Origin of the sequence: Massilia sp. METH4, assembly GCF_037094685.1 — a bacterium.
In the GTDB taxonomy this organism is placed as follows: domain Bacteria; phylum Pseudomonadota; class Gammaproteobacteria; order Burkholderiales; family Burkholderiaceae_D; genus Rugamonas.
The window spans coordinates 4451641-4508548 of the sequence record NZ_CP146614.1 but is presented as its reverse complement, the minus strand read 5'-3'; the positions used below and the strand labels follow the sequence as shown (position 1 = coordinate 4508548).

At 67.5% G+C, this 56908-nt stretch carries 50 protein-coding genes (2 of these 50 running past the window's edge); 31 read left to right on the top strand and 19 right to left on the bottom strand.

Features of this window, described 5'->3' with window-relative positions:
• The 3 genes in view from V6Z91_RS19850 to V6Z91_RS19840 are tightly spaced (at most 2 nt apart) and all read right to left on the bottom strand, a layout consistent with a single transcriptional unit that may run on beyond the window.
• Positions 1-1311: the 5' portion of a VWA domain-containing protein gene (locus tag V6Z91_RS19850; RefSeq protein WP_338760090.1), read on the bottom strand. It extends 24 nt beyond the left edge of the window; 1311 of the gene's 1335 nt are visible here — the first part of the coding sequence; the start codon lies at positions 1309-1311; the stop codon falls past the left edge of the window.
• On the bottom strand, positions 1311-1901 hold the full coding sequence (locus tag V6Z91_RS19845; protein WP_338760087.1) for a TadE/TadG family type IV pilus assembly protein: 591 nt from the start codon (positions 1899-1901) through the stop codon (positions 1311-1313). Before V6Z91_RS19845 ends, V6Z91_RS19850 begins: the two co-directional genes overlap by 1 nt.
• Before the next feature lie 2 nt (positions 1902-1903).
• A complete protein-coding gene (locus V6Z91_RS19840) occupies positions 1904-2365 on the bottom strand; it encodes a TadE family protein (protein ID WP_338760084.1) in 462 nt (153 codons plus the stop codon).
• A gap of 150 nt (positions 2366-2515) precedes the next feature.
• On the opposite strand from V6Z91_RS19840, the gene V6Z91_RS19835 reads away from it, so the two are divergent.
• From V6Z91_RS19835 to V6Z91_RS19770, 14 genes are all read left to right on the top strand, one after another.
• Positions 2516-4195, top strand: a complete 1680-nt coding sequence (locus V6Z91_RS19835; protein WP_338760081.1) for a histidine kinase — start codon at positions 2516-2518, stop codon at positions 4193-4195.
• Positions 4196-4220: 25 nt separating this feature from the next.
• A complete protein-coding gene (locus tag V6Z91_RS19830; RefSeq protein ID WP_338760078.1) occupies positions 4221-4874 on the top strand; it encodes a response regulator transcription factor in 654 nt (217 codons plus the stop codon).
• Between the two features lie 164 nt (positions 4875-5038).
• Complete coding sequence (locus tag V6Z91_RS19825; RefSeq protein WP_338760075.1) at positions 5039-5173, top strand: hypothetical protein; 135 nt, start codon at positions 5039-5041, stop codon at positions 5171-5173.
• Between the two features lie 32 nt (positions 5174-5205).
• Positions 5206-5379, top strand: a complete 174-nt coding sequence (locus V6Z91_RS19820) for a Flp family type IVb pilin (protein ID WP_338760072.1) — start codon at positions 5206-5208, stop codon at positions 5377-5379.
• Between the two features lie 79 nt (positions 5380-5458).
• Positions 5459-6022 carry a prepilin peptidase gene (locus V6Z91_RS19815; protein ID WP_338760069.1) on the top strand — a complete coding sequence of 188 codons (564 nt, stop codon included), beginning with the start codon at positions 5459-5461 and terminating at the stop codon, positions 6020-6022.
• On the top strand, positions 6019-7398 hold the full coding sequence (locus tag V6Z91_RS19810) for an ATP-binding protein (protein ID WP_338760066.1): 1380 nt from the start codon (positions 6019-6021) through the stop codon (positions 7396-7398). The genes V6Z91_RS19815 and V6Z91_RS19810 overlap by 4 nt, the downstream gene beginning before the upstream one ends.
• The gene (gene cpaB / locus V6Z91_RS19805) at positions 7391-8233 is read left to right on the top strand and encodes a Flp pilus assembly protein CpaB (protein WP_338760064.1); all 843 of its coding nucleotides are present in this window, start codon (positions 7391-7393) and stop codon (positions 8231-8233) included. The genes V6Z91_RS19810 and cpaB overlap by 8 nt, the downstream gene beginning before the upstream one ends.
• Positions 8234-8242: 9 nt before the next feature.
• Entirely contained in the window at positions 8243-9673 is a 1431-nt protein-coding gene (locus V6Z91_RS19800; protein WP_338760061.1) for a type II and III secretion system protein family protein, read from the top strand.
• Entirely contained in the window at positions 9670-9930 is a 261-nt protein-coding gene (locus tag V6Z91_RS19795; RefSeq protein ID WP_338760058.1) for a hypothetical protein, read from the top strand. The genes V6Z91_RS19800 and V6Z91_RS19795 overlap by 4 nt, the downstream gene beginning before the upstream one ends.
• Before the next feature lie 19 nt (positions 9931-9949).
• A complete protein-coding gene (locus V6Z91_RS19790) occupies positions 9950-11119 on the top strand; it encodes an AAA family ATPase (RefSeq protein ID WP_338760056.1) in 1170 nt (389 codons plus the stop codon).
• Between the two features lie 31 nt (positions 11120-11150).
• On the top strand, positions 11151-12509 hold the full coding sequence (locus tag V6Z91_RS19785; RefSeq protein WP_338760054.1) for a CpaF family protein: 1359 nt from the start codon (positions 11151-11153) through the stop codon (positions 12507-12509).
• Entirely contained in the window at positions 12506-13480 is a 975-nt protein-coding gene (locus V6Z91_RS19780; protein ID WP_338760052.1) for a type II secretion system F family protein, read from the top strand. Before V6Z91_RS19785 ends, V6Z91_RS19780 begins: the two co-directional genes overlap by 4 nt.
• A 10-nt stretch (positions 13481-13490) precedes the next feature.
• Positions 13491-14441: a type II secretion system F family protein gene (locus V6Z91_RS19775; protein WP_338760050.1), complete on the top strand. Its 951-nt coding sequence runs from the start codon at positions 13491-13493 to the stop codon at positions 14439-14441.
• Between the two features lie 783 nt (positions 14442-15224).
• Entirely contained in the window at positions 15225-15977 is a 753-nt protein-coding gene (locus tag V6Z91_RS19770; RefSeq protein ID WP_338760048.1) for a carbonic anhydrase family protein, read from the top strand.
• A gap of 21 nt (positions 15978-15998) precedes the next feature.
• On the opposite strand, the gene V6Z91_RS19765 is transcribed toward V6Z91_RS19770, so the two are convergent.
• From V6Z91_RS19765 to V6Z91_RS19735, 7 genes are all read right to left on the bottom strand, one after another.
• The gene (locus V6Z91_RS19765) at positions 15999-18119 is read right to left on the bottom strand and encodes an EAL domain-containing protein (protein ID WP_338760045.1); all 2121 of its coding nucleotides are present in this window, start codon (positions 18117-18119) and stop codon (positions 15999-16001) included.
• 130 nt (positions 18120-18249) lie between these two features.
• Positions 18250-19521, bottom strand: a complete 1272-nt coding sequence (locus V6Z91_RS19760) for a glucan 1,4-alpha-maltotetraohydrolase domain-containing protein (protein ID WP_338760042.1) — start codon at positions 19519-19521, stop codon at positions 18250-18252.
• Between the two features lie 152 nt (positions 19522-19673).
• Positions 19674-20600: a DMT family transporter gene (locus V6Z91_RS19755; RefSeq protein ID WP_338760039.1), complete on the bottom strand. Its 927-nt coding sequence runs from the start codon at positions 20598-20600 to the stop codon at positions 19674-19676.
• A gap of 65 nt (positions 20601-20665) precedes the next feature.
• On the bottom strand, positions 20666-21436 hold the full coding sequence (locus V6Z91_RS19750; protein WP_338760036.1) for an AraC family transcriptional regulator: 771 nt from the start codon (positions 21434-21436) through the stop codon (positions 20666-20668).
• 47 nt (positions 21437-21483) lie between these two features.
• A complete protein-coding gene (locus tag V6Z91_RS19745) occupies positions 21484-22341 on the bottom strand; it encodes a serine hydrolase (RefSeq protein WP_338760033.1) in 858 nt (285 codons plus the stop codon).
• A gap of 88 nt (positions 22342-22429) precedes the next feature.
• A complete protein-coding gene (locus tag V6Z91_RS19740; RefSeq protein ID WP_338760030.1) occupies positions 22430-23098 on the bottom strand; it encodes a cupin domain-containing protein in 669 nt (222 codons plus the stop codon).
• A gap of 10 nt (positions 23099-23108) precedes the next feature.
• Entirely contained in the window at positions 23109-24131 is a 1023-nt protein-coding gene (locus V6Z91_RS19735) for a DJ-1/PfpI family protein (protein WP_338760027.1), read from the bottom strand.
• A gap of 140 nt (positions 24132-24271) precedes the next feature.
• Between V6Z91_RS19735 and V6Z91_RS19730 the strand changes: the two genes are divergently transcribed.
• Positions 24272-25378, top strand: coding sequence for an S-(hydroxymethyl)glutathione dehydrogenase/class III alcohol dehydrogenase (locus tag V6Z91_RS19730; RefSeq protein WP_338760024.1), 1107 nt, complete (start codon positions 24272-24274; stop codon positions 25376-25378).
• Here the strand turns inward: V6Z91_RS19730 and V6Z91_RS19725 are convergent.
• Entirely contained in the window at positions 25317-26312 is a 996-nt protein-coding gene (locus V6Z91_RS19725; RefSeq protein ID WP_338760022.1) for a LysR substrate-binding domain-containing protein, read from the bottom strand. The two genes, V6Z91_RS19730 and V6Z91_RS19725, sit on opposite strands and share 62 nt — an antisense overlap.
• A 103-nt stretch (positions 26313-26415) precedes the next feature.
• Between V6Z91_RS19725 and V6Z91_RS19720 the strand changes: the two genes are divergently transcribed.
• Positions 26416-26811 carry a hypothetical protein gene (locus tag V6Z91_RS19720; protein WP_338760019.1) on the top strand — a complete coding sequence of 132 codons (396 nt, stop codon included), beginning with the start codon at positions 26416-26418 and terminating at the stop codon, positions 26809-26811.
• 60 nt (positions 26812-26871) lie between these two features.
• Positions 26872-28146: an NAD(P)/FAD-dependent oxidoreductase gene (locus V6Z91_RS19715; protein ID WP_338760017.1), complete on the top strand. Its 1275-nt coding sequence runs from the start codon at positions 26872-26874 to the stop codon at positions 28144-28146.
• A gap of 292 nt (positions 28147-28438) precedes the next feature.
• Here V6Z91_RS19715 and V6Z91_RS19710 read toward each other — a convergent pair whose 3' ends face one another.
• Together V6Z91_RS19710 and V6Z91_RS19705 are read right to left on the bottom strand one after the other, a co-directional pair.
• A complete protein-coding gene (locus tag V6Z91_RS19710; protein ID WP_338760013.1) occupies positions 28439-31729 on the bottom strand; it encodes an EAL domain-containing protein in 3291 nt (1096 codons plus the stop codon).
• Positions 31730-31899: 170 nt separating this feature from the next.
• Positions 31900-32751: a LysR substrate-binding domain-containing protein gene (locus V6Z91_RS19705; RefSeq protein WP_338760010.1), complete on the bottom strand. Its 852-nt coding sequence runs from the start codon at positions 32749-32751 to the stop codon at positions 31900-31902.
• Between the two features lie 115 nt (positions 32752-32866).
• Between V6Z91_RS19705 and V6Z91_RS19700 the strand changes: the two genes are divergently transcribed.
• Together V6Z91_RS19700 and V6Z91_RS19695 are read left to right on the top strand one after the other, a co-directional pair.
• Positions 32867-33718, top strand: a complete 852-nt coding sequence (locus V6Z91_RS19700; RefSeq protein WP_338760007.1) for an alpha/beta hydrolase — start codon at positions 32867-32869, stop codon at positions 33716-33718.
• 105 nt (positions 33719-33823) lie between these two features.
• A complete protein-coding gene (locus tag V6Z91_RS19695) occupies positions 33824-34954 on the top strand; it encodes a metallophosphoesterase (RefSeq protein ID WP_338760004.1) in 1131 nt (376 codons plus the stop codon).
• 55 nt (positions 34955-35009) lie between these two features.
• Here the strand turns inward: V6Z91_RS19695 and V6Z91_RS19690 are convergent, their stop codons facing one another.
• Positions 35010-36038 carry a glycosyl hydrolase 53 family protein gene (locus tag V6Z91_RS19690; RefSeq protein WP_338760002.1) on the bottom strand — a complete coding sequence of 343 codons (1029 nt, stop codon included), beginning with the start codon at positions 36036-36038 and terminating at the stop codon, positions 35010-35012.
• A 225-nt stretch (positions 36039-36263) separates the two neighbouring features.
• On the opposite strand from V6Z91_RS19690, the gene V6Z91_RS19685 reads away from it, so the two are divergent.
• Entirely contained in the window at positions 36264-37304 is a 1041-nt protein-coding gene (locus tag V6Z91_RS19685; RefSeq protein ID WP_338760000.1) for an acyltransferase, read from the top strand.
• On the opposite strand, the gene V6Z91_RS19680 is transcribed toward V6Z91_RS19685, so the two are convergent.
• Positions 37294-39330: a TonB-dependent receptor gene (locus V6Z91_RS19680; protein WP_338759998.1), complete on the bottom strand. Its 2037-nt coding sequence runs from the start codon at positions 39328-39330 to the stop codon at positions 37294-37296. The two genes, V6Z91_RS19685 and V6Z91_RS19680, sit on opposite strands and share 11 nt — an antisense overlap.
• A gap of 401 nt (positions 39331-39731) precedes the next feature.
• Between V6Z91_RS19680 and V6Z91_RS19675 the strand changes: the two genes are divergently transcribed.
• From V6Z91_RS19675 to V6Z91_RS19660, 4 genes are read left to right on the top strand one after another with little or no spacing between them, the layout of a single operon-like run.
• Positions 39732-41006 (top strand): dicarboxylate/amino acid:cation symporter, encoded by a 1275-nt coding sequence (locus tag V6Z91_RS19675; RefSeq protein ID WP_338759995.1) that lies wholly within the window; start codon positions 39732-39734, stop codon positions 41004-41006.
• A 24-nt stretch (positions 41007-41030) separates the two neighbouring features.
• Positions 41031-42041, top strand: a complete 1011-nt coding sequence (locus V6Z91_RS19670) for a porin (protein WP_338759993.1) — start codon at positions 41031-41033, stop codon at positions 42039-42041.
• 35 nt (positions 42042-42076) lie between these two features.
• A complete protein-coding gene (locus V6Z91_RS19665; RefSeq protein ID WP_338759991.1) occupies positions 42077-44014 on the top strand; it encodes an ATP-binding protein in 1938 nt (645 codons plus the stop codon).
• A complete protein-coding gene (locus tag V6Z91_RS19660; protein ID WP_338759989.1) occupies positions 44007-45368 on the top strand; it encodes a sigma-54 dependent transcriptional regulator in 1362 nt (453 codons plus the stop codon). Before V6Z91_RS19665 ends, V6Z91_RS19660 begins: the two co-directional genes overlap by 8 nt.
• 131 nt (positions 45369-45499) lie before the next feature.
• On the opposite strand, the gene V6Z91_RS19655 is transcribed toward V6Z91_RS19660, so the two are convergent.
• Positions 45500-46759 carry a peptidoglycan-binding domain-containing protein gene (locus V6Z91_RS19655; protein WP_338759987.1) on the bottom strand — a complete coding sequence of 420 codons (1260 nt, stop codon included), beginning with the start codon at positions 46757-46759 and terminating at the stop codon, positions 45500-45502.
• Between the two features lie 377 nt (positions 46760-47136).
• Between V6Z91_RS19655 and V6Z91_RS19650 the strand changes: the two genes are divergently transcribed.
• From V6Z91_RS19650 to V6Z91_RS19625, 6 genes are all read left to right on the top strand, one after another.
• On the top strand, positions 47137-48255 hold the full coding sequence (locus V6Z91_RS19650; protein ID WP_338759985.1) for a DegT/DnrJ/EryC1/StrS family aminotransferase: 1119 nt from the start codon (positions 47137-47139) through the stop codon (positions 48253-48255).
• A 2-nt stretch (positions 48256-48257) separates the two neighbouring features.
• Positions 48258-49214, top strand: coding sequence for a glycosyltransferase family 2 protein (locus V6Z91_RS19645; protein WP_338759983.1), 957 nt, complete (start codon positions 48258-48260; stop codon positions 49212-49214).
• A complete protein-coding gene (locus V6Z91_RS19640; RefSeq protein WP_338759981.1) occupies positions 49192-50157 on the top strand; it encodes a WxcM-like domain-containing protein in 966 nt (321 codons plus the stop codon). The genes V6Z91_RS19645 and V6Z91_RS19640 overlap by 23 nt, the downstream gene beginning before the upstream one ends.
• A complete protein-coding gene (locus tag V6Z91_RS19635) occupies positions 50150-50521 on the top strand; it encodes a GtrA family protein (RefSeq protein WP_338759979.1) in 372 nt (123 codons plus the stop codon). The genes V6Z91_RS19640 and V6Z91_RS19635 overlap by 8 nt, the downstream gene beginning before the upstream one ends.
• Positions 50518-52077, top strand: coding sequence for a glucosyltransferase domain-containing protein (locus V6Z91_RS19630; RefSeq protein ID WP_338759977.1), 1560 nt, complete (start codon positions 50518-50520; stop codon positions 52075-52077). The genes V6Z91_RS19635 and V6Z91_RS19630 overlap by 4 nt, the downstream gene beginning before the upstream one ends.
• A 230-nt stretch (positions 52078-52307) precedes the next feature.
• Positions 52308-52844 carry a hypothetical protein gene (locus V6Z91_RS19625; protein WP_338759975.1) on the top strand — a complete coding sequence of 179 codons (537 nt, stop codon included), beginning with the start codon at positions 52308-52310 and terminating at the stop codon, positions 52842-52844.
• 113 nt (positions 52845-52957) lie between these two features.
• On the opposite strand, the gene cadR is transcribed toward V6Z91_RS19625, so the two are convergent.
• Positions 52958-53362: a Cd(II)/Pb(II)-responsive transcriptional regulator gene (cadR, locus tag V6Z91_RS19620; RefSeq protein ID WP_338759973.1), complete on the bottom strand. Its 405-nt coding sequence runs from the start codon at positions 53360-53362 to the stop codon at positions 52958-52960.
• 73 nt (positions 53363-53435) lie between these two features.
• Here cadR and V6Z91_RS19615 point away from each other — a divergent pair, with 73 nt between their 5' ends.
• On the top strand, positions 53436-54107 hold the full coding sequence (locus V6Z91_RS19615) for a cation transporter (protein WP_338759971.1): 672 nt from the start codon (positions 53436-53438) through the stop codon (positions 54105-54107).
• 86 nt (positions 54108-54193) lie between these two features.
• On the opposite strand, the gene ppsA is transcribed toward V6Z91_RS19615, so the two are convergent.
• Both ppsA and V6Z91_RS19605 read right to left on the bottom strand, forming a co-directional pair.
• Complete coding sequence (gene ppsA, locus V6Z91_RS19610) at positions 54194-56557, bottom strand: phosphoenolpyruvate synthase (RefSeq protein WP_338771950.1); 2364 nt, start codon at positions 56555-56557, stop codon at positions 54194-54196.
• A 285-nt stretch (positions 56558-56842) separates the two neighbouring features.
• Positions 56843-56908 carry the 3' portion of a helix-turn-helix domain-containing protein gene (locus V6Z91_RS19605; RefSeq protein WP_338759969.1) on the bottom strand. It continues 888 nt past the right edge of the window, so only the last 66 of its 954 coding nucleotides appear in the window; the start codon falls outside the window, past its right edge — the gene reads right to left on this strand; the stop codon is at positions 56843-56845.

Genomic DNA, 56908 nt, shown 5'->3' with positions numbered 1-56908 from the left:
GGACGCCAGTTTCGAGAAGCACGGAGTCAGGTCGGCATCGGTGGCCGCATAGCAGTACATGCCCACCGGCTTGGCCGGGTCGTAGCAGCGCGCGGGGCCGTCGGCCACGTTGGCCATGCATTTCAGGAATGCTTCGTTGTTTTCGTTGTTGTAGCCGCTGGCCGACTTCAGGCCGGCACCCAGCCCGAGCGTGAAGACATAGATATTTTCGTCGCGCGCCTTGGCGGCCACGGCTTCGGCCAGGTTGTAGGCGGCCGCCCCCACGTTCTTCACGAGCAGGGTATCGGTGCCGATGTCTTCCCCCACGGTGCGGGGTCCGCCGCCCGCCAGGCGAAATTCGCGCAGCGCCGTCTCATCCTTGATATTGTGCGCGTTGTACCACTGGGCGAGCTTCGCGGGGGCATTGTTGTCGACGTCGCAGCCACCGCCGAGCTCGGTGCCGGTCGTGCCCAGGCTCCACAATCCTCGCAAGCCCTTCTGGATGTCGAGGCTGCCGGCGGTCGGGCACAGAGCCGATGACTTCAATGCGCCATACGTGCCGATGCCGGTGGGCGCCCCGTCCGAGAAGAACACGATCACGCGCATCGCCGAGCGCTTCAGCAAGGGGATCGCGTTGATCTCCGCGCGCGCATTCCACATGCCTTCCACCGACGTCGTGCCCGTGCTGAACACCATGGCATCGATGGACGACAGCATTGCCGCGCGGTCGAACCCGCGCGCGTCGCGCGAGATCGGCCGGTTGATCCTGGCGCCGGCGGCAAAGCTGACCAGGCCGACCCGGTCCTGCGTCTTGTTGAACTTGTTGAGGAACCACTTCGCCGATGCCTTCACGGTGGCGCGGTAATCGTACAGCGAGCCGGAGTTGTCGACCACCAGCACCATGTCCAGGTCCTTGCGCACCGTCTGCGCATACGCCTGCGGTGTCAGCGAAGTAAAGCCCATCACCCGCATGAAGGAGAGCTGCATCGGCGCCTCGGCCGTGACATCGATCTTCACCTCGCCGCCGTTGAACGTCACCTTCGTCGACAGCAGCTTCGGCTTGGACAGCAGGTAGCTGGCCGGGATGTTCGCCGCGAAGAATTGCGCCGATGCCGCCTGCGCGCTGGCGATCTGCTCGATCTGCGTGTTTCCCGCCGGGACGGCGCGCGCCGCGGCCACGGCCGCCGCATCGACGGCCGCGTTCAGGCGCGCCTTGACGAGATAGGCCAGGCCGCCGTCGATGACGAGGCCGGCCACGGCCAGCAGCACGAGCATGGCCAGGGCCACCATGATGGCTACAGCGCCGCGCTGCCGGGAAAGCTTGTGGGTCATCAGAACACCGTCATCGAATACAGGTCGGGGCCGAAACGGGGCGCGAAGCCCGTCAGCAGCATGTCGAAGTTGTAGAAGGTCTCGACCACGTGGACGACTTCGCCATCGTCGAGCTGGCCGTTCATCATGCCGGTCGCCGGGCGCGCGGTGGCGCTGATGCCCGTGCATGTGCCGGCGGTCCACGCCGTGCAGCCGTACACCCTGCTGGCCGGCGCATACTTGCTGTTGCGGTAGCCGAGGCCGCGCGCCGCGTCGTCCCAGCGGTACTGGTCGAGCACCACGCTGCGCGACACGCCGTTGCTGACCACGCCCATCACGCGCGTGATGTACACCATGCCGCGGCGGTTCACGTCGAGCGGCGGCGCGCTGGCCATCAGGGCGCGGATGATGTCCTGGCTGCCCGTCTCCAGTGGCGTGTTGCCGCGCGCCACCAGATTGGCGCCCTCGCGGCTGATGTTGGTGACGATGATGTTGGCCTGCAGCGCGCGGGCGCCGTCGATCAGGCCGAACAGGAGCAGCAGCAGCATCGGCAGGATCAGCGCGAATTCGACGGCGGCCACGCCGCCCTGGCGAAAGAGCTCGGGCCGCATCACTAGAAGTCCTCGTTGCGCATCGTGGCCGCAACGGCAAAGCGGTATTTGCCGTCGGCGAAGAACGCGGAAATGATCGGCGTGGTCACCGTCCATGCGCAGTTCAGCCTGAGCACGATGAGGTCGCCGGCGGTCCCGAACGTGGCGTTGCCGTAGGCGCCACTCTCGTACTTGGTATCGTTCACGACGATGACCGGCCCCACCTTGTCGTACATGCCCATCGAGCTGTCGCGGATCTTCTGGATCACGGCCGCGGAGCGCTGCTTGCCCGACTTGGCGGGATCGAGGTCGCTCTGGCCGGTGATCGCATAGCGCGCCCCTTCGCGCACGGCGTACTGCATGGTCAGCGTGACGAAGAACATCATGCCGAACTCCACCAGTGCCATCAGCACGAGCAGGAAGACCGGCGTAAGGAAGGCCATTTCGACGAGTGTGGCGCCCGTTTGACGGCGTTTGATAAACATAAGCAAACTTTGACGGAATCGGACCGCGGCTTGCGGTAAGCTTGCGATTCTACATGGCAACTTTGCTTCCAGTAGGGATCGAAACTGAAAATCAGGTCGCTGTCGGGCCATAACAACAAGGGTTACCTCCAAGGCATGTTCGGAGATTCATTGCAGGCATCGTCCACCGGCACGCGCTCCGCCGGCGATGCTCCACGCGGCCGCAATGCCGCTCCGGGCGCGGAAGCATGGATGGTGTTCGGCATGCGCATGCTGCTGGCGATCTCGGCGCTGCTCACGCTGTACACCGGCGCCGGCAATGTGATCTTCGCCGGCCGCTGGACGTGGCTGTTCTTCTTCGCCTATGCGGTGCACAGCTTCGTGCTGCTGGTCGTGGCAAGGCTGCGCGCCGGCTTCTGGCACGGCCCCGCGATGTACTGGGTCGACATCGCCTGGTACGGCCTGATGGTCTACGTGACGGGCGGCGCGCCCAGCCCGTTCTTCTCGTTCTTCTTCTTCGCGATCCTGGGCGCCTCGTTCCGCCACGGCTTCGACGATGGCGCCCGGCTCACGCTCGGCGCCGCCGTCGTGGTGACGGTCGCCGTGCTGTCCGCGCAGGGCCTGGCCGCCCTCGAACTGCTGCTGCTGCGCGCCACCTTCGTGCTGGCGCTGGGCTACATGATCGCCTACTGGGGCGGCCTCGCCGTCGACCAGCGCCGCCGGCTGTCGCTGCTGCGCGATGTCAGCCGCCTGTCCAATCCCCGCTTCGGCGTGCAGCACACGCTCGACTCGCTGATGGACAAGATCCTGCGCTTCTACGGCGGCGCCACCTGCGTGCTGCTGATGCAGGACGCGGCCGGGCGCTGGCTGCTCAATACCGTGCACCACCCGGCCGCCGGCCGGCCGATCGGCCGCAGCACGATGCGCGAGGACGCCGTGCAGCCGCTACTGGCGCCCGACGCGGCGGGCACCGTCGTCTACCGCGGCGTGGCCCGGCCATGGGCCTGCGTGCGGGCCGAACGGCTGGCCGGCGCCGGCCAGGACTGGAGCGGCATCGATCCGGCCGCCTGCGCGACCATCGCCGACCTGCTCGACGCACCGCATTTCATGAGCGCCTCCCTGCCGCTGCGCAAGGGCGCCGGCCGCATCTTCGTCACGTCCAGGCATCCGCTGCGCCGCCAGGACGCCACCTTCCTCACGCATATCGTGCAGCAGGCCTTTCCCGTCATCGAGACGATCGACCTGCTGGACAAGCTGGCATCGGAAGCGGCCTTTCGCGAGCGCCAGACCATCGCGCGCGACTTGCATGACAATGCGATCCAGCCGTATATCGGCTTGCGCAACGCCGTCTGCGCCATCCGCAACCAGGCCGGCGACGGCAACGTGGTGAGCCCTGAACTCGACCGCCTCGCCGGAATGTGCAGCGAAGTGATCGGCGACATGCGCCAGTTCGCGCACCGTTTCCGCAACGGCCGGCAGGAAGAACCGGAACTGCTCATCGCGCTGCGCCGCCACATCGGCAAGGTACGTTCGTTCTTCGACGTGGACGTGACCCTGGATGCGCGGGATGCGCCGCCGATCAGCGACCGCATGGCGGCCGAGGTGTTCCAGGTCGTCAGCGAAGGCATCAGCAATATCTGCAAGCACACGCACGCCAGGAGCGCGCAGGTGCGCATTGCCGCGCAGGGCGGCCAGCTGGCGATCGACATCGGCAACCCCGCCGACGGGGCGGTGCCGGCCGCGCCCTTCCTGCCCGTTTCCATCGCCGAGCGCGCATATGCGCTCGGCGGGCACGTGGCGGTCGAACCGTCCGCGCAGCGCACGCTGCTGTGCGTGCGGCTGCCGCTCTGACTTCATTTCGGATCAAGGAGGAACCATGACCATCCGCATCATGCTGGTGGACGACCACAAGACCATGCTGTGGGGCCTGGAGCGCCTCATCCAGGCCGAGGGGCCGGGGTTGACGCTCGTCGCCACCGCCGGCGATCCGGCCGAAGCCACCGCGCTGTGCGCGCTGCACCGCCCCGACATCGTGCTGCTCGACCTCGACCTGAAGGGCAGCAGCTCGCTCGACATCCTGCCCTCCCTGCTGGCCAATGCCGGGACGCGCGTGGTCATCCTGTCCGCCAACCGCGACCACGCGACGCTGGCCGCCGCCGTCAAGCTGGGCGCGCGCGGCGTGGTCAGCAAGGAAGCGCCGGCCGAAGACGTGCTGGCCGCCGTGCGCAAGGTGCATGGCGGCGAGCTGTGGCTCGACCAGCCGCTGATGCAGGCGCTGCTCGGGCAGCTCGTGGCGCCGCCGCCGGCCGCGGCCCCCGAGGCGGGGCGCATCGCCGCGCTGACGCCGCGCGAGCGCGAGGTGATCGGCATGATCGTGCAGGGCAACGGCGCCCTGAACAAGGAACTGGCCGACCGCGCCTGCATCTCGGAGCGCACGCTGCGCAACCACCTCACGGCCATCTACCAGAAGCTGGACGTGGCCAACCGGCTCGAGCTGTACATGTACGCCACCCGGCACGGGCTGGGCTGACGCCGGCGCATAGGACATATGTCCCATGCCGCCCCGGCCGAAGCTCCCAGGCAAAAGGGGAGCTTTGACGGATGTGCGGCAACGGGCCGGCCGGTACGATGCTGTTCATGCGCTGCGCCATTTGAGCGGCGCGACAGAAACCGAACCGGAGCGACGTGTACAGAATGGAAAAAGAGGAAGAATTCCTTGTCGAGCAGTACGAACGCAAGGGAACCTCAGCCATGCCGTACATCGTGCTCGCGGCGCTGGTGGCAGTCGTAGGTCTCATCGCGGGATTGGCCGCATGGACTGGCGCATAGCAACCGACCAACCCTGACACGAGGACATGACCATGCAATCCATCAAGAACTTCATCGCCGAAGAAGACGGCGTCACCGCCATCGAATACGCACTGATCGCCGCCGTCGTCGCCGGCATCATCGGCGTGGCCTTCGGCAACCTGGGCACCAAGATCAAGGAACTGTTCACCACGATCGGCGGCAAGATGACCGTCGCCACCAGCTGATCGCCGCGGCCTCCGCACCCCGTCCGGAACAGGCCTGCTTGTTCCGGACTTTTATTTTCGGCTCCCGCAAGACTTGACAATGCCAACCCAGCTTCCCCTCCTGCTGCTGTCCGTGCTGCTCGGCCTGGCCGTCTGGCACGACCTGCGCGCGCGCCGCATCCCGAACGCCATCGTGTTCCCGGGCGCCCTCGCGGGCCTGGCGCTGCACGCGCTGCTGCCGGCGGGGTCCGGGCTGTTCGGCACGCCGATGGGAAGCCTCGGCATCCTGTCCGCGCTGGGCGGCCTGGCGCTGGGCCTGGCGATCCTGCTGCCCATGTACGTATTCCGCCTGATGGGCGCCGGCGACGTGAAGCTGCTGGCGATGGTCGGCGCGTTCGCCGGCCACGGCGACATCCTGGCGGTGGGCATCGCCGCGCTGCTCGCCGGCGGCGTGCTCGCGCTGGCGGTGGCGGCCGCGCAGGGCATCCTGGGCCGCGTGCTGAACAACACCTGGCAGACGCTGCTGCACGCCGGCCTGACGCACATGCGGGACGGCATGGCACTGCCCGACCCCAGCGGCCGGCTGCCTTACGCGGTGGCGATCGCCGCCGGCACCGCGGCCTGCGTGGCATGGCTGCGCGTGTTCGGGGAGCTGCCGCTGTGAACGGTGCCATCGCCGTCCCGGCCGACGCGCGCGCCCCGCGCACCGTCGACGAGACCGGCCTGCCCTTCCTGTTCCTGGCCGAGCTGGTGGCCAAGGTGCTGCACCAGCGCGGCCAGCTGCGGCTGCCGGAGCTGGCCGCGCACCTGAAGCTGGGCGTGGGCGTGCTCGATCCGCTGATCGGCTTCCTGCGCGCCGAGAAACTGTGCGAAGTGGCGCGGGTGGGCAGCAGCGGCACCGATGCCGACCTGTCCTACCTGCTGACGGACGCGGGGCGCCAGCGCGCCGCGGCCGCCCTGGCCCGCAACGCGTATGCCGGCCCGGCGCCCGTCACGCTGGCCGCCTACACCGCCCAGGTGCAGGCGCAGAGCGTGGCCGGGGTGCAGGTCACGCAGGCGCACATGGCCGCCGTGTTCGATGGCATCGTGGCGAACCCGCGCGTGCTCGCGCAACTGGGCTCGGCCATGAACTCCGGCCGAGCGCTGTTCCTGCATGGGCTGGCCGGCAGCGGCAAGACCTATCTGGCCGAACGCCTGCGCGACCTGCTCACCGGCACCATCGCCGTGCCCCACGCGCTGATGGTCGATGGCGAGACGATCCCGTTCTTCGACGGCGTGCAGCACCTGCCCGCCGACGACGCGGTGCCGGCCGCGACCGGCATCGACCGCGGCATGGCGCCGGACATGCGCTGGGTGCGCGGGGTACGCCGCCCGGCCGCGCTGGCGGGCGGCGAACTGACGCTGGACATGCTCGACCTGCGCTTCGATCCGCACACCCGCCTGTACCAGGCGCCGCCGCACCTGAAGTCGAACAACGGCATCTTCATCATCGACGACCTGGGCCGGCAGCGCTGCGCGCCGGAAGCGCTGATGAACCGCTGGATCGTGCCGATGGACCGCAATGTCGACTACCTTACTCTGCACACGGGCCACACCTTCCAGGTGCCGTTCGACGTGATCGTGGTGTTCTCGTCGAACTTCGTGCCGCACCGGCTGTCCGACGGCGCCTTCCTGCGCCGCCTGGGCTACAAGATCGAGGTGCCGCCGGCCGCCCCGGCCGAATACGCCCGGCTGCTGCGCCAGGCCTGCGCGGCCGCCGGCGTGCAGTGCGACGACGCGCTCTTCGCCGATGCCCTCGCCTACCTGCTGGAGTGCCATCGCGAGCGCGGGGTGCCGCTGCTGGCGTGCTACCCGCGCGACCTGATGCGCCAGCTGCGCGACCTGGCCCGCTACGAGGACCGCGCGCCGGAACTCTCGCGCCGCACGCTGGACTGGGCGTGGGAAAACTATTTTGCCGCCGGCAGCCTCCATGGCTGCGCCGCGGACCTGGACCGCCGCGACCGCGGCCTGAACGACCAAGGATGGAGAGACAATGCGTAATTCCCGATCGCTCGTGATCATCGGCGTGGCGCTGTTCCTGGGGCTGGCCGCCGTGCTGGTGGCCGCCAAATGGATGGGCGAACAGGGCGCCGCCGGCTCCCGCGTGGCGGTGGCCGCCGTGGACATCGGCCAGGGCAGCCGCCTGGCCCCCGCCAGCGTGCAGCTGGTGGACTGGCCGGCCGGCTCCGTGCCGCCCGGTGCCATCACCGACCCGAAGCTGCTCGCCGAGCGCGTCACGCGCGCCGACATCGCGCGTGGCGAGCCGGTGCTCGAATCGAAACTGGCGCCGCCCGGCACGACCGGCGGCCTGTCCGCCGTCGTCGCCGCCGGCAAGCGCGCCATGACGGTGCGCGTGAACGACGTGGTCGGCGTGGCCGGCTTCGCGCTGCCGGGCAACTACGTGGACATCCTCGTCAACCTGCAGGGCACGACCAGCGACGCGGGCACGCAGCAGCAATCGATCTCGAAGATCGTGCTGGAGCGCATCCTGGTGCTGGCCGTGGCGCAGGAATCGAACCGCGACGACACCAAGCCGCGCGTGGTCAACGCCGTCACGCTGGAACTGGCGCCGGACCAGGTGGAAAAGCTCGACCTGGCGCGCAGCATCGGTTCGCTGTCCCTCGTGCTGCGCAACCAGGTCGATCCGCAGCCGGCCAACACGGACGGGGCCACGCGCGAATCCGTGCTGGGCCTGCCGCCGGCCAAGGCCGCCCCCGCCCCGGTGCGCGCCCAGGCCGCGCCGCGCCCCGCCGCTCCCGCACCCGCCCCCGTACGCCGGCCCGAAGGCGTACTCGTGATCCGCGGCCTGGACGCCGCGCCACAAGCCACTCACTGAAGAACCGTCATGAAGCCTCTTCCCAACGCCCGCAAGACCCTGCTCGCCGCCAGCCTCGCGCTGGCCACGGGCGCCAGCCTGGCCGCCGCGCCGGACTGCGTCGACCTGCGCGGTGGCGACACCAAGACCCTGCAGCTGGTGCGCGGCAAGTCCACCCTGAAACGCTTCTGCACCCCGGCCGCCCAGGTAACCGTGGGCGCGCCGGAAATCGCCAACGTGGTGGTGCCGAACGCGAACGAGGTGGTGATCGTGGCGCGCAGCGTCGGTACCACCAACCTCATCGTCTCGGGCCGCGACGGCCGCTCCACCGTGTTCGACATCGCCGTGGCCATGGATACCGCGCCGCTGCGCGCGCAGTTCGACACGCTGTTCCCGGGCGAGAAGGAGGTCCGCATCGGCAGTTCCGGCAATGCGCTGGTGCTGTCGGGCCTGGTCAGCGATTCCGCCGTGGCCGCCCAGCTGCTTGCCATCGCGACCGCGTTCCAGGAAAACGCCGCGCAGTCCGCCGCGGCCGCCGGGCCGGGCACACCGTCCGCCGGCGGTGCCGCCGCCCCGGCTCCGGCCGCGGCACTGCCCGCCGGCGCGCCCAAGGTGCTCAACATGCTGGCGGTCGCGGCGCCGCAGCAGGTGCTGCTGGAAGTGAAGATCGCCGAGGTATCCAAATCGCTGGTCGACCAACTGGGCGCCAGCATGGGCTACGCGAAGACGAACGGCAGCTGGACCTACGGCATCGCATCGAGCCTGCTGTCGGAAACCGGCAATGTGCTGGGCGCTGTGAAGAGCGCCAGCACGCAGCTGATGATCGACGGCCAGAAACGCGACGGCCTGGTGAAGATCCTCGCCGAGCCGACGGTGATGGCGATCAGCGGCCAGGAAGCCAGCTTCCTGGCCGGCGGCAAGATCTTCATTCCCGTGGCGCAAAGCTCCACCACCGGCGTGCCGACCATCACGCTGGAGGAGAAGGAATACGGCGTGGCCGTGAAGTTCACGCCGACCGTGCTGGCCGGCGGGCGCATCAACCTGCGCGTGGCACCGGAAGTGTCGGAGCTGAACCGCGAGGGCATCGGCATCAGCACGTCGAGCTCGGGCGCCACGGCGATCCTGCCGTCGTTCACCACGCGGCGCGCCAGCACCACCGTGCAGCTGCAGGATGGCCAGAGCTTCGCCATCGGCGGCCTGATCCGCAACAACGTGACCAGCAACATCAAGCGCTTCCCCTTCCTGGGCGAGGTGCCGGTGCTGGGCACGCTGTTCCGCAGCAGCGATTTCCAGAACGACCGCACGGAACTGGTCTTCATCGTCACGCCGCACCTGGCCAAGCCGCTGCCGGCCGCGCCACGCCTGCCCACGGACGATTACATCCAGCCCACGCGCGGCGAATTCCTCATCGGCGGCCAGCACGAAGGCAAGGCCGCCCCTGCCGCCAAGGAGCAGCAATGATCACGATCCGACCGGCCGCCATCGCCCTGGCGGCCATTGCCCTGCTCGCGGGCTGCGCGAGCCACGAGCGTTCCGCCACCGGCACCAGCGTGCGCACCATCATGGCCAGCCAGATGCTGCCGCCGCAGGCGGCGCAGCGGGCCGGCACCGACGCGGCCAGTGCCGTCGCGGGCTACGCCAATTACCAGAAGTCGTACGTGACGCCGACGCCGCAGGACAGCAGCGGCATGGTCGGCGGCGGCATCACCCGCAACTGACGGGAAACGAGGAACCATCATGAAGATCGCAGTCCTGTCGCGCGACGACCGCCACCTGATCGAGGTGGCGCGCCAGTTGCGCGCCCGCCCCGGCACCGACGAGGTGGACATGATCGCCGGGAGCCCGGCCCGCCTGACCACCCTGGCCGACGACGCCGTGCCCGACGTGCTGGTGGTGGACCAGCCGCGCGCCGGCGAGGGCGAGCTGGACCAGCTCGAGCGCCTGGGCCACCTGTTCCCGCGCATGGCCTTCATCGTGCTGACCGCCGACCTGTCGCAGGAGTTCCTGCTGGCCGCGATGCGCGCCGGCGTGCGCGAAGTGCTGCCGGCCGCGCCGTCCGCCGCCGCCCTCGCCCAGGCGCTGGACCGCATCGCCGAGAAGCTCGGTACCCAGGCCGGCGCCAACGGCAAGGTGCTGGCCTTCATCTCCTGCAAGGGCGGCAGCGGTTCGACGTTCCTGGCCACCAACCTGGCCTATGCGCTCTCGGCCACCGGCAAGCGCGTGGCCCTGATCGACATGAACCTGCAGTTCGGCGACGCCTCGCTGTTCGTTTCCGACACCAAGCCGCTGGCCACGCTGTCCGACGTCGCCACGCAGATCCACCGCCTCGACCCGTCGTTCCTGGCCTCGAGCATGGTTGCGGTGACGCCGAACTACAGCGTGCTGGCCGCGCCCTCCGATCCGGCCCACGCCGGCGACGTGAAGCCCGAGCACATCGACGCCATCGTCAAGCTGGCGCGCCGGCAGTACGACTTCATCGTGCTCGACGTGGGCCGCAGCCTGGACCCGGTGAGCATCCGCGCGCTCGACCATGCCGACACGATCCATCCCGTGCTGCAGATGACGCTGCCGTATATCCGCGACGGCAAGCGCCTGCTGGACGTGTTCCGCAACCTGGACTACGGCAAGGACAAGATCGAGCTGGTCGTCAACCGCCACGACAAGAACAGCGACATCCGCCTGAAGGACCTCGAGGAGGCGTTCGAGACCAGCACCCTGCGCACGATGCCGAATCACTACGACGCGGCGGCGAAGTCGGTCAACCAGGGCGTGCCGGTGACGCGCCTGGTGCCGGACAGCCCGCTGTCGGCCGCGCTCGAACAGATGGCGCGCGACCTGACCGGCGCCGCGCCGCCGAAGCAGGCGGCCGGCCTGATGGCCCGCCTGTTCAGCCGCCGCGCGGCCTGATGCCCACCGAAACGCACCGACCGGGAATCCCATGAACCTGCCCTCCTCTTCCCTGCGCGAGCGCCTCGGCAGCGGCGCGCCGCGCCCCGTGGCCCAGCGCGGCGCCATCGACAACCGCGCCTACCACCAGCTGAAGCACCGCATCCACGAGGCGCTGCTGGACCGTATCGACCTGGAAAGCATGCAGCGGCTGTCGCAGGACCAGATCCGCCAGGAACTGCGCCTGCTCGTCGAGCGCCTGCTCGAGGAAGAGATGGTCGTCATCAACGACGCCGAGCGCAAGACCCTGACGCGCGACATCCAGAACGAGATGCTCGGCTTCGGCCCGCTGGAACCGCTGCTGGAAGATCCGACCGTGTCCGACATCCTCGTCAACACGCACCGTCAGGTGTACGTCGAACGGCGCGGCCGGCTGGAACTTTCGGACGTGACGTTCACCGACGACGCCCACCTGATGAAGATCATCGACAAGATCGTCTCGCGCGTGGGCCGCCGCATCGACGAGTCGAGCCCGATGGTCGACGCGCGCCTGCCGGACGGTTCGCGCGTCAACGCCATCATTCCGCCGCTGGCGATCGACGGCCCGGTCATGTCGATCCGGCGTTTCTCGGCCGACCCGCTGCGCCTGGCCGACCTGGTGTCCTACGGCAGCATGACGGCCGACATGGCCGAGGTGCTGCAGGGCCTGGGCAAGGCCAAGGTCAACATCCTCATCTCCGGCGGCACGGGCAGCGGCAAGACGACGATGCTGAACGTGATTTCCGGCTTCATCAACCAGAGCGAGCGCATCGTGACGGTGGAAGATGCCGCCGAGCTTCAGCTGCAGCAGCCGCACGTGGTGCGCCTCGAGACCCGCCCGCCGAACATCGAAGGCAAGGGCGAGGTCACGCAGCGCGCGCTGGTGCGCAATGCGCTGCGGATGCGCCCGGACCGCATCATCCTGGGCGAGGTGCGCGGCGCCGAGGCGCTGGACATGCTGGGCGCCATGAATACGGGTCACGAGGGCTCGATGGCCACCATCCACGCCAACACGCCGCGCGATGCCCTCACGCGCCTCGAGAACATGGTCAGCATGGCGGCCGCCACGCTGCCGCCGCGCGCCATGCGCCAGCAGATCAGCTCCGCCGTCGGCGTGGTGGTGCAGGTGTCGCGCCTCACCGACGGCAAGCGCAAGGTGTTGTCGATTTCCGAGGTGACGGGCATGGAAGGCGACGTGATCACGATGCAGGAAATCTTCTCGTTCAGGCAGACCGGCGTGGCGGACGACGGCACCGTGCAGGGCCACTTCAGCGCCAGCGGCGTGCGCCCGCGCTTCGCCGAGCGGCTGCGCACCTTCGGCGTGACGCTGTCGCCGCAGGTGTTCGAGCCGCGCATGGAGCCTGCCCGATGAACACTACGTTCGCGCTGTTCGTGGTGCTGCTGTTCGCCGCCGTGATGCTGCTGGTGTGGGGCGTGTACAGCGGCTGGGCGGCGCACCGGGACCCCGAGGCCGAGCGCGTGGCGCGCCGCCTGCGCAGCGTCATCGGCGGCGAGGCGCGGCAGTCGGACGTGACGATCGTCAAGGAGCGCCGGCTCAGCGAAAGCGCCGAGCTCGATTCGCTGCTGCGCGCGATGCCGGGCGTGCGCCGGCTCGACCGCATGCTCATGCAGGCCGGCGCGCGCTACACGGCGGCCCGCCTGCTTGCCTTCTGCGCGGGCGGCGCCGCCACCGGCCTGGCCGCCGCGGCCTGGCTGGCCCTGCCCGGCCCGGCCATCGCCGCCGCCTGCGCCGCGGGCGCGGCCGCGCCGCTCATGCACCTGGCCCGCACGCGCGAGCGCCGCATGGCGCGCTTCGAACTGCAATTGCCGGAGGCGCTGGACATGATGAGCCGCGCCATGCGCGCGGGCCATGCCTTCCCCACCGCGCTGAAGCTGGTGGGCGACGAGATCGCCGCGCCGCTGGGCGAGGAGTTCAAGGCCGCGTTCGACGAAGTCAATTTCGGCGTGAGCATGGCCGATGCGCTGAACAACCTGGCCCAGCGCGTTCCCAGCATGGACCTGCAGTATTTCGTGGTGGCCGTGCTGATCCAGCGCGAGACGGGCGGCAACCTGACCGAGCTGCTCTCTTCGATCAGCGCCATCATCCGCGACCGCCACCGCCTGCGCGGCCAGGTCCGCGTGCTGTCGGCCGAGGGCCGCATGTCGGCGTGGATCCTGTGCCTGCTGCCGTTCGGTGCCGCCGCCATGATGGCAGCCATCGATCCCGGCTCCCTGGGCGTGCTGGCGACCGAGCCCGCCGGCCGCAAGATGGTGGGCATGGGCGCCGCGATGATGCTGGTCGGCGTGCTCGCCATCCGCAAGATCATCCGCATCCGCATCTGAACCATTCCCCATGAATCCTGCACAACTCCTCCTCCTGGCCGGCATCTTCGTGCTGGTATTCGGCCTTGCCGCGCTGGCCATGCTGCTGCTGACGCGCGACCCGGTCCGGCACCGCCTGTCGGCACTCGACGAGCGCGATGGCGCCGCGCGGGCGGCTGCCGCCGAGCCGGCACGCGACTGGCTGCGGCGGCTGGCGCGGCTGGCCGAGCCGCTGGCCAGGCTGTCCGTGCCCGCCGAAGGCTGGGAGAACTCGCCGGTGCGCCTGCGTTTCATCCATGCCGGCTGGCGCGGCGCTTCCACCCCCGGTCTCTTTCACGCGGGGAAGACCGCGCTCACGCTCGGGCTGCCGCTGCTGGCCTGGATCGTGCTGGGCAATGACCCGCAGCGCTCGGGCAGCACCACGATCCTGTGCCTGGCGATCGCGGCCGCCTTCGGCTATTACGCGCCCGACTTCGCGCTGCGCCGGCGCATCGCCACGCGCCAGCGCGAGATCTTCGAAACGTTCCCGGATGCGCTCGACCTGATGACGGTGTGCGTGGAAGCCGGCCTGGCGATGGACGCGGCGCTGGCGCGCGTGGGCGCCGAGATCGGCCTGAAGAGCGCCGTGCTGGCCGAGGAACTGCAGCTCGTGACGCTGGAACTGCGCGCCGGCAGCGCCAAGGACAAGGCGCTGCGCAACCTGGCCCTGCGCACCGGCGTGGAAGACGTCGATTCGCTGGCGAAGATGCTGATCCAGGCCGACCGCTTCGGCACCAGCGTGGGCACGGCCCTGCGCGTGCAATCGGAGCAGCTGCGCACCCGGCGCCGGCAGCTGGTCGAGGAGCAGGCGGCCAAGATCGCCACCAAGCTGCTGTTCCCGCTGATCTTCTTCATCTTCCCCAGCCTGCTGGTCGTCCTGCTGGGACCTTCGCTGATCCGCATCCTCGGCTCGATCACGCCGGTGCTGGGGTCGGTGAACTAGGAAGCCTTCACGCCTCCGGCTTCAGCACCATCTCCACGTGGTTCCTGCGGTCGAGGAACCGCCGCGCGGCCGCCTTGATATCCCCGGCGGTCACCGCGTTGATGCGCTCCTCGATGCGCAGGATCTCGTGCGGGTCCTTGTCCTCCAGCCATCTTCAGGTAGTTCATCCAGTAGCCGTTCTCGCGCAGCGAGCGGCGGTACGTTTGCAGCCTGGCCTGCATGGGATCTCCGCCGCCGTGCCGCCGACGAACGGCGGTTCGGCCACCTGGGTCAGGCGGGCGAACCGCGCCGACAGCAACCGGGCGAACAGGCGCCGCACGAGGATGTCGCGGAAGTCGCCCACCGTCCGCGGCGGCTCGATTATCAATCCGACAAGAACACGGCGCTCAAGCGGATGAGCAAAAGCGGATTCTCACGCGAATCTCACGGCCCGGGTCGCCGGTACCTGGCGTATGTTCCGAAGCGACCGGCAGCGCGATTGCCGGCCCGGTCATCTTGTATACAATTCTTGTATGCGATTTCTCGCATGACCGCGTGGACCGGCTGGCGCCTGCTTGCCGGCGCCGCGCCATCGGCTGGCGGCCCGGCCCCGCAAACGGGGCAAGGAAACTCCAGCCCGATGACCGGTGGCGACCGCCACTTCCCCGGTATCGCCATGTGCCGGCAACGCCCGCACACGACACCCATGCCCGGAACGGACGTGCCGCCCTGTGCGGCTGCGCCGCGCCGCCGGGCGTGGCCGGCGAGCCGCCAAGCAGGCGTCATCCATTGAACAAGGTGTCCATGAAATCGAAAGTCAAGTTGGCATTAACGGTCATCGCGGCGTTGGCCGCCACGGCAAGCGCGGGGGCGGCCGATACGCGCCCTCACTGGGAGTACCAGGGCAAGGCAGGAGCCGCCCATTGGGGCGAGCTGGCGCCGGATTTCGCCGCCTGCGGGCGCGGCAAGGCGCAGTCGCCCATCGATATCCGTGCCCCCAGGGCAGGCGCCGCGTCGCCGATCGGCTTCGCCTACCGCGCCAGCAGCGCCGATATCGTCAATAACGGCCACACCGTGCAAGTCGACCTGGCGGACGGCGGCGACATCGACGTGGCCGGCACCACGTACCGGCTGGTGCAGTTCCACTTCCACACGCCGAGCGAGGAAGCCGTGAACGGCCGCCGCTACCCGCTCGTGGCCCACCTGGTGCACAGGAGCGACGCGGGCGAACTGGCCGTGGTGGCCGTGCTGTTCAAGCGGGGCCGGGACAATGCCGCGCTGGGTCCCGTGTTTGCCGGCATGCCGGCGACGGCGGGCGAAAAGCGCGCCGCCACCGCCGAATTCGATGCGGCAGCCCTGCTGCCCGAGCGGCGCGGCTACTACGGCTATACCGGTTCGCTGACGACACCGCCCTGCAGCGAAGGCGTGCGTTGGCATATCCTCAAGGAGCCGGTCGAAGTCTCGTCGGCGCAACTGGCCGCGTTCCGCAAGCTGTACCGCATGAATGCGCGGCCCGTTCAGCCGCTGAACGGGCGCGTGGTCGAAGTCACGCAATAAGCCAACGGACAAGCGGCGCGGTCAGGCGTGCCCGATACCGGCCGTGCCGTACGCGTGCTCGAACTCGGTGATCGGCATTGGCCGGCCCAGCAGGTAGCCCTGCATCGAGGAGCAGCCGCCATCGACGAGAAAGTCGCGCTGCGCCTCGTATTCCACGCCTTCGGCCACGATCTCGAGCTTGAACTGGCGGGCCAGCGCGATGATGGCCTCGACGATGGAGGCTGAGCCGGGATCGATGCCGATGTCGCGCACGAAGGAACGGTCGATCTTCAGGGCCGAGAGCGGAAAGCGCTTCAGGTAGGCCAGCGAGGAATAGCCGGTGCCGAAATCGTCCAGCGAGAAGCAGATGCCCTGGGAGCGCAGCTCATGCATGCGTTGCGTGATCTCCTGCGTATCCTCGGCGAACACGCTTTCCGTCAGTTCCAGGTACAGGCGCTCGGGCGGCGCGCCCGTGCCGCCCAGGATGGTCGCGACCGTGGCCGGGAAATGCGGGTCGCGCATCTGCTGCACGCTCACGTTCACGGCCAGCTTCAGGCGGCCCAGCGCCGGGTCGAGGTGCCAGCGCGCCAGCGCGCGGCAGCTTTCCTTCAGCACGTGCTCGCCCAGCGGCAGGATCAGGCCGGACTCCTCGGCGAAGCCGATGAACTGGTCCGGCCCGATCAGGTCGCCCTCGCCGCGTTGCCAGCGCACCAGCACCTCGGCGCCCACCAGGCGATCGTCGGCGTCGAACTGGGGCTGGCAATACAGGCAGAACTGGCCCAGCGACAAGCCGTTGCGCATCGCGGTCTCGAAGGCGGCGCGGCGGTCGGCGGCATCCTGCATGCTGGGGTCGAAGAAGCGCGCGAGATTGCGCCCGTCGGCCTTGGCGCGGTACATCGCCAGATCGGCCTGCTTGAGCACCGTTTCTATATTCGTGCCGGTCCCCGAAAACAGCGTGACGCCGATGCTGGCCGTGGTCTTGAACAGTAGCGAATCGAGCTGCCAGGGCTGGGCCAGGGCCGCCAGCAGCTTGCCGACCACGCGGCTCGCTTCGGCCGCCGCGCCATCCGCCGTGGAACTCAGGTTTTCCAGCACGATGACGAACTCGTCGCCGCCCAGCCGCGCCAGCTGGTCGCTGTGGCGCACGGTGTTGCGCAGCCGATGGGCCGTCTGCAGCAACAGCATGTCGCCGAGATCGTGCCCCATCGTGTCGTTGAGCAACTTGAAATTGTCGAGGTCCAGGTAAAGCAGCGCGCTGTAATGCCCCGAGCGGGCGGCGCGCGCCAGCACGTGTTCCAGTTCCTCGATCAGGAAGCGCCGGTTCGGCAAGCCGGTCAGGTGGTCAAAGTAAGCCAGCTCGTAGATTCGCCGCTCAGTGCGCTTGCGTTCGGTGAGATCGGTATTGACACCCGAGATGCGCAGCGCCTTGCCCTGCTCGTCGCGCAGCACGTAACCGCGCGACAGCACGGGCACGTAATGGCCGTCGCGATGCTGCAGGCGGAATTCCACGCTGAAACTATCGCGCTTGCTGGGCAGCAGCTCGGCCACGTATTCCTTCACCATCGGATCGTCGTCGGGATGCAGCATGCGGACCCAGGCGCCAGAATCGTCGAGCCCCTCGCCGCTGGGGTAGCCGAGCATGTTCCACCACCGTTCCGAGTAATACACGTCGCCGGTGACGAGGTCCCAGTCCCACGGCGCGTCCGTCGATCCCTTCAGTACCAGCCGCAGCCGCTCCTCGGATTTCTCCAGTGTCTGCTGGGTGACCTTCAGGGCCGTGCAGTCGGTGAAGCAGACCACCACGTGCCGCAGCTTGCCGGCGCCGTCGAATTCCGGGTAAGCATTACACAGCAGCCAGCAGACCCCATCCGGGCGGACGACCCCGGCAACCATGCCGGACAGCTTCCGCCCGGTGGCGAGCACCACGTTCGTCGGAAACTCCTCGATGGGGAGCGGTGTGCCATCGGCGCGCAGCAGCATCCAGTTGCGCGCGTTGGCTTCCAGCCCGAGCAGCTCGGCCTCGCTGCGGCCCAGCAATTCCTGCGCGAGGCGGTTGACGGAGACGATGCGCCCGTCCGCGGCGTGCACCACCACGCCGGCGGGCAGGTTGTCGTGCAGCGTATCTAGGGAAAACAGCACTTCCGCCGGGGACGTGTGCGGCATGGCGTCTCATGTAAAAGTCAGCATCGGGTCGTTCGATACTAGCAGCTTACCTAGGTCATGTCGCGCACTTCATTGGTGCGCAGGCAGGTGCCCGTGGCAGTGTTGCAAGGCCGCCGGCGCACCACGCCCGCTACTTGATCCACACCGCGTAGTTGTTCCCCGACGCCTGCAGCGTCCAGCCGCTGCCCGGACTCCAGCTGTTCGGTCCGATCTTCATCGCCAGCTGGCGCGTGGTGCCCGTGATGATCGCCGCGTACAGGCCCTGCGTCGCCTGCTGGATCGCCACCGCCGACGTGGAATGCACACCGGCCGTCTTGCGCGCCTTGATCAGGGCGGCGATCGGCGTCCTCAGGTTCCAGTCGTACACGTGCGGGTAGTAGACGGTGGGGATGCCCGGGTGCGACAGCACGTAGGCATAGCCTTCCATCACGCTGCCGCATGGTACCGGCCAGTGGTTCTGGCCCGTGCCGCAACTCTCGGACGGCCCCGTGTCGTGGTTGTCCACGAACGTGACGGCCATCGCCGGCCACCAGCCGACCGCGCCCTGCGGCTTGCCGGCGCTGTCCTTCAGGCGCCAGTAATTGCCGTTGGCGAGCGCGTCGTTCAGGATGGCCTTGGTGGTGAAGTCGAATGCGCCGCAGGAAGAGCCGGTGCCGTCGATCCAGTTCATGATCTGCTGGCGGTGCGCGTTCATGTCGTTCGGGTTGAAGTCGGTCCACAACTCGCCCACGCAGAAGTCCGGCGCGAAGGCATTCGCGTACTTGCCGGCGTACGAGGCATTGAATCCCTTCACGTAGTCGAAGCGCAGGCCCGTGAACCCGGCCCCCTTGATGGTGCCGTTCAGCCAGGTGGTGATGCCGTTCTGGACTTCGCCCACATTCGTGTGATCGAGGTCGCGGCCGGCCGAAAAGCCGTCGCCCGTGTCGCCGTTGCCCATGCCGCAGTTGCACTCGTCGCCGTTGACGACGGCGGCCTTGCTCCACGTCGGGTTCGTGAAGTCGGCCCAGCTCGTGGTGCCCACGCGGTGGTTGACGACGATATCGGCCACCGACTGAATGCCCCGGTTCTTGAGCGCGCCGACCACGTTGACGAGCTCGGCCTGGCTGCCATACGCCGACGTGAGGGAATTGAGCTGGCGCGGCAGGTAGCCCTCACGGGCAGCCGAATCGGAAGCCGGCGGGAACCATACGTGGGTGATGCCGAGCGCGGCAATGTCGTCGGCGCGGTCGAACAGCGTGTTGTACCAGTCCGGCCGCGTGTAGCCGGCCGAGTTCCAGTGAAAGCCCTGCAACAGGATGGCCTTGCTGCCCCCGGCCTGCTGGGCCGGCGTGGCGGCGTGCGCGTGCGGCAGGCCCGCGATGATGCCGGCCGCGAGCGCGGCCGTGACGATGCGTTTCTTCATTGGTATCTCCTCCAAGGTGTGGATCAGACCTGCCCGTGCCCGACGTGCCGGGGCACGTTGCAGGTAAGTAGTCTGACTACATACCGCGTGTAGTCCGTTTGTTGGATCTTGTAACTGCGGTAAACGAATTCTTGGATAGAGGGCTGAATAAGTCAATCTAATTTATCGAGCAGATGTAGTTTGCATACATCGTTGGCACGCGACCGTTCGACGGTTCGGGAATTGGACGGCAGTGCCTGCCATACGACGGCCACAACGATCACGGCGGCACCGGCAAGCTGGCGTTCCCCTGGCTGCTCGCCGAGCCACAGTACCGACAGGGCCATCGCGGCCAGCGGCGCCACCGCCGTGAACAGCGACGCTTCCGCGGCGCTCACCCGCGCCGATCCGGCGTACCACGCAATGAAGCCCGCGAACGTGGGCACGATGGCGTAGTAGACCGCGCCGAGCAAGGCCGGCGCGGGCAGCCGGGGCGAGATCGCCAGCTCGATCGCGGCGGGGATCGCGCTGCCGGCCAGTCCGAGCGCCACGAGCAGCGTGGACAACGCCAGCGGCGGCAGCGGCGTGCGCATGCGGCGATTGAGCAGGATGAACAGGCCTTCGCACAGCACCGCCGCGCCGACCAGCAGATTGCCGAGCATTGCGCCGCCGTCGGCCGGGTCGGCCGTCATCCACGCCACGCCGCCGCCCGCCAGCAGCACGGCGAGCGCGGCGCGCACCGTCGGCCTTTCGCCGAGCAGGAGCATGGACAGCACCAGCGCGACGATGGGCAGCGTTCCCACGATCGCGCCGGCACTGGCGGCGCTCGTGTGCCGCAGGCCGAGCAACAGCAGGGCCGTATAGCCCACGCTGCCCGCGGCGGCCTGCGCCGCCAGCAGCCAGCGGTCGTGCCGGCACAGCCGCGGCAGCGCGGTGCCGGTCCACCGCAGCGCGAGCACGAACAGCGGCAGCGCCAGTGCGAGCCGCAAGGCATTGCCCGTAAATGGCCCGACCTGCGCCATCCATTTCCCCGCCACCACCGTGCTGCCCACGCTCGCCATCGCGAACGCCAGCAGGGCATATCCTCGAACATCGCGCATCGCTCACCTCCTTGCCGCCAGCTTGGGGGCGGGCGGGCGGCAAGTCTTGAACGAAATTGCGCGGATCAGGCGAAGGCGCGGCGATAGGCGGCGGGCGTGATGCCGAACGTGCGGGCAAACAGCCGCGTGAGGTGGCTCTGGTCTGCGAAGCCGGCGTCGGCGGCCGCCTGGACCACGGGCACGCCCGCGGCCAGCAGCGCCCGCGCCAGCTGGATGCGCCGCTGCATGAGGCAGGCGTGCGGCGTGAGGCCGAACGCGTGGCCGAAGCCGCGCACCAGCTGGAATTTGTCCATCCCGGCAGCACGGGCCAGCGCGTCCAGCGTGAGCTCGCTGGAGGGGCAGTCGTCGATCAGCTGGCGGGCGCGGCGCAGGACCGCGGGCACTTCGATCTGGCCAGGGGGCCGGCCGGCCGCCAGCGCCAGGAGCCGCGCGCTTTCCTGCTCGACCAACAGGCCATCGGCCATGCCGCCGGCCAGCGCGCCGTGCAGCGCAAGCAGGGTTTCGCGCAGCGCCGGATTGCGCAGCACGGGCCGGGCGAACTCGTAGGCGCCGTCCACGGCGGTGCTATCCAGATACAGCATGAACCAGCGGCGCGGCATGCCGCCCAGCGGACTGCCGTCATGCACCTCGCCGGGGTGCACGGTAATGCAATCCCCCGGCTGCGCTTCGACCCGCCCCGCGCAGCTGTGCGACGCGTGCGCGCCCTGCACGACGAGGCCAATGCCGAACTGGTCGTGCGTATGCCGCCCGAAGCTGCGGGCCGATTCCGTTACCAGCGCCTGCACGCCGGGCAGGCCGGTGCGCAGCGGGCGGACATGGTGGAGTGGTTCTGCCATGCCGGCCATGGTACCGCAGTCCGAGGGCGGCGACCCGGCCCGGTGCGTCAGCGGCTGCGGCGCTTGCGGGCAGGCGCGTTGCGCCGCGCCACCTTCCTGGCCGATGCCTTGGGCGCCTCGCGCCCCGCGAGCATGCGCCGGATGTTGAGCGCGTCGGCGACCCTGGCCGCCGAACTGCCGGCGTTCAGCAGCACCATCGTGGCGCTCTTGCCAGCCGCCCTCACCCGCATGATCAGGCAGCGCCCCGCCTCCGACGTGTAGCCGGTTTTCGACAGGCGGATGTTCCAGCCCCTGGCGCCCACCAGGCGATTCGTGTTGTGGTACTCGACCTGCCGGCCCTGGATGCGCATGATGTCGCGCTTGTCGGTCGTCAGCCGCTTGATGGCCGGGTAGCCGGCCGCCGCGGTGGCCATCCTGACAAGGTCCTCGGCCGTCGAGGTGTTGGCCGGCGACAGGCCGGTGGGTTCGTGGATGCGGGTCTGGGTCATGCCCAGCGCGCGCAGCTTCGCGTCGACCGCCGCCTGGAATCGCGCCGGGCCGCCGGGGAAGGTGCGCGCCAGCGCGGCCGCCGCGCGGTTATCCGAGGACATCAGCGCGAGGTGCAGCACGTCGGCCCGCGACAGGGTGGCACCGACCGGCACGCGCGAGCGGCTGTACTTCAGCCGGTCGACGTCGTCGTCGTCGATGCGGATGCGCTCGTCCATGTCGAGCTTGGCGTCCAGCACGACCATGGCCGTCATCAGCTTCGTCAGCGAAGCGATCGGCACCACCATGTCGGCGTTCTTTTCGAGGAGGACCTTGCCGGTGCCGTTCTCGACGACGAGCACGGCGTGCGATCCGAGGGGCACGGCGGGGGCTTGCGCACATGCCAGGAAGAGCAAGGCGGCGGCGAATTTCTTGATCATCGGGTGGATCGGGTAGAAGAGGCGGCGTGCGCCGCAAATACATTTGCACGAATGTATTCAATGATACCACCGGATGCCGTTGCTTACATCAGAGCTCTCCCGCCATCCGTCCGGGCCGGCCGAGTTTCAGGTAGAACGTGGCGCCCTGCCCGCCCGCCACGATGCCCGGCCAGGTTCCTTCCGGCAGCCGCAGCCACGTCCCTTGCGGGCAGGTGCGGGCACCGGCGAACAAGGTGCCTTCCAGCACCAGCAGCTCGGCGCCCGGTACGGCCATGGGAAAGACCGTGGCGCCGGCGGCCAGGCGCTGCAATGACACCTGTTCGCCTTCGTCGGCGAACAGCGGGCAGACCGCGCGGTCTCCGGCCGCCTGCCAGCGGCCGCGGTCGCGCGTATCGATGCGCGTCGCCTCGGCTTCCGAGGCGGCCATCTGCCCCAGCTTGACGAAGATGACGGCACCCGGCGCGCTGGCGGGGCTGTGGTACGAGCCCGGCGGGTTGCGCACGTACCAGCCGGCCGGGAAGTCGGCCCCCTCGTCGGAAAACGTCCCTTCCAGGACGAGGATTTCCTCGCCGCCGGGGTGCCGGTGGCGCGGGAAACGTGAGCCGGGCGCGTAGCGCACGATGCTCGTCGCCCGCGCCTTCTCGGCGCCCACGCGATCGAGCATCACGCGCTCCACGCCGGCCTGGGGCGACGCCACCCACCGGTATTCGTCCGGCGTGACGGTGGCTGGGCGGGAGAAATCGGCATTCACGAGCATGACGACTCTCTCACCCGGACGGTGGCCGCCCCCTGCCCACGCCCGTGGTCGCGAACCGTTCCCGGTACACCTTCGGCGTGATGCCCAGCTTCTTCTGGAACACGCGGCGCATCTGCGCCTCGTCGGAAAAGCCGGCATGCGCCGCGATCGATTTCAGCGGCAGGGCCAGCTCCCCCAGCAGCTGGCAAACGCGCTCGAAGCGGCAGTGCTCGACGAATTCGAGCGTGCTCATGCCCGCCTCCTGCTGAAACACGCGGGCGAAGTGGCGTTCGCTCATCATGGCTTTCTCGGCCAGCATGGCCACCGTGATGCGTTCATGCAGGTTGTCCAGCACCCAGGCCTGGATCTCGCGCACCGTGGGCCGCGCCGTCCGTTCCACGCGCAGGTGCGCGCTGAACTGCGATTGCCCGCCCGGGCGCTTCAGGTACACGACCATTTCCGTCGCCACTTCCAGCGCCAGGCGGCGGCCGAAGTCCTCTTCGACGAACGCCAGCGCCAGGTCGATGCCGGCGGTGACGCCGGCCGACGTCCAGATATTGCCGGCCTGGACGAAGATCGCGTCGGCATCGACGGCCACCTGCGGGTGGCGCGCCTGCAACTGCTGCGCCACCGCCCAGTGCGTGGTGGCGCGCTTGCCCGTCAGGGCGCCCGCGGCGGCCAGGAAGAAGGCGCCGGAACACAGCGCCGCCATGCGGCCGATGCGCGGCCAGGCGTCGCGCGCCCAGTCGACGATGGGCGCGGACTGCTCCAGCGCGGCGTCGATGTGCCGCGCGCCGACGATGATGGCATCGTCCGGCAGCGCCAGCGTCGACAGGGCCTTGGTCGCCTCCAGCGACATCAGCGTGTCCGACGCCACCGGCCCGGTACGGGTCGACGCGATGCGCACGTCGTAGCCGGGCGGCTGGCCGCGGCGGCGCAGGTGGAGGTTGGCGTATTCGAAGACGGACATCGGTCCGATCGCTTCCATCGCCTTGAAACCGGGATAGACGACGATGTCGACGGTGCGCGGCGGGGGCGCGGTTCTGGCATTCATGAATGGGTGGGGCGGCACATCAAGATCCAGCCATTATGACAGCAAATCCTGCCATCTTCCGGCGACCCTCCCCCACCGCGCCATGGCCGCCGCGACAATCGGGAATCAAGCACTACGCATACACATCACGAGGACAGCAAATGAAAACCAAAGCAGCGATCGCATGGCGCGCCGGCGCGCCCCTGACCGTGGAAGAAGTGGACCTGGAAGGCCCGCGGGCCGGCGAAGTGCTGGTGGAACTGAAGGCCACAGGCATCTGCCACACCGATTACTACACGCTCTCGGGCGCCGACCCGGAAGGCCTGTTCCCGGCCATCCTGGGGCATGAAGGCGCCGGCATCGTCGTCGACGTGGGCCCCGGCGTGACGAGCCTGAAGAAGGACGACCACGTGATCCCGCTGTACACGCCGGAATGCCGGCAGTGCAAGTTCTGCCTGTCGCAAAAGACCAACCTGTGCCAGGCAATCCGCTCCACGCAGGGCCGCGGCCTGATGCCGGACGCCACGTCGCGCTTCTCGCTGGACGGCAAGCCGCTGTTCCACTACATGGGCACCTCTACCTTCTCGAACTACATCGTGGTGCCGGAGATCGCGCTGGCGAAGATCCGCTCCGACGCGCCGTTCGACAAGGTGTGCTACATCGGCTGCGGCGTGACCACCGGCGTGGGCGCGGTGCTGTTCTCGGCGAAGGTGGAAGCTGGCGCCAACGTGGCCGTGTTCGGCCTGGGCGGCATCGGCCTGAACGTGATCCAGGCCGCGAAAATGGTGGGCGCGGACAAGATCATCGGCATCGACATCAACCCGGCCCGCCAGGAGATCGCGCGCAAGTTCGGCATGACGCACTTCATCAACCCGAAGGAAGTGGAGAACGTGGTCGATGCGATCGTGCAACTGACCGACGGCGGCGCCGACTACAGCTTCGAGTGCGTCGGCAACACCGGCTTGATGCGCCAGGCGCTGGAATGCACGCACAAGGGCTGGGGCAAGAGCTTCATCATCGGCGTGGCGGCGGCCGGCCAGGAAATTTCCACGCGGCCGTTCCAGCTGGTGACGGGCCGCGGGTGGCACGGCTCGGCGTTCGGCGGCGCGCGCGGGCGTACCGACGTGCCGAAAATCGTGGACTGGTACATGGACGGCAAGATCAATATCGACGACCTGATCACGCACCGCCTGCCGCTCGAACGCATCAACGAGGGCTTCGACCTGATGAAGGCGGGCGAGTCGATCCGCTCCGTGGTGCTGTACTGACCCCGGCGGGGTCCGCCCCGCCGCCCTCCAGCTCGCCCGTGATCACCTGCTGGCCGTGTTCGACCATGAATTCATGGAAGGACGCGGCCACGGTCGGTATCGGGTGGTCCGCCTTGTGCATCACGTGCCAGTCGCCCAGCACGGGCGTGCCCTCCACCGGCAGCACTTGCAGCCTTCCCGTTTCCACTTCCAGCGAGCACGCGTGCACCGACAGGAAGGCCACGCCCAGGCCGGCCGCCGTCATGCGCTTGATCGCCTCGTTGCTCGACAATTCCGAGCCGATCGACAGCGGCGCGTTGGCTTCCTTGTACAGGCGCTCGATCGCCGAACGCGTGCCCGAGCCGGGTTCGCGCACCAGCAAGTTGTGGCCGGCCAGCTCTTCCAGCGATGCCTTGCCGCGCGCCAGCGGGTGCGAGGGCGCCACGAAGAACGCCATCGGGTGGCGCGCGAAGCGGCTCGCGCTGGTCGGAAATTCGCGCGGCGGCGTGCCCATGATCGCGAGGTCGATCTCGTCGCGGCTCAGCATGCCGATCACTTCCGGCCGCGACCCCACCTGCAGCTTGATGCGCACGCCCGGATGGCCGCTCGTGAAGCGCACCAGCATGGGGGGCAGCAGGTGTTCGGCCGTCATCACCGCGCCGATGCGCAGCGTGCCGCTGGTGACGCCTTTCAGGGCGGCGATCTCGTCGCCCGCCTCTTCCCACACGGCCAGCAGGCGCTCGGCATAGCCGACCAGCAGCTCGCCCGCCGCCGTCAGCTGGATATTGCGCCCCTGCTTGCGCGTGAGCGGCAGGCCCGCTGCCTCTTCGAGCATGCGCAAGTGCATCGATACCGCCGGTTGCGTGACGTGCATGGCCTCGGCCGCGCGCGACACGCTCTGGTGGCGCGCCACCTGCACGAGGGCCTGCAATTGCTTGAAGCTTGCCGGATACATCAGTAATTCCTTATAAAAACCCGTAAATATCTTATTTTTATTTTATTCGAACAGCCCGTATAGTGGGAACCATTCGCTGTGTTCTTTTGACAAGGAGAATCCCATGACGGCTCAAGCAGTAATTTTCGACTTATCCACGTTCCAGGACCGCGCCCTGGGCATGTTTCCCATGCGCGCCGATATCGAGGCCGAAAAAATGCTGCACGAAGCCATCGATGGCGGTGCCCATTGCGCGCTGGTGAGCGACCTGCCGCACAGCCAGGCGGACCGCCGGCTGCGCGAACGCTTCGGCGACGCGGCGCACCACCTGTTCTCGGTGGTGCTCACCGATGCGGACTTCGCCGCCCGCGGCCACAAGTCGCCGTATTCGACGGTGCTGCAGGTGCTCGGCGTGGATGCCGGCGACGCTCTCGTGGTGTCCGCCTCGGCGCCGGCCACGCAAGCGGCCCGCCTGGCCAATATCCGCGTGAAGGCGGAGAACCAGGGCCGCCGCCTGTAATACGCATCCGCTGGCACGCATTTACCGACATGTCCAGCCGCACTCTCATGGAGCCAATCAATGCAAACCATCGTCATCGCCGGCGGCGGCGTGGCGGGTCTCGAACTGGCGACCCGCCTGGGCCGTGACCTCGGCCGCCGCAACAAGGCGCGCATCGTCCTCGTGGACAGCGCCCCCACCCACTTCTGGAAGCCGCTGCTGCACTCGGTTGCAGCCGGCACCATCGATCCAAGCCACTACCATGTCGACCTGGCCCGCCAGGCCATCGACAACCACTTCGAATTCCTGTGCGGCGAGGTCGTCGACATCGACCGCGCCGGCCGCACCCTGAAGATCCGCGCCCGCCTGCCCCACGCGCTGGGCCATGAGAGCGTGCTGCGCTACGACCGGCTGGTACTGTCGTTCGGCTCCGTGACGAACTTCTTCGGCGTTCCTGGCGCCGAGACGCACTGCCTGTCGCTCGATGGCGTGGAACAGGCCGAGGCCTTCCGCCGGCGCTTCCTGCGGCTGTGCGCGGCCACCTCGGGCGGCGCGCCGCGGGTCAATATCGTGATCGTCGGCGCCGGCCCCACCGGCGTCGAACTGGCAGCCGACCTGCGCCACACGGTCGACACGCTGGTGCGCTACCGGCTGAACTCCCTGGAGTCGCCCTGCCAGGTGCGCATCACGATCATCGAGCGCGGCCCGCGCCTGCTGCCCACGCTGGCGCCGGCGCTGTCGGAAGCGGCGGCGCGCAAGCTGCGCGAGCTTGGCATCGAAATCCGCACGAATACCGCCGTGTCGGCGGTGACGGCCGAGCACGTGACGACGGCCGACGGCGAAGTATTCCCCGCCGCGATCGCCGTCTGGGCCGCCGGCGTGCAGGGCCCCGCCATCAACACGCGCCTGGGCATTGCGCTGAACCGCAACAAGCAGGTGCTGGTGGACGAGCAGTTGCGCGCCGTGGACGACCCGTTCATCCACGCGATGGGCGACTGCTCGGCGATGCAGGTGTCCGACAGTACGGCGATGGTGCCGCCGAGCGCCCAGGCGGCGCGGCAACAGGCCATCTTCCTGCACCGGCTGCTGGCGGGCATCGAGCGCGCCGCCATCCCGGTGTTCCGCTATCGCGACCAGGGCACGCTGGTGTCGCTGGGCGAGTACGGCGCGGTGGGCATGCTGCGGCAGGTCATCGGCGACCGTTACCTGAACGTGCAGGGTGCGATGGCGAAGGCCGCCTACCGGGTCGGCTACGAGCGCTATGTGATGGCGAACCTGGGTCCGGTGCGCATGTTCGCGCAGATGCTGGTGCGCTGGGCCAGGTCGCGGTGGCTGATGCCGGTGAAGTGGCATTGAGAGATCGAGACAGCCACCGGCGGGGCGGGCGCACTGGTGTCGGACACCGGCTGTTTCGGTGGCTTCACAGGGGTTTCGCGGAGCATGCTCCGCGCCTGTGAAGCGGTGATGGCATGCATGCCATCGCTCCTTCCCGACTCCGGTTTTCGCAAGTGGTTGCCAGCTCCGGTAGAGAAAACCGGTGTCCGACACCTGAAGGTGTCCGACATCAGCGGATCGGCAGCAATCGGAACAGCCCGCGCCGTCGAAGCACCGGTGTCGTTTCGGTCCATGGCGGCGTTCCCGGCGTTCGCTAATGCGCCATCTGCCGCTCCAGCAAGCCCTCGAAGACGTCGCGCGTGACGGCCTTCGAGTAGTAATACCCCTGGATATAGTCACAGCCGATCGCCGCCAGCGCGTCGCGCTGGGCGACGTTTTCCACGCCCTCGGCGATCGCCTCGATGCCGAGGCGGTGCGCCATGTCCACGATGGCTTCCGTCAGCGCCCGGTCGTTGCTGTCGCTGGCCAGGTTGTTGATGAACGACTTGTCAATCTTCAGGTAGTCGATGTCGAAGTTCTTCAGGTAGGACAAGGCGGAAAAGCCAGTGCCGAAGTCGTCGATCGACACCCTGGCGCCGGCCGCGTGCAGGGTGCCGAGGCAGCGGCCGACCTGCGCCGTGTCGTTGACCAGCACTCCCTCCGTGATTTCCACCGTGATGCTGTGCCGGGGCAGGCCCGACTGCACCACCCGGTCGAGCCATGACAGCGGGCCGCGCTGTTCGAACTGCGTGGGCGAGATGTTCACGGAGAGTTCGATCACGCGGCCATACAGCTCGCGCCAGCGCTCCACGCTGGAGATCGCCTCGCGCAGTACCCAGTCGCCGATCTCCACGATCAGGCCGGATTCCTCCGCCAGCGGAATGAAATGGGCCGGGCTGATCATGCCCCGTTCCGGGTGGACCCAGCGCAGCAGCGTCTCGGCCTTGTTGATGCGCCCCGTCTCCACCTCGACGATCGGCTGGTAGTGCACCTGCAACTGGCGGCGCGGCAAGGCTTCGCGCAATTCGTTGGTCAGCATCAGCTTGGCGTGCGCCTGCCGTTGCAGCGCGGGCGTGAAATACTGGAACTGGCCGCGCCCTGCCCGCTTCGACAGGCGCACCGCGTGTTCGGCGTTACTGACGAGTTCCGCGGGGTCCGTGCCATCGTCCGGGTACACGCTGATGCCCGCGCTGGCGGTCACGTACGCCACTTCTTCCGGGCCGAGGCGCAGCGGCGTGGCGACCGCCACGAGCACGGCCTGGGCGACGGTTTCGATGTGCAGGCGCTTGTCGAAGTCGCTGGCCACCAGCGCGAACGTGTCACCGCCCAGCCGGCCCAGCGTGGCATCCTCCGGCACGCAGCCGGCCACGCGCCGGGTCAGTTCGACCAGGGCGCTGTCGCCCTTGGCCTGGCCGAAGCTGTCGTTGATGTCCTTGAAGCGGTCCAGGTCGAGCAGCAGCACGCCCAGGCCGCGGTTGGCGCCGTGCGCCTTCTTGATGTCCTGCTCCAGGCGGTCCAGGAACAGGCGGCGGTTCGGCAAGCCCGTCAGCGGATCGAAGTTGGTCTGGCGCCAGATCAGCTCATCCTTCTGCTTCTGGGCACTGATGTCGTGGAACTGGATCACATGGCGGTAGACCCGCCCGTCCGGCTGCCGGATCACGCGAATATCCACGAAGCGCGCCGCCAGCGTCCCGTCCCGGTTGCGGTCCCTGACCTCGCCCTGCCAGTGGTCGCCGGCCTCCAGGCTCTGCCAGATGCGCGTATAGAAGCCGTTGTCATGCATGGCGGACTCGAACAGCGGCGGGTGCGTGCCGAGCACGTCCGCCAGCGCGTAGCCGGTCTGCGCCGTGAAGGCCGGGTTGGCGTCCACGATGCGGTTGCCGCCGTCGGTGACGATGATCGCCTCCAGGCTCGTGCGGTAGATCAGGTTCGCCATGCGCATCGATTCCTCCAGGGTGCGCCGCACGGTCACGTCCTGCACGGTGCCGCGCAGCTTCGCCACGCGCCCTTCCTCCCGCACGGGGCTGCACAGCACGCGCACCCATCTGCCGCCGCCCGCCGTGTCGATCTCCTGTTCGAGGTCGAACGGTTCGCCAAGGGCGATGGCGGCGTCGCACGCGGCCCGGGCGAGCGCCTGTTCGTCGTCGCCCCGGCAGGCCAGGCAGCGCTCGAAGGTCAGCGGCTCCTCCGGGCCGTTGCCATAGATGCGCGCGACCTCCTCCGTCCACCGGAACGTGCCGGCCGCCACGTCGAGTTCCCAGGCACCGATATGGGCGAGCGCGCTCATCTCCTGCAGCAGCCGCTCCTGGTCGCGGATGGTGCGCTCCTGCTCGCGGCGTTCGGTCACATCGCGGGCCACGCCGAGGAGGCCGAGCACGGTACCGTCGGCCTTCATCACGGGGCTCTTGATCGTTTCATACACGCGCGCGCCGTCGCCGCCCGGCAGCAACACGTGGTCTTCGGCCAGCAGCGGGCGGCCGGCGCGCAGCGCGGCGGTATCGTCGCGCCGGTAGCGTTCGGCGGCGGCCGCGCCGAACAGCTGGACGTCGTTCTTGCCGAGGATCGCCTCCTTCGGCAAGCCGAACAGTTCAACCATCGGGCGGTTGCAGTCGCGGTACACCCCCTCCACGTCCTTCAGCCAGATGATGTCTGCGCTGCTTTCGACCAGCGTGCGCAACTGGGCCTTTTCGTGCTCCAGCTCCCTGGTGCGCACGCGCACCGCCTGGCGCGTGGCGGCCAGCCACACCACCAGCAGCAGCACCACGCCGGCCAGCAGCGCCATGCCCTGCTGCAGCGGCCGCGCATAGCGGGCAAAGGCCAGTGGCCGGTTCATCCATTTGGCGCGCAGCGCCTGCATCTCGTCGGGCGTGATCTGCACCATGCCGCGCTCGACCAGCGCCAGCGTGGCCATGTCGCCCTTGCGCACCGCGCGGTGCAGCTCTTCGCGGCCCAGTTCGAACGCCTTCTCGTACTCCCCGTGCAGGCCCAGCCGGTACAGGTCGTAGTTCGCGCCGTACTCGTCCTTGCACAGCAGCTTGACGCGACGGTCGGCCAGCGCCGCCATCAAGCCGTCGTAGGTCGGGTAGATCCGCATGCTCACGCCGGCCCGCTGCAGGCGGTCCGTGCAGGCATCCTGCGCCTGCACGGCCACCTCGAAGCCTTTCAGGCTGTTCACGTTGGCGATGCCGGTGATCGACCTGTGCGCGTAGATCGCGGCGGCGACCGAGGCATAGGGCGGGGAGTAGTCCATGCGCGCGGTGCGCGCCTCGGTGCGGAAGATGGTATCGATCACGTCGACCCGCCCGCTCTCCAGCATGGGTTGCACGCTTGGCCAGTCGACCGCGTACAGCTCGACCTGCATGCCCGTCTTCTGTTCCCACAGACGCCAGACGTCGATCGAGAAGCCCTCCAGCTTCCCGTCCGCATTGCGGAACACGAAGGGCGGGTAATTCTGGTCCAGGACCACGCGCAGCGGCGCCTGCGCCGCGCACACGGGCAGGATGCAACCCAGAGCCAGCAGCGCGGCGGCCAGCCGCGCGCGGACGAGGACGAGAAAGATGGACATACCTTCCTGGACAAGCGGATGCTGACGGCAGACCTCCGGCCCACTACCCTTGGTCAGCAATTTCCCGCAACTGCCAGTCGGTAATGGCTCACCAAAGTATCACAAAACCTGGAGTTGCCGCACCGGATAGCTATTTTTCCGATACCAGCGTTGCGGCAAGGGCTCACGGGTCAGCGTCGCAGTTCCGCCATGATTTTCTCGGCCATGAAATCGCAGGGCGCGCGCTTGGACATGGGGCTGCGCGCGAGGATCAGTTCCAGCGGATCGATCTCCGGCAAGCCCTGGGCCTTGCCCAGCACGGCCAGGTGCGGCGGCACGGCGCAGTGCGCCAGCGGCGCGATCGCCAGCCCCGCCTCGACCATGCTGAGCAGACCCAGCAGGCTGGGGCTCTCGTACGACGTGCGGTAGCTGATCTTCGCCCGCTCCAGCGTGCGGATGGCGTTCTCGCGTGCCACGCTGCCCGGCAGGAACACCGCGATCGGCAGCGGCCGCTCGCGCCAGATCTCGCGGGCGCCCGGCGGCGCGGCCCACACCATGGGTTCGAAGCGGACGAATTCTCCCGACAGGCCCTTCACGCGCGTGCCCAGCACGAGGTCCACGGTGCCATCCTTCACCATCGGCGCGAGCGCCACGCTGGGCAGCCCCACCACCTGGATCTCGACCTTCGGATAGGTGGCCGAAAAGCTCTTCAGGATTGCCGGCAGCAGCGAGGAAGCGTAGTCGTCCGGCACGCCGATCACGACGCGGCCCGTCACGTCCGGCCGCACCACGGCGGCCCAGGCCTCGTCGCGCAGGGCCAGCATGCGGCGCGCATACGTGAGCAGCACCTCGCCATCCTGCGTGGGCGTCACGCTCCGCGGCCCGCGCAGGAACAGCGGCTTGCCGATGGCCGCCTCCAGCGTCTTGATCTGCATGCTCACGGCCGACTGCGAGCGGTGCACCACCTCGGCCGCGCGGCTGATGTTGCCGGTATCGGCCACGGCCACCATCATCGTGAGAACGTCGAGGTCGAGTGCTTTCATTGTCGATAGAATAAGTATCAGATTCGAGTATCAGTTTTTCTGATAGGAATGTTCAATATTATGCGATTTTCTTGGAGGGTGCCACGGTGCATAGTAGCGGCAAAGGAGCTTGACCATGAACGCACGCATCGATCCCTCGCTGATCGCCACCCCTGAACTGTACTTCGCCACCATCGCCTCGGGCCAGCGCGTGCCCTACGCCGTGCACGGCACGGGCGAACCGCTGGTATTCGTGCACGGCTCGCTATGCGACTACCGCTACTGGGACGGCCAGGTGAAGGCGCTGTCGAAGGGGTTCCTGTGCGTGTCGGTCAGCCTCGGCCACTACTGGCCTTCGGACGAAGACTGCTTTCCCGCCGAATTCAGCTGGAAGGCGCACGTGCGCGAGATGGCCGAATTCATCGCCGCGATGAATCTCGGGCCGGTCCACCTCGTGGGTCATTCGCGCGGCGGCTGCGTGGCCTACCACCTGGCGCGCGAATATCCGGAACTGGTGAAATCGCTGGTGCTGGCCGACCCGGGCGGGCCGCTGCAGATCGATGGCATGCCCCCGGCGGCCATGCCCGCCGCGACCATCGCGCTGCGCGAAGAAGCCGCGGCGCTGATCGGGCAAGGGCAGACGGAAACGGGCCTGGAACTGTTCATCGACTCGGTCAGCCTGCCCGGCGTGTGGCGCCGCAGCTCGCAGGCTTTCCGCACGATGGCGATCGACAATGCCGCCACGCTGCCGATGCAGTTCCGCGACCCGCTGCCGGCCTACGACCAGGCCGGCGCGCGCGAGGTGAAGTGCGCCACCCTGCTGCTGGAAGGCGCGAAAAGCCCGCGCATGTATCGCGACAACAGCGGCCGGCTGGTGGAGTGGATCGCGCGGGCGCGCAAGCACATGATCGAGGGCGCGTCGCATGGCATGAATGTCACGCATCCGGCCACCTTCAACCGCCTGATCGCCGAATTCGTGAACGGCTGAACGAAGCGCGCCAATAAGCTCGCCAATAAGCTCGCCTTAAGGCAAGCCGAGGTAGCATACCGGCCGCGCGGATGAGCCGCGCAGCAATCTTCGAAGGATTCACCGGTGCTACCAATCGTCAACCTCGTCCTCGGTTCCTATCTCATCTGGCGGTACGTGTGGAGGCTGGACTTCCGGCCGGCCGGCAGGGCCGCGCTGGCCGCCCTGCTCATGGCGCTCATCGAGCATCACTGGCTCGTCAGCCGCATCTTCGGCACCACCATCGCTTCGCCGGAGATTCCCCGCGCCGCGCTGATCGGCGTGAGCGTGGCGCACGCCGCGCTGGTCGTGATGGCGGTACTGACCCTGCTGAAGGACGTGGCCGGCCTGCTGGCCTGGCTGCCCTCCCGCGCGACGGGCCGCGCGATCTTGCGGAACAAGACGGCCGGCCACGTATTCCTGGCACTGGGCGTGCTGCTGGCGAGCTACGGCGTGACGCAGGCGATCAAGGTGCCGGAGGTGAGACGCTTCGACATGCCGCTGGCGGGCCTGCCGGCGGAACTGGACGGCTACCGGATGGTGCACCTGAGCGATATCCACCTGAGCCGCCTCTTGCAGGAACCCTGGGCGAAGGGGCTGGTGGCAGCGACGAATGCGCTGGAGCCGGACCTGATCGTCATCTCGGGCGACCTCATCGACGGTACGACCGCGGCCCGCGCGAACGATGTCGCGCCGCTGGCCGCGCTGTCGGCCAGGGATGGCGTGTTCGCCGTGGCGGGCAACCATGAATACTATGCCGACTACGTGGCATGGATGCGCAAGTTCAAGGAACTCGGCATCGACGTGCTGGAAAACCGGCACGTGGTGATCGACAACGGTTTCGTGCTGGCCGGCGTGCCGGACATGGTGAGCGCCAGGCATGGGGAGACCGTGCCGGATATCGCCAGGGCCCTGGCGGGCCGGCCGGCCGGGCTGCCTGTCGTGCTGCTCGATCACCGGCCCGGCACCTTCCGCCGCAACGGGGCGGCCGGCATCGACCTGCAATTGTCCGGCCACACCCACGGCGGACACGCCCGCGGCCTGGACTGGATCGTGGCCCGCTTCAACGACGGCTTCGTGTCCGGCCGCTACGAGGTTGGCGGATCGACGCTCTACGTGAGCAACGGCGCCGGCCTGTGGCCGGGCTTCCCGATCCGGCTGGGGCGGCCCTCCGACATCACGCTGATCACGCTGCGGGCGGCGAAGGCGGCCGGCTAGTCGCCCGGTTTCCCCGGTTGCCTGCGGCGAGGCGGCTCGCCGCCCCGGTTCCGCCCTACTCGGCCAGGAACGCTTCCATCGCCCTGGTCGGCCGGCCATCGTCGCCCCAGGCGCTCAGCGGATACTTGCTCCAGCTGCGCGCGCCCTGCGGCTCCCAGTAGATCACGCCCAGTCCCATATTGCCCGGCACGGCCTTCACCTTGCGCTGCACGGCCACCAGCATGTCGTAGGTGTTTTGCGCCTTGGTGTCCTCGCCGCCCACCTCGACCACCATCACTTCCTTGCCGTAGCGGGCCACCATGTCGTTCAGGTTGCGGCCCAGGTCGTCGATGGACAGCGTGTAGTCCGGGCTGCCGTCCAGCCAGTACGGGTAATAGGACAGGCCGATGACGTCGTATTTCGCGCCATGCGCGCGCGCGGCGTCGAACCACTTGCGAAAGCGCGCATTATCGTTGCCGCGGTCGACGTGCAGGATCACCTTCGACGTGGGGCTGACGGCCTTCACGGCATCGTAGCCGCGGTTGATCAGCTGCGCGAGCTGCGGCCAGTTGTCGGAATGGCCTTCCGGGTAGATCATGCCGGTGGCGGTCTCGTTGCCCACCTGCACCCACTCCGGCGTCACGCCGGCCTGCTTCAGCGCTGTCATCACGTCGTGCGTGTACTGGTACACGTCCTCGAGCAGTTGCGGGAACGGGTGGCCCACCCAGGCCGCCGGCTTGCGCTGCTGCTGCGGGTCGGCCCAGCTGTCGCTGTAGTGGAAGTTGATCATGATGCGCATGCCCTCGCGCTGCGCGCGCACGGCCATGGCCACCGTTTCCTCCTTGCTGTTGTGGCCGCTGGCCCGGTCGTCGGAAGGATTGACCCACGTGCGCAGGCGGATGGTGTCGATGCCGTGCGCCTTCAGGATGGCGATGGCATCCTGCTCTTCTCCCTGCTTGTCGCGGAACTTGTAGCCGGTGGCTTCCATCTGCTGCAGCCAGCCGATGTCGGCGCCCTTGGCGAAGGGCGCGGCCTGCTTGTCCGGCGCCGTGGCGGCGCACGCGCACAAGGCGGCGGCCATCAGCAATGCGATCAGTTTCCTCATTTTCCATCCTGGTTCGTGGCGGCCCGCGGCCGCGCGTGGACCGCATGGTAGACGCATCCGCGCCGTCGGCACCAATCAATTTTTCGGCCGTTGCCATAGCAGTTCCGGTATGCCCAGGCCGGCATCGCGTTGTAAAACCGCCATCCGAAAATTGCCAAAATTACATTTGGTCGGCGTTTTGCCGCATACTCCCGGTAATAACAAGCATTCGACAAGGGGGGCGGCATGGCGGCAGCACGGCAGGAACGGCACAACAATTTCAACCTGCTCCGCCTGGTGCTGGCCCTGTGCGTGATCCTGTCCCACTCGCCCGAACTGACGGACGGCGACAATCACCGCGAACCGCTGATGATGCTGTTCGACTCGATACCGCTCGGTTTCATGGCGGTCGACGCGTTCTTCATGCTGAGCGGGTACCTGATCGTGCAGAGCTGGGATACGGCGCCGCGGGCCGGCGTGTTCCTGAAAAAGCGCATGCTGCGCATCTACCCGGGCTTCCTGGTCGCCAGCGTGGTGTGCGCCCTCGTCGTCGGGCCGCTCGGCGCCGATCCGGCCCGATACTTTGCCGCCTTCGACGTGGGAGCGTTCACGACGGGCGCCCTGCTGCTGCAATCGCCGCAGGTGCCGCCCGTGTTCGCGGGCTCGTTCCTGCCGAAGATTAACCTGTCGATGTGGACCATCGCCTACGAGTTCGCCTGTTATCTCCTCGTGCTCGCCGCCGGCGTGGCCGGGCTGCTGCGCGTGCGCCACGCCTGGCTCGTCCTCACGGCGGCGGTGTTCGCCATCGTCGCGGCGGCGCGCGTGCTGCACTTCGACGCCGAGCTCCTGCGCCTGCCCACCTTTTTCCTGACCGGCGGCTGCTTCTACCTGTACCGCGACCGCATCCGCATGGATGGCAGGCTGGCGCTGGCGGCGGGAATCGCCGTGGTGATCTGCATGTTTTCCTGGAGCGCGTCCGAACTCGCGCTGGCCACGGCGGGCTGCTATGTGCTGATCTACCTGGCCAACAAGCCATCTGCCATGCTTGCCGGGTTCAACCGCCTGCCCGATGTGTCGTACGGAACCTATCTGTACGCATGGCCGATCCAGAAGCTGCTGCTCTGGTACCTCCCCGGCATGTCGCCATGGCTGCTGTTCGCGATCGCCGCGCCCGCCGCGGTGGCGCTGGGGGCCGTGAGCTGGTACGCGATCGAGAAGCCGGCGTTGAAGTGGAAGCAGGCCCGCGCGGTGCCGGCGCTGCCCGTGAAGGAAGGCGTTACATCCTGACGTTGAGCGAGACGAAGGCGGAGCGCCCCGGGCCCGGCGAGAACATCGGCTGCGCCTGCGCGGCGGGCCAGAAGAAATTGTCGTACCAGACATATTCATGGCGGCGGTTCGCCAGGTTGCGCACCTGCACGTCGATGCTCGCGTGTTCCGAGACCCGGTAGCGCACGCTGGCATCGAACAGCACGAAGCCGCCGAACTTGCCCTGCTCGTTCGGGCTGTCGATGAAGTAGTCGCCCTGGGCGCGGCCCTGCAGCCCGAAGCGCAGCTTGTCGGACACGCGGTACTCCGCGCCGGCCGTGGTGATGTACCGGGGCGTGGAAAACACTTCCTTGCCCGCCAGCGAGGCGCCGGAGGCGGTGAAAGCCTTCACCACCTCGGCCTTCTGCAGCGAGTGCGAGGCCCACAGGTCGAGGCGTTGGGCCACGCGTCCGGAGAGTTGCAGGTCCACGCCCTCGCGGCGCGTCTCGCCCAGGCCCACCGTGGTGCCGGTGGCCGGCATATTGGCGACCTCCCCCGTGGCATCCTGGCGCCACACGGCCAGGCGCATCTCGGCGCCCGGCACCGGCTTGAACTTCACGCCCACTTCCTTGCCCGTGTTGATCGATGCGTCGAACGTGGCCTGGCCGGGCGCGAGGTAGGCTGGGGCGCCGGAGCCCGTCAGGACCTGGAAGGTGCGGCCCCAGTTCGCGTACAGGCTCACCGCGGCGGACGGGTTGTAGACCATGCTCAGTTTCGGTTGCTCGATCCAGCCGTAGTCCTGCAGCGGCGCCGCGCCGCCCGCCATCAGCGAGCTGTGGCCGGAGAATTTGTCGGCGCGCCAGCCTGGCACGATCTTCACCGTGGCGGTTGGCCGGATGATGGCCTGCACGTAGGCGCCGACGTTGTCGAAGGTGTAGGTGTCGTCGTTCTGCACCAGGACCGGGGTGCCGAAGTCGGTCGGCATCGCATGGGCGAAGCGTGACCGGCGGTAGCGGTTGTCCTGCTGCTCGGCGTTGACGCCGCCGTCGAGCGTGACCCGCTCGCTCACTCGCCACGTGAGGTTGCCCAGGTAACCCGCCTGGCGTTCGTTCCAGATGCGGCGCTGCCGGGGCGCCGAGCCGGCGGGATTGCTCGTGAAGGTAACGCGCCGGTCGTCGTCGTAGCGGTTGTAGTAGACGCGGTTGCTGAAGAACGCATCGGGGCTGATCTGCCAGTCCAGGTACAGGCTGGCATGCCCCATTTCGCGCTCGCTGCGGTCGTTGGCGTTCTTGGCCGGCGACTGGCGGCGGTCCGCGGCCAGCTCGCCGGCGGTGAGGAAGCCCGGTTCCCCCGCGTCGTGCCGGTAGGCCCGCAGCACCAGGCCGGCCTTCACGGCCTTGCCGGGCGAAGTGACGAACCATTTGCCGCCGAGCGAGTATTTGTCGGAACCGCTGCCCCGGTATTCGTCCGACTTCTGCACCGCCATGAAATAGTTCTGCGCGAAGGAACCCGACTCGCGGCCGATGGCCAGCTGGCCTTCGCGCGTGGCGTAGCTGCCGAGCGTGAGGCGGGCATCCGTGTAGTTCCCGCCCTGGCGCGTGCCGAAGTTGATATTGCCGCCGATATTGTGCAAGCCGTGGCGCGGGTCGTTGGTGCCGCGCACCACCTCGATATAGTCGATCTCCAGCGGGAAGATCATGTCGATGAAGCGCTGGTTGCCGCTGTTGACGTTGCTCGGAATCCCGTCGATCAACACCTTGATGCCGTTGATGTAGCCTTCCCCATTGAAGGCGCGGAACGTGGCCTTGCCCGATTCGGCGCCCATGCGCGTCTCGGTGAGCTGCACGCCGGGCAGCTGCCCGACCAGCTCCCAGCTGTTCATCACGTTCTTGTCCTCGACCTTGTCGGCGCCCAGCACGTCGACGGAGGTCAGCACGCGGTTCGAGAGCAGCGGCCCCGCCGCGCGCTGGGCACTGATGCGCACCTCGCCGATGACGATCGCCGGGTCTTCGGCCTGGGCATGCGGAGCGAACAGCGCCGCCATCGATGCGGCGAACAACGGGGACAAGCTCTTTTTCTTCACTTTCGGCGACCTTTCTGCGGGTGACGGGGCGGCGGATGCGCGGAAGGCAATACCGGCCAGGCAATAATGATAACTCATTCTCATTACTGCGAGCAACATTACCCTGCCTGCCGACACTTCCTGGCTCGCTCCCCGCAGGCAAATCATTGGCGCCGGAGGCCCCCCTGCCCTGACCTTTCGGTTAGTTGCATTTCCCCGCACCCTTCCAAGGCCTTGGAGTCGCCATGGCGGCCCAGTCCAATTGTTCGGACTGCGGCACGTCGACGGCTAAAACTTCCCCAATCAAAACAAGCACTTGGCAATCATTCAAGATTGGCACAGCGCTTGCTATCAAGGAGCCACCCCCGCGGTGGCCCCACCGCGGTTTCTACAATACGGAGACTGCAATGCATAAAAAGCGCCCTCTCACTCTCTACATCCTGATCGCGATGCTGCTCGGCATCGCGGTTGGCTATGCGTGTCACACCGTCTTTCCCGAGAAAGCGATGACCACCGAGATATCCGGCCACATTTCGCTGGTAACCGATATCTTCCTGCGCCTGATCAAGATGATCATCGCGCTGCTGGTCTTCTCCACGCTGACGGTCGGCATTGCAGGCCTTTCCGACGGCAAGTCTGCCGGCCGCATCGGCGCCAAGGCGTTCGGCTGGTTCGTGATTGCTTCGCTCGTGTCCCTGGCGCTGGGCATGGTGCTGTCAAACGTGCTGCAACTGGGCACCAACCTCGGCCTGCCGCTGCCGCCCGTCGATGCCAGCACGGGCCTGAAGACGGCGGCCTTCACGCTGAAGGATTTCATCACCCACGTGGTGCCCAAGTCGCCGATCGAGGCGATGGCCAATAACGAGATCCTGCAGGTGCTGGTGTTCTCGATCTTCTTCGGCTCGGCCCTCGGCGCACTGGGCGAATCGGGCAAGCGGCTGGTGGCCGTGGTGGACGAGCTGGCGCAGGTCATGCTGCGCATGACCGGCACGATCATGAACCTGGCACCGCTGGCCGTGTTCGCGGCCATGGCTTCCGTGATCACCACCAATGGCCTGGGCATCCTCGTCACCTTCGCCAAGTTCATGGGCGGCTTCTACCTGGGCCTGGCCTGCCTGTGGCTGCTGCTGGTGGGCGCCGGCTTCCTGGTGCTGGGCCCGCGCGTGCTGCGCCTGGTCGGCCTGATCCGCGAACCGTTCCTGCTGGCCTTCTCCACCGCCAGCTCGGAAGCCGCCTATCCGAAGCTGCTGGTCGCGCTCGACAAGTTCGGCGTGCAGCGCCGCATCTCCAGCTTCGTGTTGCCGATGGGCTATTCCTTCAACCTCGACGGCTCGATGATGTACTGCACCTTCGCCGTGCTGTTCATCGCGCAGGCCTACGGCATCGACCTGTCGGTGGGCACGCAGATCACCATGCTGCTGCTGCTGATGCTGACCTCGAAAGGCATGGCCGGCGTGCCGCGCGCTTCGCTGGTCGTGATCGCCGCTACTCTTACGCAGTTCAATATTCCCGAGGCCGGCTTGCTGCTGCTGATGGGCGTCGACCAGTTCCTCGACATGGGCCGCTCGGCCACCAATGCCGTCGGCAATGCCGTGGCGACGGCGGTCGTGGCCAAGTGGGAAGGCGCGCTCGACGAGCCGGCCCCTGAAAAAGACAAGCGCGGCAATATCCGCGTCGCATGAGTTCATTACAACAAAGGAGATGACATGAACATCAATACCAATACGACTATCAAGTTTGCAGTGACCACCGCGCTGGCACTGGCCGGCGCCGCCGCCCAGGCGCAATCGCAGGTGCAGGTGTATGGCGTCGTCGATGCCGGCATCGTGGCCGAGTACGGCACGCCCACCGGCACCAACACGTCCGTCAGCGGCGGCATCGGTTATGGCTCGCGGCTGGGCTTCAAGGGTACCGAAGACCTGGGCAACGGCCTGTCCGCCGTGTTCGTGGTCGAAAGCGGTTTTGCGGCCGATACCGGCACGTCGACCCAGGGTGGGCGCCTGTTCGGCCGCCAGGTGTGGGTCGGGCTGAACGGCGCCTTCGGCGCCGTGAGCGTCGGCCGCCAGTATTCGCCCTACTACAAGGCGCTGGCCGACATGGCCGACCCGTTCGAGGATGGCTATGCGGGCCAGGCGATGAACATCATGGCCGGCAACCGCCGCATGGACAACTCGGTGGCGTATCGCACCCCGGCGGTGGCCGGCTTCTCGGCCGAGGTGGCATACGGCGCCGGCGAGGTGGCGGGCGACTCCACCCGCAACCGCGAGATGAGCGGCTCGGTCACGTGGGCGCCGGGCCCGCTGATGGTCATCCTCACGCACCACCGCCGCGACGATGCGCTGCTGCCCGACCATGTCACCAACACCGGCGCCGTGGTGCGCTATACGATCGGCCCGGTGATCGGACGCGCGGCGATCGTGCGCAACCGCGGCCTGGCTGGCGACGACAGCCGCGACGCGCTGCTGGGCCTGACCTACCAGTCCGGTCCGCACCGCGTGATGGCATCCGCCGTCCACCGCGACGACCGCACGGCAGCGCGCCGCGATGCGCGCCAGTTCGGCGTCGGCTACGTGTACTCGCTGTCGAAGCGCACCGACCTGTACACCGCCTACGGCCATATCGACAACGACAACGGCGCCAGCTACAAGGTGGGCAACGCCACCGACGACGGCAACGGCAACGCCGCCTTCAACCTCGGCATGCGCCACGCGTTCTGAGTCGGCCGGCAAGCCGGATTTGCTATAGTGGCCGGATGCATTCCCAGCTGATCGCCGATCCGGCCGGCGAGGGGGCGGCGTCCCAGCCGCCCCCTCGCCCGCCCTTCCCGTCCCGCCTGCCCGCCGCGCCCCCGCGGCGGCGCCGCTTCGCGCGCCTGGCGTGGTGCGCGGCGCTGGCCGGCCTGCTGGCCCTGGCCTGGTCCGCCTACTGGTGGACCGAGCGCGTCAGCACGGAACGGCTGCGCGCCGCCGGCGCCCAGCGCCTCGAGGTATACGCGGCCAGCCTGGAAAACCTGCTCGACAAATACGACTTCCTGCCCCACATGCTGGAGCTGGACGAGAACGTGCTCGGCCTGCTCGAGCACCCGGCCGATCCCGCCCGGCGGCAGGGCGTCAACGACTACCTGGAGCGCCTGTCCAGGCAGGCCGGCTCCCGCATCATCTATATCGTCGACCTGCGGGGACGCACGCTGGCGGCCAGCAACTGGCGCCAGAAGAGCAGCTTCGTGGGCGACGACATCCGCTTCCGCCCCTATTTGCAGAATGCCCTGCGCGGCCACCCGAGCGGCTTCTACGGCGTGGGCACCACGAGCGGCGAGCCGGGTTACTTCTATGCCCGCGGCGTGCACCGCAACGGCCGCATGCTGGGGGTGGCCGTGGTGAAGGTGAACATCGAAGAACAGGAACGCGGCTGGATACAGGGCCCCGAAATGCGCGGGGCTGACAAGGTGATGCTGGCCGACGCCAACGGCGTGGTCTTCCTCTCTTCCGCGCCGGCCTGGAAATACCACACGCTGCGCCCGCTCTCCGCCGCCGTGCGCGCGCAACTGGAGCAGACGCGCCAGTACCACCGCCTGCCCCTGCCGCCGCTGCCGGTGCGCCGCGACGAAACACGGGCCGACGGCACGCACATCATGGCCATCGGCGCCAGTGCCGGCGCCCCGCCCATGCTGGCGCAACAGCGTTCCATGGCGCCGCGCCAGTGGACCTTCATCTACCTGTCCGACCTGAGCCAAGTGCGCGCCAACGCCCGGCTCGCCGTGCTGTTCGCCTGCGTGGCCTACGGCTTCCTGCTGCTGCTCTTCCTGTATGTACGGCAGCGCCTGCGGGCCCGGGAGCAATTGCAGGATGCCTACGACAACCTGGAACTGATGGTGGCCGAACGCACCGCGCGCCTCGAGCGCACCACGCAGCGCCTGATGGACGAGGCGGAAGTGCGGCGCCAGGCCGAGCAGCAGCTGCACCGCACGCAGAACGAGTTGTACCAGGCCGGCAAGATGGCCGTGCTGGGCCAGATGTCTGCCAGCATCACGCATGAATTGAACCAGCCGCTGACGGCGCTGCGCACGATGGCCGACAATGCCGTGCTGCTGTTCGAGCGCGGCCGCGTGGAGGAAGCCCGGCAGAATCTCGCGAAGATTTCGCAGATCGTGGCGCGGATGGGCAGCATCACGGGCAAACTGAAGAGCTTCTCGCGCAAGTCCAATGCCGAGCTGGGACCGGTCTCGATCCACACGGCGATCTCGAACGCCCTGGTGCTCGTGGAGCGCCGCCTGGAACTGGACAAGGTGGCGTTCACGCTCGACATCGGCGAGGGCGACATCTACGCGCTGGGCGACAGCAACCGCCTGGAACAGGTGTTGCTGAACCTGATGACCAATGCGCTCGACGCGCTGGCCACGCTGGAGCGCGGCGCGCCGCGCGCCCTGTCGGTGAGCGCGGGCGAAGCGGCAGGCACGGTGCTCATCCGCGTGGCCGACAACGGCCCGGGCCTGACCGGCGAAGCGCGCGAACGCCTGTTCCAGCCCTTCTTCACCACCAAGCCCCAGGGCGAGGGGCTGGGCCTGGGCCTGGCCATCTCGGAACAGATCGTGCGCGACTTCGGCGGCAGCCTGCGCGCCGAGCCGGCCGCCGCGGGCGCCTCTTTCGTCATCGAACTCAAACCGGCATCAGTGGAAAAACAAGATGGATGAGACGACACTCACTACGATCGAAATCCTGCTCGTCGAGGATGATCCCGCCGTGCGCGAAGGCAGCGCCCAGGCGCTGGACCTGGCCGGCTTCACCGTGCGCGCCTTCGACAGCGCGGAACCGGCACGCGAGCTGCTGCAACCGCACTGCCGCGCCGTGCTGGTGAGCGACGTCCGCCTGCCCGGCATGAGCGGCCTGGAACTGCTGGCCGCGGCGCGCGCCATCGATCCCGAGCTGCCCGTGATCCTCGTCACTGGCCACGGCGACATCGCGATGGCCGTGCAGGCGATGCACGACGGCGCCTACGACTTCATTGAAAAGCCCTACTCGTCCGACCAGCTGGCCGACGTGGTGCGGCGCGCGGCCGACAAGCGCCGCCTGCAGCTGGAAGTGCACGACCTGCGCCGCCGCCTGGAACACAACCAGGGGATCGACGCTGCGCTGCTGGGCAACACGCCCGCCATGCGCGAGCTGCGCCGGCTGGTGCTGGAAGTGGCGAGCCAGCCGGCCGATGTGCTGATCTACGGCGAAACGGGCACCGGCAAGGAACTGGTGGCGCGCTGCCTGCACGACTTCGGCGAACGGGCGCGGCGCCACTACGTGGCCGTCAATTGCGGCGCCATTCCCGAAACGATCTTCGAGAGCGAACTGTTCGGCCACGAGGCGGGCGCGTTCACGGGCGCGGCCAAGCGCCAGGTGGGCAAGATCGAGCACGCATCGGAGGGAACCCTGTTCCTGGACGAGATCGAGAGCTTGCCGCTGGCCATGCAGGTCAAGCTGCTGCGCGTGCTCCAGGAGCGCTATATCGAGCGCCTCGGCTCCGTGCAGCCGCTGCCGGTGGACGTGCGCGTGGTGGCCGCATCCAAGGCGGACCTGAAGGAGCTCGTCGATGCCGGCCAGTTTCGCGCCGACCTGTACTACCGCCTGAACCTGATCGTGCTGCACATTCCGCCGCTGCGCGAGCGGCGCGAGGATATTCCGCTGCTGTTCGAGCACTTCATGCTCGACGCCGCGCGCCGCTACCGCCGCGACGCGCCGCCCGTGCCGGCCGCGTACATGCAGGCGCTGATGCGCCACGACTGGCCGGGCAATGTGCGCGAGCTGCGCAACGCGGCCGACCGCTACGTGCTGGGCCTGGGTGGCGCGGTGCCCGGCATGGCCGCCACGCCGGCCGCTGCCGCGCCGCAGGCGCCGCTGGCGGACCAGGTGAGCGCGTTCGAACGCTCGCTGATCGAGATGGAACTGCGCAATGCCGGCGGCAATGTCAGCGCCGCCTGCACGGTGCTCGGCCTGCCGAAGCAGACCATGTATCACAAGATGCAGAAGTACGGGCTGGTGGCGGAGGATTTCCGCTAGGGAAGCACTGATTTATTGCTGGTGGATGACGCCGCCATGAATAAATCAGCGCTTCCCTAGTGTGACGAGCCGGTTCGGGCCGCCGGGCGGCAGGCGCGGCGGCAAAACCCGGCCCCCGTCGCCTGTCGCCATCAGCGAAGCTCGAGCACGATCGCGTCGGCGAATTCCTCCAGGATCGCAGCGCCCGCGAACGCGCTCTTCAGGATGGGAATGTACTTTGTTCCACCTTCACCGGAGCCCGCGAAGGTTACCCGGCAACCGGGCGCCGCGATCCTGCGGATCGCAGCAATGGTTACTGGCAGGACAGGAGAATCGCGAATGCAGATATCGCTGACCGAGCCGTTTTCAATGCCGGTGCCAACCTCGCTGTCTTCTGTCCAGGGCCTGAAGACCAGGGATTGTCTTGCTCCAAATCCGGAATAATGAAGGTCGGTCGTATAGTCGTCGAAACCCGGCGTTTCCTGGGACCCGAACAGATTGATCTTCCGCCCGGTATTCCTGGGGTTGACGGGCCGTCCCCCATAATCCGCCCGGCTCCCCCGCCGAAAACCGGGTTCGCTGTCCGCCGCCGAAATGAACCGTGAGCCGGGCCGCGTCTTCGTCGGTGGTGGGAACCCGGACGGCGCGGCGATCCTGGGCGCGCGCACTTCGACTGCAAGCGTGGCTGCGGACGTGCCATTGGTGGCATCGACGAAAGCATTACCGGGATGGAATGCGTCCAGGTGAATCCTGAACGGGCTGGCGGGAACGCGCACGGTACCGCCGTCAGCGTAATAAGCTTCGCCGAGCGGCCCGCGCGGAACGGGATTGAGCCGGCTCGCCGGCACGAGACCAGGTTCGTCCGGATCGAAAATGAGGCAAACCTTGGCCTCGCTCGCCCCGACATTCATGCATCTCACCCGGCCGGATATTGCGTTGACGATCTCGATCTTTTCGGTCGTCACGGGCGCCAGCCGCATCCTGGGCAGATTGCCACTTGGGAAAACCGGGAAATCGACATCGATCTTGAAGCCCAGGCGCACGACCGGGCGCCCCATGTATGGCCGCGGCGTGACGGGAAGGATTTGCACCGGCGCGGCAGGCATGCTTTCCCGCGCAAACATTTCGCGATCGAGCGAGGCGATGGTCATCTTGCCGGCGATATTGTCGGGCTGGTGTTGATAGGCACGATTGAGGATGCTGCGCTTTCGCTTGTAGGCAAGGACGGCAGCGGCGGTTCCAGGACCGTATTTTCCATCCGCGTCGATGGCCGCACCGTCCAGCAGGATCAGGGCCAGCTGGATTTTCCGGACATGCTCGCCAGCAGCGCCCGGCACGATGTGGGCAGGGTCGGATACGGCCGCGGCTTCGAGTTTGAGGTCGCCGCGGAAAAGCTGTGATTGGAGCGCCATGGAGATCCTCCCGCCGGAAAACGAGCCAATCCTTGCTGCCCTGTCTTGCGGTTGCCAATATCGCGGCCATGCCGGTCGCTGCCCGAACGGCAATTGGCCGTGGAATTGTGTTCCTTTGCAGCCTGACTTTCAACCGCTATTTTTCCGCTGATTATCCTGGCTCGGCTGGGTGCCGGCGCGGGCAATCGCAACATGCAATGCAACACCTATTATTTATTTGTAACTTCCTGCCGCCGTAACTCTTCCAGCGGTCGTCATAAAACCTTGGCAGATCCGCGACGCTGCACTATGGCAGCATGCTTTTTTGTTTACACCACGAACATTTTTTCGCATAATCAATTGCTAGTTTCCAATTTGTTAATTGATCAGGACGTGCGATGGCGAGCCAGGTTCCCCTGTTTTCTTCGAAGATTGCCAATGAAGGCGTCGACCTGGCCGGTGCACTGAACCGCGTGGTCGACAGTAACTGGTATGTGCTCGGCAGCGAGGTGGCGGCTTTCGAATCCGAATTCGCCGCTTATCTCGGCAGTAAAACCTGCGTTTCGCTGGCCAATGGCACCGATGCGCTGGAAATCGCGCTGCGCTCGCTCGGCATCGGCCCGCGCAAGCGGGTCGCCCTCGTGGCCAATGCCGGCTTCTATGGCAGCACGGCGGTGCATGCCGTCGGCGGCGAGCCCCGTTACGTCGATATCGACGCCGCCACGCTGACCATGTCGCCCGCCGCCCTGCGCGGCGCGCTCGTGGCGGGTATCGACGCGATCATCGTCACCCACCTGTACGGCCAGATGGCCGACATCGAAGCCATCGCTGCCCTGGCCGCCGACTTCCGCGTGCCGCTGATCGAGGATTGCGCGCAGTCGCATGGCGCGATGCGCGACGGCGTGCGCGCCGGCTCGGTCGGCGACATCGGCTGCTTCAGCTTCTACCCGACCAAGAACCTGGGCGCGATCGGCGATGGCGGCGCGCTCGTCACGAACGATGCGGAGCTCGGCGAACGGGCGCGCCGCCTGCGCCAGTATGGCTGGAGCAAGAAATACCACGTGACCGAAGCGGGCGGGCGCAACAGCCGGCTCGACGAACTCCAGGCCGCCGTGCTGCGCGAAAAACTGCCGAAGCTGGACGGTTGGAATGCCCAGCGCCGCGCCATCGCGGCACGCTATGCCGCGGCGTTCGCCGACCTGCCCGTGCAACTGCCGGCGCTTGCCGCGAGTGGCAACGAATATGGAAACGACTACGTCGCCCACCTGTTCGTGATCCGCGTGCAGGACCGCGCCGCCTTCGTTGCCAGCATGGCCGCGGCCGGCATTGCAACCGACATTCACTATCCAGTGCCGGATCACCGACAGTCGGCCTACACGGGCTCGGTCAACGTGTCGCTGCCCGTGACCGAAGCCGCCGCCGGCACCGTTGTCACGCTGCCGTGCTTCCCGGGCCTCGACGACGAGAGTGTCGAGCGCGTGATCGCCGCCGTGCGCGGCCATTTTGCCGGCCGCTGAACATGCTCAGCCTGATTGTTCCTGTCTACAGGAATGAAGAGTCGCTGCCGGACCTGCTGGCCGCGATCGCGGACCTGAACGACAAGGTCGGCGGCGATTTCGAAACGGTGTTCGTCATCGACGGCAGTCCGGACAATTGCTACCTGCTGCTGCGCCAGCAGTTGCCGCGCCAGTCCTTCCGGTCCCAGCTCGTGCTGTTGTCGCGCAATTTCGGCTCGTTCGCGGCGATCCGCATGGGCTTGCAGTTCGCGCGCGGCCAGCGCTTCGCGGTGATGGCGGCCGACCTGCAGGAGCCGCCGGCACTGGTGTTGCAAATGAACGAGATCCTGCGGCGCGACGAGGCCGACGTGGTGGTGGGCGTGCGCGAGGGCCGCAGCGACCCGCTCTTCTCGCGCCTGTCGTCGAACGCGTTCTGGTGGCTGTATCGCCGCTATGTGATGCCGGAGATCCCGCCCGGCGGAGTCGACATGTTCGGCTGCAACCGCGATTTCCGCGACACCCTGCTCACGCTCGAGGAAAGGCATTCCTCGCTGATCGGGCAACTGTTCTGGGTCGGCTACCGCCGCAGCGTGGTCCCGTACACACGGCTGGAGCGCCAGCACGGCAAGTCCGGCTGGACGTTCAGGAAAAAATGGAAGTACCTGATGGACAGCGCGTTCTCGTTCACCGACCTGCCCATCCGCCTGCTGATCCGCGTGGGCGCCCTTGGCACCGCGCTCGTCGGCGCGCTGGCCGTGGTCGTGGTGGTCGCGCGCCTGAACGGGTTGATCCCCGTGCCCGGCTATGCGATGACCATCCTGACGATCGCCCTGCTCGGTTCGATGAACCTGTTCGGCCTGGGCATCGTGGGCGTGTATGCGTGGCGTGCGTATGAAAACACCAAGCAGCGGCCGAACGCCATCCACCGTCAATCTCACGCCTTCGAAGGGGTCGCCCATGCTCACGCACACCAAGCCTGATTACTTCGTCCACGAACGGGCGCTGTGCGAGTCGCCGCGCATCGGCAAGGGCACCCGCGTGTGGGCCTTCGCGCACGTGCTGCCGGAGGCGCAGATCGGCGAGGATTGCAATGTCTGCGACAACGTCTTCATCGAGAACGACGTGCGGATCGGCAACCGCGTGACGATCAAGTGCGGCGTGCAGCTGTGGGATGGCGTCACGCTGGAAGACGATGTGTTCGTGGGGCCGAACGCCACCTTCACGAACGACATTTTCCCGCGCAGTAAACAGTATCCGGAAAAGTTCGACCGCACCGTCATCCGCCGCGGGGCCTCGATCGGCGCGAACGCCACCATCCTGCCGGGCATCACCATCGAGCGCGGCGCGATGATCGGCGCCGGCGCGGTCGTCACCCGCTCGGTGCCGCCGAATGCCATCGTGGTGGGCAACCCGGCCAAGATCGTCGGCTATGTCGATGCCAAGGCGGTGCCCGCCGAGGAGCCCGTGCGCGCGCGCACCGTCGAACCAGACAAGCGCGTCGCCACCACGGCCGTGCGCGGCGTCACGCTGCACCGGCTGAAGGAGGCGGCCGATATCCGCGGCAGCCTGTCGGTCGGCGAATTCGAGAAGGAAATCCCGTTCGCGCCGCTGCGCTACTTCCTCGTGTACGGCGTGCCCACGGCCGAGACGCGCGGCGAGCATGCCCACCGCGAATGCCACCAGTTCATGCTGGCGATCAAGGGTTCCGTGCACGTGGTGGCGTTCGACGGCACCACGCGCGAGGAATTCGTGCTCGATTCCGCCACCACGGGCCTGTACCTGCCGCCGATGACCTGGGGTATCCAGTACAAGTATTCGAGCGACGCGGTGCTGCTCGTCTTTGCCTCGCACCACTACGACAGCGCCGACTACATCCGCAGCTACGACGAATACGTCGAGCTGGCCTCGCGCCCGCATGCGTAAGGGCGGCGGCCTGCGCTTCCTGCTCGCCGGGGGCCTCAATACCGCTGTCACCTACCTCCTGTACCTGGGTTTGCTGCCCGTCGCCGGCTACCAGGCCAGCTATGCGATCGCCTTCGTCACCGGCATCGCCATCAGCTATGTGCTGGGCCGCGTCTTCGTGTTCCAGGCGCACCAGGGCTACCGATCGGTGCTCATGTTGCCGCTGGTGTACCTGGTGCAGTACGCGGTGGGCGCCGCGGTGGTCTGGGCGTGGATCGACGTGCTGCACCAGCATGCCATGCTGGCCCCGGCCATCGCCATCGCGGCCACGCTGCCGCTGACCTACTTCCTGTCCAAGTTAGCGTTCGTTGGAAAGATCCGATGAGTTTCACCGCTTCATGGCTGCGCCGCCAGCACTTTTCCTGGCGCGAGCTGCTGTACCTGGTGCTGGCCGGCGCCCTGGCCAATATCTACTTCCTGGCCAATTACTCGCCCTCGATCGACGATGAAATGGCGGCCGTGCGCACCAGCGGCGAGGTGTGGATCGCGCAGGGCCGCTTCACCACGTATCTCGTGGAGACGCTGCTGTTCCCGCAGCCTTCGCTGCCCTTCAGCCCCTACCTGTTCCTGGCCATCGCGCTGGCGCTGACGCACATGCTGCTGGTACGCGCGCACGGCATGCTGCCCGACTGGCGCACCCACGCCGCGTACTGCCTGTTCGTCACGTATCCGACGTGGTGGCTGATCGGAGAATTCGCCGCCAACGTGCCCGCCACCGGCATCGGCTTCCTGCTGGTCGCCGTGGCACTGGCGCTGCATGCCGAAGGGCCCGCCGACCCGCGGCAACTGGGCTCGCGGCGGGAAGCCGGACGGCTGCTGGCCATCGGCCTGCTGCTGGCCCTGTGCGCCGGCACGTACCAGACCCTGTTGCTGCTGTTCGCCTGCGGCGCGCTGGGCATCGCCCTGCGCCACGCCCTTGACGTGGACGGCACCTTCCCGTGGCGGCGCACGATCGGCCGGCTCGTGTACGCGGGCGCCTGCCTCGTGGCCGGCGCCGTGCTCTACTTCGGGCTGAACAAGCTGGCCCTGGGCGTGTCCGGCGCGCGACCGGAATACATCCGCGGCTTCATCGTCCTCGAGAACTGGAACGCGCCGGTCTGGCTGGTCGGCGCGATCGCCCGGCAGGCATGGGGGATCTATTCCGGCGATGCCGCGCTGTTCGGCGCGGCCATGCCCGCCGCGGCCCTGGCGCTCGTCTGCGCCGCAGTGGCCGTGGCGCTCGCCCGCCCGCGCCTGGCGGTGCTTAACCTGCTGCTGTTCGCAATCCTGCTGGGCACGCCGTTCCTGCTGCACCTGCTGACGGGCCCCGCGGGCCTGCCGCTGCGCGCGATGGTCGCCCTGCCCTACGTCATTTGGCTGTGTGCGCTGCTGGCCTTCCGGTCGCGGCGCGGCCCGCTCCGGGTTGTCGCCCTCGTGGTGTTCGGCCTGTTCCAGCTGCAGATCGTCAACCTCACGTCGCAGTACATCGCCGCGGCCACGATGACGCAGCACCAGGACCGCTTCATGGGGTTCGAGATCGGCCGGCGCATCGCGCTGCTGCGCGGAGCTGAGGATGCCGGCAAGCCGGTGTGGCTGGACGCTTATGGTTACGGCGCGGAAGAACGCACCTCGCGGTTCGCCGCCGCGCCGAACAGCGTGACGCGCGGCTCGTTCTTCGGCTGGGACAAGGGCAATCTGAAGCGCATCACGGCCTACCTGCGTGTGCTGGGGTATGACGATGTACGCGCCGCGCCGCCGGAGGCGCGGCGCGCGCTCACCCGCGAATTCGAACGGATGCCGGTGTGGCCCCACGAAGGGTCGGTGCGGCGCGTGGGGGACTACTACCTGCTCAAGCTGGGGGCGGAGCCGGACGCGGCGCATGCCGGGCCGGCAGGGAACTGACAAAGCCGGCGCGCATCGCCACGACTGGACATGGTGCGGCAAGGGTCGCCCTTGTCCACACCCGGCACATCGGAATAGTGGCCGATACGCCCCTGTGCGAGCCCGGTTCCATCCAGTGCCGATCCGGGTGCCATCGGAGCGTCTGTTCGCCAGCGGGCGCTGGCCAGCCATTGCGACATCCTATATACTGTATATCCATACAGCCCATAACAAGAACGGAACGCTGGCAGATGCTTGGCTCGACCTTTTTGGCGGACGGCGGCGCCGCCCGTACCGGCCGCAATGTCCCGCACGTGCGCGCGTATGCGAGCAGGCAGATATCCACGAGTCCGGAAGCCGAACAACACGGCATGCGCGAGCTGCGCCGGAACGCGCTGATGTCCCGCCAAGTGGAAGTCGGCATGATCTTCATGGAGATGCTGGGAATCGAGGATGCCCGTGCTTACTGGCGCGGGGCCGGGCTGTCCGAGCCGGTCATCGACCGGCTCGTCCATGGTCGTCCCGTACGGGCCGCGTCACTGCCCGGCGCCGTGGAAACGCCATCGCGCCCCGCCGCGGCGGACGAGCGCATCAGCCTGTTCTATTGCACGGCGGGGCGCCGCCAGGACCTGATCGGCGCGGCCGTCGTGCAGGCCGCGATTGCCATCCACCAGGAGCTGGGCCGCGATCGCGCGGAACGCATGCTGCGCCGGGAAGGCTTCGATGACGAAGCGATCGCGCGGATGCTGCTGCAGGATGGCGCGCGCCGGCAGTTGGTGCGTGCGTGAGAGCGACTTCGGCTCGTTGCCGGGCATACACGGCGCGTGGCGCGAAGAAGGCGGCGGGACGGTAAGCACGGGCTCGGCACTGTGTCGCCGAAAACCTTCATACGAAATTGAAACTAGGCTTGCGCTACGCGATCGGCGAGATCCTGCAATATCCCGCAGTCTTCCACCGAATGCGGATCGTTGCATTTGCGGCGTAATGAGATCAGCTGCGTCTCGAGTGTTCGCAGGGCGCTCATCTGTGACTGGATGGCGGCAATATGCTGATCCAGAAGGGCATTCACGCGTTCACATCCAGCCGACGGCCGTGCCTGCAGATCAAGTAACGTACGGATATCCTGCAGGCCGATCTTCAGGGACCGGCAGTGCCGGATGAATTGCAAGCGCTCAAGATGAAGACTGTGATATTCGCGATATCCGGAGGCTGTGCGTACCGGCTCCTCCAGGATGCCTGATTTTTCATAAAAGCGGATCGTCTCGACGTCGCACCCAGTCCTCTTTGCCAGCTCACCGATTCTCATGCCCTATCCTTCCAGCTTGACTCTGTAGTCGCTACAGGCTTTCTAATGCCACTATACCCTGATGGAGATTGCCATGTCCGCCTGCTGCTCTGGAGGTTGCTCCTCCGAAAAACCGCCTGTCGACGCGAAGTACCGCCGGATTCTCTGGATCGCCTTGTGTGTCAACGCCATCATGTTCGTCACGGAACTCTTCGGCGGAATCAGATCAGGCTCGGTCTCGTTGCTTGCCGATGCCGTGGATTTCTTCGGCGATGCAGCAAATTACGGGGTTTCACTGTTCGTGCTTGGGTTGACTCCCATATGGCGCCCGCGCACCGCCTTTCTGAAGGGAGTAACGATGGGTGGGTACGGGGTCTTCGTCCTCGTCGCCGCAAGCTGGAATCTTGTCAACGGGACCGTTCCAACCCCGGCAACGATGGGAATCATTGGTGCCATGGCATTGGTGTCCAATCTTGGCGTGGCCATGCTGCTGTACGCATATCGAAACGGTGATTCCGACATGCGCTCCGTCTGGCTCTGCTCCCGCAACGATGCGATCGGCAATGTTGCCGTGATGCTGGCAGCGCTCGGCGTTTTTGGCACGGGTTCGGGCTGGCCCGACATTGTCGTCGCGTGCATCATGGGCTTGTTGGGTGTTACCGCTGCACGAACCGTCATCACCCACGCACGCGCGGAGATGCGCAAGAAAACTCCTTCCTCCGAAGCGCAGTCTGTTTCACATACGGTTGAGCTGAAAAGGCACTGAGTCTGTGCGCACGGCGTGGACGGCCCAGGATTCCAGGCAGCCCGGCGGCCGAAGCCGGGCTGCTCCGGTCATGCGATTGATACCCGCTACCCGGCCGCCTGCTCCGCCAGCCGGCGCGACGTCTCGACCACTGAATCCGGGTTGAGCGACATCGACCCGATCCCCTGCTCCATCAGCCATCCCGCCAGCTCGGGGTGATCCGACGGCCCCTGCCCGCAGATGCCGATGTACTTGCCCTGCCTCCGGCAGGCCGAAATGGCGAGCGAGAGCAGCGCCTTCACTGCCGGATCGCGCTCGTCGAAGTCGGCGGCCAGCAGCTCCATGCCCGAGTCGCGGTCCAGCCCCAGCGTGAGTTGCGTGAGGTCGTTCGAACCGATCGAGAAGCCGTCGAAATGCTCGAGGAACTGCTCGGCCAGCACGGCGTTCGACGGCACCTCGCACATCATGATCAGGCGCAGGCCGTTTTCGCCGCGCTGCAAGCCGTTCTGCGCCAGCAGGCTCACCACCTTCTTCGCCTGCCCGACGGTACGCACGAACGGCACCATCAGCTCGACGTTGGTGAAGCCCATGTCGTCGCGCACGCGCCGCAATGCCTGGCATTCCATCTTGAACGCCATCGCGAAATCCTCGGCCAGGTAACGCGCCGCGCCGCGGAAACCCAGCATGGGATTTTCCTCTTCCGGCTCGTAACGGGAACCGCCGATCAGCTTGCGGTACTCGTTGGACTTGAAGTCGGACAGGCGCACGATCACGGGCTTCGGCCAGAACGCGGCGGCGATGGTCGCCACGCCCTCGGCCAGCTTGTCGACATAGAACGCACGGGGTGAGGCGTGACCGCGCGCGACCGATTCCACCGCCATCTTCAGGTCGGCATCGAGGTTCGGATAGTCGAGGATCGCCTTCGGGTGCACGCCGATATTGTTGTTGATGATGAATTCCAGCCGGGCCAGACCCACGCCGGCATTGGGCACGGACTGGAAATCGAAGGCCAATTGCGGGTTGCCCACGTTGAGCATGATTTTCACCGGCAACTCCGGTAGCGCTGTCGCGGCCACTTCCGTCACTTCGACGTCCAGCTTGCCCTCGTAGACCCGGCCCGCGTCGCCTTCCGCGCACGACACGGTGACCAGCGCCCCATCCTTCAGCACTTCGGTCGCTTCCCCGCAGCCGACGACTGCCGGCACGCCCAGTTCGCGAGCGATGATCGCCGCGTGGCAGGTGCGCCCGCCACGGTTCGTGACGATGGCCGCCGCCCGCTTCATCACGGGTTCCCAGTTCGGGTCGGTCATATCGGCCACCAGCACGTCGCCGGGCTGCACGCGCTCCATCTCCGAAGGATCGGCGATCACGCGCACCGGGCCGGCGCCGATCTTCTGGCCGATTGCGCGGCCCGTGGCCAGCACGGTGCCGGTCGATTTCAGCTTGAAGCGCTGCTGGCTGTCGGTCGCCTTCTGCTGCGACTTCACCGTCTCCGGGCGGGCCTGCAGGATGTACAGCTGGCCGTCGCGGCCATCCTTGCCCCATTCGATATCCATCGGGCGGCCATAGTGCTGTTCGATGATGACGGCATAGCGAGCCAGTTCGATCACGTCGGCCTCGCCCAACGAGTAGCGGTTGCGCAACTCCTTCGGCACGTCGACGGTGCGCACCGAGCGGCCGGCCTTCGCTTCCTCCGTGAACTCCATCCTGATGAGTTTTGACCCGATATTGCGGCGGATGATGGGAGACTTGCCCTGCTCCAGCATCGGCTTGTGCACATAGAACTCGTCGGGGTTCACGGCACCCTGCACCACCGTTTCGCCCAGGCCATAGCTGGAGGTGATGAATACCACGTCCTTGAAACCCGATTCGGTATCGATCGTGAACATCACGCCCGCCGCGCCCAGGTCGGAGCGCACCATGCGCTGCACGCCGGCCGACAGCGCCACCTCGGCATGCGTAAAACCCTTGTGGACGCGGTAGGAAATGGCGCGGTCGTTGTACAGCGACGCGAACACGTGCTTCATCGCGTCCAGCACATTGTCGAGGCCGATCACGTTCAGGAAGGTTTCCTGCTGACCGGCGAACGAAGCGTCCGGCAAGTCTTCGGCGGTGGCGGAGGAACGCACGGCGAACGACACTTCCGCCTCGGAGCCTGCCACCAGTTTTTCATAGTGCATGCGGATATCGCGCTCCAGCTGCGGCTGAAACGGCGTGTCGACGATCCACTGGCGGATCTCGGCGCCGGCCTGCGCCAGCGAGCGCACGTCGTCGACATCCAAGCCATCGAGGCGCCGCGCGATGCGATCGCCAAGTGCCGGCCCGCCGTCGCTGGAATGAGCGAGAAAATCGCGGAACGCCTGCGCGGTGGTCGCGAAACCGCCGGGCACGCGCACGCCCGCTTCGGCGAGCTGGCTGATCATCTCGCCGAGCGAGGCGTTCTTGCCGCCGACCGCTTCCACGTCGGTCATGCGCAGGTGCTCGAACGGAAGCACATAGGAGTATTCGTTCATGCTGAGGCCTTTGCTGAAGTTGGAAACCGTGCATACGCACCGGCAGCCGGCGCGGCAACGCGCTCCACGGCGGACGGGTAACGTATCGTGATAGGGAGAAGATGGCGGATCGCGGCATCGGGCGCTTGATCGCCAGTGCCAAGTTTTATACCGTTGCCGACGCAGCTGTCACGTTTCGCGGCATTGTCGCCAGCCGGGCGGCCGGTGGGAAGTGAATCTTTTGAACACGCCCATGAACGAAATTCATCGATCGGGCCCGCGCGAGGCGCTCCTGAGATAGGCCGATGGCGACTTCCCGAACAGCTTCTT

Coding starts and splice junctions, on each gene's coding strand:
- V6Z91_RS19665 (WP_338759991.1), top strand. CDS start 42,077: ATGCATTCCCAGCTGATCGCCGATCCGGCCGGCGAGGGGGCGGCGTCC.
- V6Z91_RS19725 (WP_338760022.1), bottom strand. CDS start 26,312: ATGTATCCGGCAAGCTTCAAGCAATTGCAGGCCCTCGTGCAGGTGGCG.
- V6Z91_RS19655 (WP_338759987.1), bottom strand. CDS start 46,759: ATGGCGCTCCAATCACAGCTTTTCCGCGGCGACCTCAAACTCGAAGCC.
- V6Z91_RS19740 (WP_338760030.1), bottom strand. CDS start 23,098: ATGCTCGTGAATGCCGATTTCTCCCGCCCAGCCACCGTCACGCCGGAC.
- V6Z91_RS19630 (WP_338759977.1), top strand. CDS start 50,518: ATGAGTTTCACCGCTTCATGGCTGCGCCGCCAGCACTTTTCCTGGCGC.
- V6Z91_RS19830 (WP_338760078.1), top strand. CDS start 4,221: ATGACCATCCGCATCATGCTGGTGGACGACCACAAGACCATGCTGTGG.
- V6Z91_RS19750 (WP_338760036.1), bottom strand. CDS start 21,436: ATGGCAGAACCACTCCACCATGTCCGCCCGCTGCGCACCGGCCTGCCC.
- V6Z91_RS19705 (WP_338760010.1), bottom strand. CDS start 32,751: ATGAAAGCACTCGACCTCGACGTTCTCACGATGATGGTGGCCGTGGCC.
- V6Z91_RS19675 (WP_338759995.1), top strand. CDS start 39,732: ATGCATAAAAAGCGCCCTCTCACTCTCTACATCCTGATCGCGATGCTG.
- V6Z91_RS19785 (WP_338760054.1), top strand. CDS start 11,151: ATGAACCTGCCCTCCTCTTCCCTGCGCGAGCGCCTCGGCAGCGGCGCG.
- V6Z91_RS19775 (WP_338760050.1), top strand. CDS start 13,491: ATGAATCCTGCACAACTCCTCCTCCTGGCCGGCATCTTCGTGCTGGTA.
- V6Z91_RS19770 (WP_338760048.1), top strand. CDS start 15,225: ATGAAATCGAAAGTCAAGTTGGCATTAACGGTCATCGCGGCGTTGGCC.
- V6Z91_RS19735 (WP_338760027.1), bottom strand. CDS start 24,131: ATGAATGCCAGAACCGCGCCCCCGCCGCGCACCGTCGACATCGTCGTC.
- V6Z91_RS19825 (WP_338760075.1), top strand. CDS start 5,039: ATGGAAAAAGAGGAAGAATTCCTTGTCGAGCAGTACGAACGCAAGGGA.
- V6Z91_RS19720 (WP_338760019.1), top strand. CDS start 26,416: ATGACGGCTCAAGCAGTAATTTTCGACTTATCCACGTTCCAGGACCGC.
- V6Z91_RS19625 (WP_338759975.1), top strand. CDS start 52,308: ATGCTTGGCTCGACCTTTTTGGCGGACGGCGGCGCCGCCCGTACCGGC.
- V6Z91_RS19690 (WP_338760002.1), bottom strand. CDS start 36,038: ATGAGGAAACTGATCGCATTGCTGATGGCCGCCGCCTTGTGCGCGTGC.
- V6Z91_RS19790 (WP_338760056.1), top strand. CDS start 9,950: ATGAAGATCGCAGTCCTGTCGCGCGACGACCGCCACCTGATCGAGGTG.
- V6Z91_RS19760 (WP_338760042.1), bottom strand. CDS start 19,521: ATGAAGAAACGCATCGTCACGGCCGCGCTCGCGGCCGGCATCATCGCG.
- V6Z91_RS19640 (WP_338759981.1), top strand. CDS start 49,192: ATGCTCACGCACACCAAGCCTGATTACTTCGTCCACGAACGGGCGCTG.
- V6Z91_RS19650 (WP_338759985.1), top strand. CDS start 47,137: ATGGCGAGCCAGGTTCCCCTGTTTTCTTCGAAGATTGCCAATGAAGGC.
- V6Z91_RS19780 (WP_338760052.1), top strand. CDS start 12,506: ATGAACACTACGTTCGCGCTGTTCGTGGTGCTGCTGTTCGCCGCCGTG.
- V6Z91_RS19800 (WP_338760061.1), top strand. CDS start 8,243: ATGAAGCCTCTTCCCAACGCCCGCAAGACCCTGCTCGCCGCCAGCCTC.
- V6Z91_RS19635 (WP_338759979.1), top strand. CDS start 50,150: ATGCGTAAGGGCGGCGGCCTGCGCTTCCTGCTCGCCGGGGGCCTCAAT.
- ppsA (WP_338771950.1), bottom strand. CDS start 56,557: ATGACCGACGTGGAAGCGGTCGGCGGCAAGAACGCCTCGCTCGGCGAG.
- V6Z91_RS19755 (WP_338760039.1), bottom strand. CDS start 20,600: ATGCGCGATGTTCGAGGATATGCCCTGCTGGCGTTCGCGATGGCGAGC.
- V6Z91_RS19715 (WP_338760017.1), top strand. CDS start 26,872: ATGCAAACCATCGTCATCGCCGGCGGCGGCGTGGCGGGTCTCGAACTG.
- V6Z91_RS19670 (WP_338759993.1), top strand. CDS start 41,031: ATGAACATCAATACCAATACGACTATCAAGTTTGCAGTGACCACCGCG.
- V6Z91_RS19820 (WP_338760072.1), top strand. CDS start 5,206: ATGCAATCCATCAAGAACTTCATCGCCGAAGAAGACGGCGTCACCGCC.
- V6Z91_RS19815 (WP_338760069.1), top strand. CDS start 5,459: ATGCCAACCCAGCTTCCCCTCCTGCTGCTGTCCGTGCTGCTCGGCCTG.
- V6Z91_RS19845 (WP_338760087.1), bottom strand. CDS start 1,901: ATGCGGCCCGAGCTCTTTCGCCAGGGCGGCGTGGCCGCCGTCGAATTC.
- cadR (WP_338759973.1), bottom strand. CDS start 53,362: ATGAGAATCGGTGAGCTGGCAAAGAGGACTGGGTGCGACGTCGAGACG.
- V6Z91_RS19700 (WP_338760007.1), top strand. CDS start 32,867: ATGAACGCACGCATCGATCCCTCGCTGATCGCCACCCCTGAACTGTAC.
- cpaB (WP_338760064.1), top strand. CDS start 7,391: ATGCGTAATTCCCGATCGCTCGTGATCATCGGCGTGGCGCTGTTCCTG.
- V6Z91_RS19645 (WP_338759983.1), top strand. CDS start 48,258: ATGCTCAGCCTGATTGTTCCTGTCTACAGGAATGAAGAGTCGCTGCCG.
- V6Z91_RS19840 (WP_338760084.1), bottom strand. CDS start 2,365: ATGTTTATCAAACGCCGTCAAACGGGCGCCACACTCGTCGAAATGGCC.
- V6Z91_RS19615 (WP_338759971.1), top strand. CDS start 53,436: ATGTCCGCCTGCTGCTCTGGAGGTTGCTCCTCCGAAAAACCGCCTGTC.
- V6Z91_RS19685 (WP_338760000.1), top strand. CDS start 36,264: ATGGCGGCAGCACGGCAGGAACGGCACAACAATTTCAACCTGCTCCGC.
- V6Z91_RS19660 (WP_338759989.1), top strand. CDS start 44,007: ATGGATGAGACGACACTCACTACGATCGAAATCCTGCTCGTCGAGGAT.
- V6Z91_RS19730 (WP_338760024.1), top strand. CDS start 24,272: ATGAAAACCAAAGCAGCGATCGCATGGCGCGCCGGCGCGCCCCTGACC.
- V6Z91_RS19710 (WP_338760013.1), bottom strand. CDS start 31,729: ATGTCCATCTTTCTCGTCCTCGTCCGCGCGCGGCTGGCCGCCGCGCTG.
- V6Z91_RS19795 (WP_338760058.1), top strand. CDS start 9,670: ATGATCACGATCCGACCGGCCGCCATCGCCCTGGCGGCCATTGCCCTG.
- V6Z91_RS19745 (WP_338760033.1), bottom strand. CDS start 22,341: ATGATCAAGAAATTCGCCGCCGCCTTGCTCTTCCTGGCATGTGCGCAA.
- V6Z91_RS19765 (WP_338760045.1), bottom strand. CDS start 18,119: ATGCCGCACACGTCCCCGGCGGAAGTGCTGTTTTCCCTAGATACGCTG.